The organism is Curtobacterium sp. PsM8 (assembly GCF_030433875.1).
Taxonomy (GTDB): Bacteria; Actinomycetota; Actinomycetes; order Actinomycetales; family Microbacteriaceae; genus Curtobacterium.
The window spans coordinates 1-56,614 of record NZ_JARUXD010000012.1 but is presented as its reverse complement, the minus strand read 5'-3'; the positions used below and the strand labels follow the sequence as shown (position 1 = coordinate 56,614).

At 70.4% G+C, this 56,614-nt stretch carries 52 protein-coding genes; 22 read left to right on the top strand and 30 right to left on the bottom strand.

Going from position 1 to position 56,614, the window contains the following annotated elements; translation table 11 throughout:
- Window positions 1-30: 30 nt before the first annotated feature.
- A complete protein-coding gene (locus QCD68_RS04590; RefSeq protein ID WP_301222186.1) occupies window positions 31-411 on the bottom strand; it encodes a YchJ family protein in 381 nt (126 codons plus the stop codon).
- Window positions 412-448: 37 nt separating this feature from the next.
- Window positions 449-874: an organic hydroperoxide resistance protein gene (locus QCD68_RS04585; protein WP_111074879.1), complete on the bottom strand. Its 426-nt coding sequence runs from the start codon at window positions 872-874 to the stop codon at window positions 449-451.
- Between the two features lie 130 nt (window positions 875-1,004).
- On the opposite strand from QCD68_RS04585, the gene QCD68_RS04580 reads away from it, so the two are divergent.
- Genes QCD68_RS04580 through QCD68_RS04570 form a run of 3 tightly spaced genes read left to right on the top strand, consistent with a single transcriptional unit; the run spans window position 1,005 to window position 3,143 of the window.
- Complete coding sequence (locus QCD68_RS04580; RefSeq protein ID WP_301222185.1) at window positions 1,005-1,679, top strand: hypothetical protein; 675 nt, start codon at window positions 1,005-1,007, stop codon at window positions 1,677-1,679.
- Window positions 1,680-1,725: 46 nt separating this feature from the next.
- Entirely contained in the window at window positions 1,726-2,373 is a 648-nt protein-coding gene (locus QCD68_RS04575; RefSeq protein ID WP_301222184.1) for a maleylpyruvate isomerase N-terminal domain-containing protein, read from the top strand.
- Between the two features lie 38 nt (window positions 2,374-2,411).
- Window positions 2,412-3,143, top strand: a complete 732-nt coding sequence (locus QCD68_RS04570; protein WP_301222183.1) for an SOS response-associated peptidase — start codon at window positions 2,412-2,414, stop codon at window positions 3,141-3,143.
- A gap of 33 nt (window positions 3,144-3,176) precedes the next feature.
- Here QCD68_RS04570 and QCD68_RS04565 read toward each other — a convergent pair whose 3' ends face one another.
- Window positions 3,177-3,734: a TetR/AcrR family transcriptional regulator gene (locus tag QCD68_RS04565; RefSeq protein WP_301222182.1), complete on the bottom strand. Its 558-nt coding sequence runs from the start codon at window positions 3,732-3,734 to the stop codon at window positions 3,177-3,179.
- A gap of 124 nt (window positions 3,735-3,858) precedes the next feature.
- On the opposite strand from QCD68_RS04565, the gene QCD68_RS04560 reads away from it, so the two are divergent.
- From QCD68_RS04560 to QCD68_RS04545, 4 genes are all read left to right on the top strand, one after another.
- A complete protein-coding gene (locus tag QCD68_RS04560) occupies window positions 3,859-4,539 on the top strand; it encodes a 3-beta hydroxysteroid dehydrogenase (protein WP_301222181.1) in 681 nt (226 codons plus the stop codon).
- 29 nt (window positions 4,540-4,568) lie between these two features.
- A complete protein-coding gene (locus tag QCD68_RS04555) occupies window positions 4,569-5,390 on the top strand; it encodes an ornithine carbamoyltransferase (protein WP_301222180.1) in 822 nt (273 codons plus the stop codon).
- Between the two features lie 99 nt (window positions 5,391-5,489).
- Window positions 5,490-5,666 (top strand): hypothetical protein, encoded by a 177-nt coding sequence (locus QCD68_RS04550; RefSeq protein WP_301222179.1) that lies wholly within the window; start codon window positions 5,490-5,492, stop codon window positions 5,664-5,666.
- A 25-nt stretch (window positions 5,667-5,691) separates the two neighbouring features.
- Window positions 5,692-6,270 (top strand): NADPH-dependent FMN reductase, encoded by a 579-nt coding sequence (locus QCD68_RS04545; protein WP_301222178.1) that lies wholly within the window; start codon window positions 5,692-5,694, stop codon window positions 6,268-6,270.
- 39 nt (window positions 6,271-6,309) lie between these two features.
- On the opposite strand, the gene QCD68_RS04540 is transcribed toward QCD68_RS04545, so the two are convergent.
- The gene (locus tag QCD68_RS04540; RefSeq protein WP_301222177.1) at window positions 6,310-6,789 is read right to left on the bottom strand and encodes a GNAT family N-acetyltransferase; all 480 of its coding nucleotides are present in this window, start codon (window positions 6,787-6,789) and stop codon (window positions 6,310-6,312) included.
- Window positions 6,790-6,811: 22 nt separating this feature from the next.
- Between QCD68_RS04540 and QCD68_RS04535 the strand changes: the two genes are divergently transcribed.
- Window positions 6,812-7,369 carry a histidine phosphatase family protein gene (locus QCD68_RS04535; protein ID WP_301222176.1) on the top strand — a complete coding sequence of 186 codons (558 nt, stop codon included), beginning with the start codon at window positions 6,812-6,814 and terminating at the stop codon, window positions 7,367-7,369.
- A gap of 47 nt (window positions 7,370-7,416) precedes the next feature.
- Here the strand turns inward: QCD68_RS04535 and QCD68_RS04530 are convergent, their stop codons facing one another.
- Window positions 7,417-7,647: a hypothetical protein gene (locus tag QCD68_RS04530; RefSeq protein WP_301222175.1), complete on the bottom strand. Its 231-nt coding sequence runs from the start codon at window positions 7,645-7,647 to the stop codon at window positions 7,417-7,419.
- Window positions 7,648-7,743: 96 nt separating this feature from the next.
- On the opposite strand from QCD68_RS04530, the gene QCD68_RS04525 reads away from it, so the two are divergent.
- On the top strand, window positions 7,744-8,283 hold the full coding sequence (locus tag QCD68_RS04525; protein WP_301222174.1) for a hypothetical protein: 540 nt from the start codon (window positions 7,744-7,746) through the stop codon (window positions 8,281-8,283).
- A gap of 103 nt (window positions 8,284-8,386) precedes the next feature.
- Here the strand turns inward: QCD68_RS04525 and QCD68_RS04520 are convergent, their stop codons facing one another.
- Together QCD68_RS04520 and QCD68_RS04515 are read right to left on the bottom strand one after the other, a co-directional pair.
- Window positions 8,387-15,193, bottom strand: a complete 6,807-nt coding sequence (locus tag QCD68_RS04520) for an Ig-like domain-containing protein (RefSeq protein ID WP_301222173.1) — start codon at window positions 15,191-15,193, stop codon at window positions 8,387-8,389.
- A 358-nt stretch (window positions 15,194-15,551) separates the two neighbouring features.
- Window positions 15,552-15,875, bottom strand: a complete 324-nt coding sequence (locus QCD68_RS04515; protein WP_110904938.1) for a hypothetical protein — start codon at window positions 15,873-15,875, stop codon at window positions 15,552-15,554.
- A 284-nt stretch (window positions 15,876-16,159) separates the two neighbouring features.
- Between QCD68_RS04515 and QCD68_RS04510 the strand changes: the two genes are divergently transcribed.
- On the top strand, window positions 16,160-16,699 hold the full coding sequence (locus tag QCD68_RS04510) for a VanZ family protein (protein WP_301222172.1): 540 nt from the start codon (window positions 16,160-16,162) through the stop codon (window positions 16,697-16,699).
- A 13-nt stretch (window positions 16,700-16,712) separates the two neighbouring features.
- Here QCD68_RS04510 and QCD68_RS04505 read toward each other — a convergent pair whose 3' ends face one another.
- The gene (locus QCD68_RS04505; RefSeq protein WP_301222171.1) at window positions 16,713-17,045 is read right to left on the bottom strand and encodes a hypothetical protein; all 333 of its coding nucleotides are present in this window, start codon (window positions 17,043-17,045) and stop codon (window positions 16,713-16,715) included.
- 103 nt (window positions 17,046-17,148) lie between these two features.
- Here QCD68_RS04505 and QCD68_RS04500 point away from each other — a divergent pair, with 103 nt between their 5' ends.
- Window positions 17,149-18,309 (top strand): TRAFAC clade GTPase domain-containing protein, encoded by a 1,161-nt coding sequence (locus QCD68_RS04500; RefSeq protein WP_301222170.1) that lies wholly within the window; start codon window positions 17,149-17,151, stop codon window positions 18,307-18,309.
- Window positions 18,306-18,647, top strand: coding sequence for a hypothetical protein (locus QCD68_RS04495; protein WP_253467108.1), 342 nt, complete (start codon window positions 18,306-18,308; stop codon window positions 18,645-18,647). The genes QCD68_RS04500 and QCD68_RS04495 overlap by 4 nt, the downstream gene beginning before the upstream one ends.
- Before the next feature lie 335 nt (window positions 18,648-18,982).
- Here the strand turns inward: QCD68_RS04495 and QCD68_RS04490 are convergent, their stop codons facing one another.
- The 4 genes from QCD68_RS04490 to QCD68_RS04475 all read right to left on the bottom strand — a co-directional run bounded on the left by QCD68_RS04490 (window position 18,983) and on the right by QCD68_RS04475 (window position 24,509).
- On the bottom strand, window positions 18,983-19,540 hold the full coding sequence (locus tag QCD68_RS04490) for a hypothetical protein (RefSeq protein WP_301222169.1): 558 nt from the start codon (window positions 19,538-19,540) through the stop codon (window positions 18,983-18,985).
- A 448-nt stretch (window positions 19,541-19,988) separates the two neighbouring features.
- On the bottom strand, window positions 19,989-21,650 hold the full coding sequence (locus QCD68_RS04485) for a DUF4012 domain-containing protein (protein WP_301222168.1): 1,662 nt from the start codon (window positions 21,648-21,650) through the stop codon (window positions 19,989-19,991).
- 232 nt (window positions 21,651-21,882) lie between these two features.
- The gene (locus QCD68_RS04480; protein ID WP_301222167.1) at window positions 21,883-23,337 is read right to left on the bottom strand and encodes a hypothetical protein; all 1,455 of its coding nucleotides are present in this window, start codon (window positions 23,335-23,337) and stop codon (window positions 21,883-21,885) included.
- A 128-nt stretch (window positions 23,338-23,465) separates the two neighbouring features.
- Window positions 23,466-24,509: an acyltransferase family protein gene (locus QCD68_RS04475; RefSeq protein ID WP_301222166.1), complete on the bottom strand. Its 1,044-nt coding sequence runs from the start codon at window positions 24,507-24,509 to the stop codon at window positions 23,466-23,468.
- A gap of 125 nt (window positions 24,510-24,634) precedes the next feature.
- Between QCD68_RS04475 and QCD68_RS04470 the strand changes: the two genes are divergently transcribed.
- Window positions 24,635-25,762: a glycosyltransferase family 4 protein gene (locus QCD68_RS04470; RefSeq protein WP_301222165.1), complete on the top strand. Its 1,128-nt coding sequence runs from the start codon at window positions 24,635-24,637 to the stop codon at window positions 25,760-25,762.
- On the top strand, window positions 25,762-26,907 hold the full coding sequence (locus QCD68_RS04465) for a glycosyltransferase (RefSeq protein WP_301222164.1): 1,146 nt from the start codon (window positions 25,762-25,764) through the stop codon (window positions 26,905-26,907). Before QCD68_RS04470 ends, QCD68_RS04465 begins: the two co-directional genes overlap by 1 nt.
- Here the strand turns inward: QCD68_RS04465 and QCD68_RS04460 are convergent.
- The 9 genes from QCD68_RS04460 to QCD68_RS04420 are packed head-to-tail and all read right to left on the bottom strand — an operon-like array spanning window position 26,885 to window position 36,328.
- Entirely contained in the window at window positions 26,885-27,379 is a 495-nt protein-coding gene (locus QCD68_RS04460) for an acyltransferase (protein WP_301222163.1), read from the bottom strand. The genes QCD68_RS04465 and QCD68_RS04460 overlap by 23 nt on opposite strands.
- Complete coding sequence (locus tag QCD68_RS04455; protein WP_301222162.1) at window positions 27,370-28,245, bottom strand: glycosyltransferase family 2 protein; 876 nt, start codon at window positions 28,243-28,245, stop codon at window positions 27,370-27,372. The genes QCD68_RS04460 and QCD68_RS04455 overlap by 10 nt, the downstream gene beginning before the upstream one ends.
- Window positions 28,242-29,261: a glycosyltransferase gene (locus tag QCD68_RS04450; protein WP_301222161.1), complete on the bottom strand. Its 1,020-nt coding sequence runs from the start codon at window positions 29,259-29,261 to the stop codon at window positions 28,242-28,244. Before QCD68_RS04450 ends, QCD68_RS04455 begins: the two co-directional genes overlap by 4 nt.
- A complete protein-coding gene (locus QCD68_RS04445; RefSeq protein WP_301222160.1) occupies window positions 29,258-30,067 on the bottom strand; it encodes a glycosyltransferase in 810 nt (269 codons plus the stop codon). The genes QCD68_RS04450 and QCD68_RS04445 overlap by 4 nt, the downstream gene beginning before the upstream one ends.
- The gene (locus tag QCD68_RS04440) at window positions 30,064-31,332 is read right to left on the bottom strand and encodes an oligosaccharide flippase family protein (RefSeq protein WP_301222159.1); all 1,269 of its coding nucleotides are present in this window, start codon (window positions 31,330-31,332) and stop codon (window positions 30,064-30,066) included. The genes QCD68_RS04445 and QCD68_RS04440 overlap by 4 nt, the downstream gene beginning before the upstream one ends.
- A 35-nt stretch (window positions 31,333-31,367) precedes the next feature.
- Window positions 31,368-32,468: a glycosyltransferase gene (locus QCD68_RS04435; protein WP_301222158.1), complete on the bottom strand. Its 1,101-nt coding sequence runs from the start codon at window positions 32,466-32,468 to the stop codon at window positions 31,368-31,370.
- Window positions 32,468-33,931, bottom strand: a complete 1,464-nt coding sequence (locus tag QCD68_RS04430; RefSeq protein WP_301222157.1) for a sugar transferase — start codon at window positions 33,929-33,931, stop codon at window positions 32,468-32,470. Before QCD68_RS04430 ends, QCD68_RS04435 begins: the two co-directional genes overlap by 1 nt.
- Window positions 33,925-34,869 (bottom strand): hypothetical protein, encoded by a 945-nt coding sequence (locus QCD68_RS04425; RefSeq protein ID WP_301222156.1) that lies wholly within the window; start codon window positions 34,867-34,869, stop codon window positions 33,925-33,927. The genes QCD68_RS04430 and QCD68_RS04425 overlap by 7 nt, the downstream gene beginning before the upstream one ends.
- Window positions 34,870-34,885: 16 nt before the next feature.
- Entirely contained in the window at window positions 34,886-36,328 is a 1,443-nt protein-coding gene (locus QCD68_RS04420) for a polysaccharide biosynthesis tyrosine autokinase (RefSeq protein ID WP_111074851.1), read from the bottom strand.
- Window positions 36,329-36,484: 156 nt separating this feature from the next.
- On the opposite strand from QCD68_RS04420, the gene QCD68_RS04415 reads away from it, so the two are divergent.
- The 3 genes from QCD68_RS04415 (at window position 36,485) to QCD68_RS04405 (ending at window position 42,699) form a co-directional block, all read left to right on the top strand.
- Window positions 36,485-37,207 carry a CPBP family intramembrane glutamic endopeptidase gene (locus tag QCD68_RS04415; RefSeq protein WP_301222155.1) on the top strand — a complete coding sequence of 241 codons (723 nt, stop codon included), beginning with the start codon at window positions 36,485-36,487 and terminating at the stop codon, window positions 37,205-37,207.
- 177 nt (window positions 37,208-37,384) lie between these two features.
- A complete protein-coding gene (locus QCD68_RS04410) occupies window positions 37,385-41,245 on the top strand; it encodes a TIM-barrel domain-containing protein (RefSeq protein ID WP_301222154.1) in 3,861 nt (1,286 codons plus the stop codon).
- A gap of 155 nt (window positions 41,246-41,400) precedes the next feature.
- Complete coding sequence (locus QCD68_RS04405; RefSeq protein WP_301222153.1) at window positions 41,401-42,699, top strand: PP2C family protein-serine/threonine phosphatase; 1,299 nt, start codon at window positions 41,401-41,403, stop codon at window positions 42,697-42,699.
- Between the two features lie 817 nt (window positions 42,700-43,516).
- Here QCD68_RS04405 and QCD68_RS04400 read toward each other — a convergent pair.
- Window positions 43,517-44,224: a response regulator gene (locus QCD68_RS04400; RefSeq protein ID WP_301222152.1), complete on the bottom strand. Its 708-nt coding sequence runs from the start codon at window positions 44,222-44,224 to the stop codon at window positions 43,517-43,519.
- Window positions 44,221-45,606 carry a sensor histidine kinase gene (locus QCD68_RS04395; RefSeq protein WP_301222151.1) on the bottom strand — a complete coding sequence of 462 codons (1,386 nt, stop codon included), beginning with the start codon at window positions 45,604-45,606 and terminating at the stop codon, window positions 44,221-44,223. Before QCD68_RS04395 ends, QCD68_RS04400 begins: the two co-directional genes overlap by 4 nt.
- A 175-nt stretch (window positions 45,607-45,781) precedes the next feature.
- Between QCD68_RS04395 and QCD68_RS04390 the strand changes: the two genes are divergently transcribed.
- Window positions 45,782-46,132: a hypothetical protein gene (locus QCD68_RS04390; protein WP_221852444.1), complete on the top strand. Its 351-nt coding sequence runs from the start codon at window positions 45,782-45,784 to the stop codon at window positions 46,130-46,132.
- Window positions 46,133-46,353: 221 nt separating this feature from the next.
- Complete coding sequence (locus QCD68_RS04385; protein ID WP_301222150.1) at window positions 46,354-46,782, top strand: hypothetical protein; 429 nt, start codon at window positions 46,354-46,356, stop codon at window positions 46,780-46,782.
- A 110-nt stretch (window positions 46,783-46,892) separates the two neighbouring features.
- On the opposite strand, the gene QCD68_RS04380 is transcribed toward QCD68_RS04385, so the two are convergent.
- From QCD68_RS04380 to QCD68_RS04365, 4 genes are all read right to left on the bottom strand, one after another.
- Complete coding sequence (locus QCD68_RS04380) at window positions 46,893-48,923, bottom strand: potassium transporter Kup (protein ID WP_301222149.1); 2,031 nt, start codon at window positions 48,921-48,923, stop codon at window positions 46,893-46,895.
- A 105-nt stretch (window positions 48,924-49,028) separates the two neighbouring features.
- Window positions 49,029-49,730 carry a response regulator gene (locus QCD68_RS04375; protein WP_301222148.1) on the bottom strand — a complete coding sequence of 234 codons (702 nt, stop codon included), beginning with the start codon at window positions 49,728-49,730 and terminating at the stop codon, window positions 49,029-49,031.
- Complete coding sequence (locus tag QCD68_RS04370; RefSeq protein WP_301222147.1) at window positions 49,727-51,121, bottom strand: sensor histidine kinase; 1,395 nt, start codon at window positions 51,119-51,121, stop codon at window positions 49,727-49,729. Before QCD68_RS04370 ends, QCD68_RS04375 begins: the two co-directional genes overlap by 4 nt.
- A complete protein-coding gene (locus QCD68_RS04365; protein WP_301222146.1) occupies window positions 51,108-52,088 on the bottom strand; it encodes a CPBP family intramembrane glutamic endopeptidase in 981 nt (326 codons plus the stop codon). The genes QCD68_RS04370 and QCD68_RS04365 overlap by 14 nt, the downstream gene beginning before the upstream one ends.
- A gap of 132 nt (window positions 52,089-52,220) precedes the next feature.
- On the opposite strand from QCD68_RS04365, the gene QCD68_RS04360 reads away from it, so the two are divergent.
- Window positions 52,221-52,610: a hypothetical protein gene (locus QCD68_RS04360; RefSeq protein WP_301222145.1), complete on the top strand. Its 390-nt coding sequence runs from the start codon at window positions 52,221-52,223 to the stop codon at window positions 52,608-52,610.
- A 66-nt stretch (window positions 52,611-52,676) separates the two neighbouring features.
- Here the strand turns inward: QCD68_RS04360 and QCD68_RS04355 are convergent, their stop codons facing one another.
- On the bottom strand, window positions 52,677-53,168 hold the full coding sequence (locus tag QCD68_RS04355; protein ID WP_301222144.1) for an SRPBCC family protein: 492 nt from the start codon (window positions 53,166-53,168) through the stop codon (window positions 52,677-52,679).
- A gap of 178 nt (window positions 53,169-53,346) precedes the next feature.
- On the opposite strand from QCD68_RS04355, the gene pip reads away from it, so the two are divergent.
- Window positions 53,347-54,342 carry a prolyl aminopeptidase gene (gene pip, locus QCD68_RS04350; RefSeq protein ID WP_301222143.1) on the top strand — a complete coding sequence of 332 codons (996 nt, stop codon included), beginning with the start codon at window positions 53,347-53,349 and terminating at the stop codon, window positions 54,340-54,342.
- 28 nt (window positions 54,343-54,370) lie between these two features.
- On the opposite strand, the gene QCD68_RS04345 is transcribed toward pip, so the two are convergent.
- Entirely contained in the window at window positions 54,371-54,799 is a 429-nt protein-coding gene (locus QCD68_RS04345; RefSeq protein ID WP_221850089.1) for a hypothetical protein, read from the bottom strand.
- Between the two features lie 86 nt (window positions 54,800-54,885).
- On the opposite strand from QCD68_RS04345, the gene QCD68_RS04340 reads away from it, so the two are divergent.
- A complete protein-coding gene (locus QCD68_RS04340; protein WP_301222142.1) occupies window positions 54,886-55,863 on the top strand; it encodes a hypothetical protein in 978 nt (325 codons plus the stop codon).
- A 94-nt stretch (window positions 55,864-55,957) separates the two neighbouring features.
- Here QCD68_RS04340 and QCD68_RS04335 read toward each other — a convergent pair whose 3' ends face one another.
- On the bottom strand, window positions 55,958-56,290 hold the full coding sequence (locus QCD68_RS04335; protein WP_111074836.1) for a hypothetical protein: 333 nt from the start codon (window positions 56,288-56,290) through the stop codon (window positions 55,958-55,960).
- Between the last annotated feature and the right edge of the window lie 324 nt (window positions 56,291-56,614).

Below are 56,614 nucleotides of genomic sequence, written 5' to 3'. Positions count from 1 at the left end.
CCCAGACGGACCGCGCCCCAGCTCGAGGCCTCAGCCCACGACGCCGTCCACGTAGTACCAGTGCCCGCCCTCGCGGACGAAGTCACTCGTCTCCTCGAGCGTCCCGCGCTCGGTGTCGGAGCGCCACCACGCGCGGAAGGTGACGGTGCCGGCGGAGTCGAACGGGCCTCCCGACCGGGTGCCGATGATGTCGAGCCGCGTCCAGCGCTGCCCGGGGTCCAGGTCGAGCGACTCCGGCCGGGTGCGCGGGTGCCAGCTGCGGAGCAGGTACTCCGGCAGGCCGAGCGCGAAGGCGGAGAACCGCGACCGCATCAGCCGTTCGGCGGTGGGTGCGGGCGCACCGGCATGGAGGGGGCCGCAGCACTCGTCGTAGGGGTTGCCGCTCAGGCAGGGGCAGCGGTCGGGGCTCACCGCTCCAGCCTAGGGAGCGGTGAGCCCCGCGAGCGCCTCAGTCGACGAGCGAGAGCGTCACCGTGATGTTGCCGCGCGTGGCGTTCGAGTACGGGCAGATTGTGTGCGCGAGCTCGACCAGCCGCTGTCGTTCGGGTCCGGCGACGCTCGGTGCGTAGACGTCGAGCTCGACGGCCAGGCCGAAGCCGCCTGAGCCGTTGCCGCCGATGCTGACCTCGGCGGAGACCTCGGCGCCGGTGGTGTCCAGCGTCAGCTCACGGCCGGCGGCGTGCAGCGCGCCGAGGAAGCAGGCCGCGTACCCGGCGGCGAAGAGCTGCTCGGGGTTGGTGCCCTCGCCGCTGCCGCCCATCTCCTTCGGCGGTCGGGTGTCGAGGTCGATGCGGTCGTCCTCGGTGCGGACGTGTCCGTCGCGGCCGCCTCCGGTGGCGTGGGCGGCTGCGGTGTAGACGATGTCGAGACTCATGGCGCCAGGTGATCGACCGTCGCTGGACGATCGCTGTGGAGGCCCGGGGTCGCGCGACCGGGGCGCCGCACCACCGCAGATGGCCGGGCGTGTCCGAGCGATCCTCAGCGGGAGCCGGTAGACAGGGGCCGTGTTCCGACTGGGGTGGCAGGTGTTCCGTGCGCGGTTCGGCGAGGACGTCTCGCCCAAGCGCTTCCGACGAGCCGTCATCGGGGGCGTCGTCGTGGGACTCCTCGCAGCCCTGGTGCTCGGCCTCACCGCCGTGAACACCGGCTGGATCGACTCCGGACCCGTCCGGGCGACGATCGTGGTGGTGCTCACCTTGCTGGCCGCCGGCCTGGTCACCGTCGGGTGCTTCCCGCTCGCGCAGACCCAGGAGCCGCTCGCCACGATCGACGGCGAAACGGTCCGACCGGAGACGATGCGGCTGGCCCGCGACTCCGTGCAGCGCTACCTGGTCCGGCAGCCGCCTGAGATGCGACCCGAGGACCGCGCCGACGTCCTGCACGACACGGCACTGGTGCGGCGGACGCTCGTGGTCGACGTCGCACGGGCCGCAGCGGTGCTGATCGGCTGCTCGCTCGCGGGCATCGCGCTGCTCACCACCGGCGAACGGGCCACGGTGGGCTTCACGATGACACTCCTGGTCGCCTGGACCCTCCCCTCCACGTTCCGGCAGCTCGGCCGGACCGAGCGTGCGCACCGCGCCGCCGCCGCATTGCCACCGTCCGAGACGGCAGCCACGCCCCCGACCGCACGCAACCGGTTCCCGTCCGGATCGAAGATCGGGCTGCCCGGAGACTGACCCGGAAGCGAGCGACGCCAGGCGTCGCGCGGGACAGGATGAGCGCATGGACCCCCGCCAGCTCTTCGCCACGACCGCAGCCTGGTTCGTCGAGGTCGTCGATGCCCTACCGACGTCGGCGGACGACCCCGCGCTCTGGACCGCCCCGGCGCTCGGCGTCTGGGACGTCCGCGCCCTCGTCGGACACACGAACCGGGCACTGCTGACCGTCGCCGCCTACCTGTCGGCGAAGGACTCCCCCGACGAGTCCCACGACGTCGTGGACGCCGTCGGCTACCTCCGCGCCACCGCGGGCTCCGTCGCCGATCCCGACGACGTCGCCGCCCGGGGCGTCGCCGCCGGTGCTGCGCTCGGTCCCGAACCGGCAGCTGCGGTGGCCCTGGCTCGCGACCGCGCACTCGCTGCGGTCGACACCGCCGGACGGGAGGCCCGCATCACCGTCGTGGGCGGCCTCCGCCTCCCCGTGGACGAGTACCTCCGCACCCGGGTGCTGGAACTCGTCGTGCACGGGGACGACCTGGTGCGTGCGGTCGCCGGGGCCGGCCACGTCGTGGACGTCGCGGTGCCGGTGGAGGCGGTGCGGGCCTCCAGTCTGTTGCTCACCGAGGCGGCGGTCCGGCGTGGGGACGGGCCGCTGTTACTGCGGGCACTGTCGGGCCGCGGGGCGTTGCCTGCGGGCTACAGCGCACTGTGACCAGCACCCGCGTCGGCGGCTCCGTGCACACTGGGCTCATGTGTGGCCGCTTCGTCGTCTCCGACACCACCGCTGACCTGCTGCCCGAACTCGTCGGGGAGCTCGCGGCGCGCACCGAGCACGTCGACGAGGACACCGGCGAGGTCCACGCCGGCCTCGCGCCGAGCTGGAACGTCGCGCCGACCGACCCCGTGTACGCGGTCCGGCAGCGCCACGGGCAGCGTGAACTGCCGCAGGTCAGCTGGGGCTTCGTGCCGAGCTGGGCGAAGGACTTCCAGAAGCAGCGCCCGAAGCCGATCAACGCCCGCATCGAGACCGTCGCCACGAGCGGCATGTTCAAGCGGGCGTTCGCGACGAACCGGTGCATCGTGCCGGCGCAGGGCTACTACGAGTGGGTCGTGCGCGAGGACGGCAAGGAGCCGCACTTCGTCCACGAGCCCGGCGGAGCGCTGGCGATGGCCGGTGTCGTCAGCGCCTGGCCCGACCCCACGAAGCCCGAGGACGACCCGGACAAGTGGCGGCTGTCGCTCGCGATCATCACGCGGGACGCCCACGTCGCTCCGGGTGAGGTGCACGACCGGATGCCGGCGTTCCTGACCCCGGATGGCTACGACGCCTGGCTCGGCGACGGTGCCGGCGCGAACGACCTGCTCGCCCTCCTCGACCGTGAGTCACTCGAGGTCGCGGCAGGCCTCGAGCAGTACGAGGTCGCTCGGACAGTGAACAGCGTGCGGAACGACGGGCCGCACCTCATCGAGCCGCTGTTCTGATCGCTCAACCATCCCTAGGGATCGATCTCTCCGTCACCGCGATGCGAGACCTCCGAGGTAGGCGGTGAGGACGCGATGTGAGTCGATCGGGCCGACGCGAGCGATGCGGTAGAGCAGGAGCGCGTCGACCAGGCCGACGAAGTCGACCGCGGCCACAGGGGCATCGGGCACGCCCAGCGCGCGGAGGATCTGCTCTGCGGTGGCGATGAGTGCGGCGCGGACGGGGTCCGCCGCGGTCAGGGGCGTCCGCAGCGCATCGTCGGCCCGCAGTTCGGCGAGCAACGCCAGTCGCGCTGCCTGGGCATCGTGCTCGCGCGCCAGTGTCTCGAGGAACGCCTCCGCGATGCCGGTCGCGGCATCGACGTTGAGGACGGGAGGCACGGCCACGGTCTCGAGCGTGGTCGCGAGGCGTTCGGAGATCCGAGCGACCACGAGGGCCGTGAGTTCGTTCCGGCTCCGCGCGTAGTACGAGGTCGATCCCGCTGGGACCCCGGCCTCTGCGTCGACCGCCCGGTGCGTCAGCGCGCGCACGCCCTCGCGTGCGACCAGCCGCAGACCAGCGTCTGCCAGGGACTTCCGCCGCTCGGACACCAGTCGATCGTAGTATCCTCTACATCTGTAGAGACACGAGGGGGACAGCATGCAGGTTGCAGTGGTGGGTGGGGGCGCTTCCGGACGCGCGATCGAACGGGCGCTGCAGGCACGGGGGTGCGACGTGACGCGACATTCGCGAGCGACCGGTTTCGACGTGCTCCGTGACGACGCCACGAAGCGACTGGCGGGAGCTGACGTCATCGTCGAGGCGACCGGCATGTTCACCACGAGCCGGCGGCGCGCCACCGACTTCTTCGGCCACTCGACACGAGCGATCGCCGCAGCCGCGACGGACCTCCAGGCGCACCACGTGCTCCTGTCGATCGTCAACTGCACGCTGCCCGCGGTGCAGGGGTACGGGTACTTCGCAGGCAAGACCATCCAGGAGCAGATCGCGAGGGACGTGAGCCCGCGACTCACGATCGTGCGCTCGACACAGTGGTTCGAGTTCGCTCGACAGAACCTCGAGCGGATGCGGACCGGGCCGTTCGCACTCGTGCCCGGCATGACCATCGCGCCGGTCGCACTCGACAGCGTCGCGACGGTCGTCGCCGACGTCGCCGCGGGCCTCCGGACCGAGACAGAGGTCGACGTTGCGGGCCCGGAGACGATGACGCTGTGGGAGATGACGCGGTCCCTGCCCGACCGGGGTGTGGTCGCGGTCCCGGTGCCGATCCCGGGCGCGATGGGGCGGGCCTTCCGGAACGGGGCGCTGGTTCCCGGAGCAGACGCCGAGGTCATCGGTCCGCGGTTCACAGAGTGGCTGGGGCGCCAGGAGGCAGCGGGCTCCGCAGCACGATGAGCAGACTCGCCACTGTCTACGGTGGTGCCATGCGGTCCCTCACCACCCTCGACGCTTGGTCGGCGGACGACGTCGAAGCGGTCTTCGCCCTCGCTGACGCCTACGACCAGGGCCGCGGTCCGACGACGCAGGGCGCAGCCGTCCTCTTCTTCCCGTCGACGAGCCTGCGCACGCGTGTGACGTTCGAACGCGGAGCGTCCCTGATGGGCTTGCAGCCGATCGTGTTCCCGGACACGACGCTCGACAAACCGGAGGCGCTCGCGGACGTCGCCGAGTACCTGGCTCCTTGGGCCGACATCGTCGTGGCCCGGCACCCGGACCTGGCGGTCATCGAGCAGCTGGACGCGGCACAGGCGCTGCCCGTCGTGAACGCGATGACCGACGAGAACCATCCGTGCGAGGTGCTCGCCGACCTGTTCTCGCTGCGCCGACACGGCGACATCACCGCGCTCCGCTTCCTCTTCGTGGGCGCGGACGGCAACATCGCCCGCGCCTGGCAAGAGGCCGCTCGCGTCCTGCAGCTCGACCTGGTGCAGTGCTGCCCCGCTGAGCTCGCGACTCCGGGTGCGGTCTGGACCGACGACCTGGAGGCTGCGGTCCGGTCAGCAGACGTGGTCCTGACCGACGGACCCGGCCGTCATGCCGACGCGCTCGCGCCGTTCCGCGTCACCGCGGAACTGCTCGACCGGGCGCCGGTCGGAGTCCGCTTCGCGCCCTGCCCGCCGTTCATCCGCGGCCGAGAGGTGAGCGCCGACGCGATCGACCACCCCGCCTTCGTCGGGCACGCCTTCAAGGGACCGCTGCTCCCCGTGCAGCAGGCCGTCATGGCGCTCTGTCTGGACCTCGGATGATTCCAGAGCCGTGCGACCAGCCGAAGCCGGTGTGCCTCCCGGGGTGACACCGACGATGCAGAGTCGTAGCGTGTCAGGAAGTCGAACGAGGGGACGACCATGAAGTGGACAGCCAGTGACGTCGTCATCGCGGTCTGTGCGGGGATCTGCCTGGTGCTCGGAGTCGTGGTGGCACCGGCCGCATCCGGATCGGTCTGGATCCCGGTGCTGATCGGGCTCGCGCTGATGGTGATGCTCGTGCAGGTCCGACGGCAGCGGAGCCGTCGCGTCGGATGACCCGTCGCTTCGGTACCGTGCTCGTGTGTCGTCGCTGAACCTCCCGGTCTTCTCCTGCAGCCTCGACCCGGCGAGCGTGAGTCGCCGTCTCGCCGAGCACACGGCTGACGCCATCTCCTCGCAGGGGCATCGGAGCACGGTCGTCGATCTGGCGGACGTCTCGCTGCCGCCGTTCGACAACGACGGTGTCTTCGACAGCGACGAGTTCAGCGCCGTGCACCGCGTCATCGACGAAGCGGACGGCGTCGTCCTCGCCTTCCCGATCTACAACTGGGCGCCGTCATCGACGGTGAAGTCGCTCATCGAGTCCACCGGCGCGACCGGTGCAGGTCGGCGCGCGGCATGGTTCGACAAGGTCGTCACGTTCGTCTGCGCTGCCGGTCTGCCGCACAGCACGATGGCGACCGGACCACTCGCGCAGTCATTGATGCTGGACTTCAAGTGCATCGTGAACCCCTACACGGCGTACTTCTCCGAGCGGGACTGGGACGGCGACCAGCTGCGGCCGGACCGCGCCGATCGTCTCGACAAGACGGTGTCGGTCCACGTCGAACTGGCACGACTGCTGCAGTGCAGGACGTACTCGTCGGACTGGGAGGTCTGACGGCGACGAGCACCAGCCGGGAGGCGCGGCATCCGTCCGTCAGACGAGCTCACGTCGGTAGAACACGAGCGCTGCGCCGCGCCGGACCTCGACGAAGCCGTTCTTCTCGAGGACCCGCTGCGAGGCGACGTTCGCGACGTCGGTGTCCGCGACGGCCGCCCGTGCCCCGTTGTCGGCCGCATGCTGGAGTGCCAGCTCGACGGCCTCGGTCGCGATTCCTGCGCCCCGGGCCGACGGGACGAGCCCGTACCCGAACTCCACGGTCCCGGTGCCGTCCGGCGGCCCGAAGAACCCGATGCCGCCGACCGCCGAGCCGTCCGATCGCCGTCGGACCAGGTACATGGTGAAGACCGGGTCGGTGCTCGATGCGGCCGCGAGCGACCGCAGCGGGTCGAGCTCGTCCGCGAACGGGTACTCCGGATGCCAGTCGTCCCCCGGCTGCTCGTCACGCGCGACGATGCGGCGCGCGAGCTCCGGCGAGATGACGCCGAGCACGGTTCGACCACCGACGAGGACCACACCCCGACAGTACTGTCGTCGGATGCACTGCACGTTCCCCACCCACCCCGAGGTCGTCGTGGACCCCGCCGTGCCGATCGAGGACTGGGGCCTGTCACCGCAGGGAGCTGCTCGCGCCGGACGTGCCGCTTCTGTCCTGGCCCGGCCGGAGCGGCTGGTCAGCAGCACCGAGCGGAAGGCGCTCGACACCGCCGCGGTGCTCGCCAGGTCGTGGCAGCTCGACGCCGAAGTCGACGCGCGACTGGGCGAGATGGACCGCAGCGCCACGGGCTACCTCGACCCGCAGGAGTTCGAGCCGACCGTCGATGCGTTCTTCGCCCGGCCCCTGGAGTCGGTCCGCGGATGGGAACGGGCCGTCGATGCCCAGCGCAGGGTCGAGCACGCGGTCCGTCAGCTCGTCGCCGAGCCCCCGCAGCGGTCGATCGTGTTCGTGGCGCACGGCGGGGTCGGGGCGCTCCTGCTGGCGAGCCTCACCCGGGTCCCGATCATCCGCGAGCTCGACCAGCCGGGCATGGGCAGCATGTTCCGGTTCGACCCGACGCGCTGGGAGGCACTGTCCACCTGGCAACGGATCGCCTGAAACAGCGGGTCGGCTGACGCGACGGATCGAACGGCGGCGATCCCCGGTCAGGGACCCGGAGTGAAGCCGGGCAGCAGCCCCACACCCAACCCGACCACCAGCGGTGCCAGCACGACGACGAAAGCGCCGATCCCCACCACCACGGCGCCGACCAGCGACACGAGCGCGGTCAGCAGCCCGAGGAGCCCCACGAGTCCGGCCGCCCGTCCGGCGTCGCCGCCGCCCGGAACAGCGGTCATCGCGCTCGAGAACAGGGCGCGCATCGGGTCGTCAGCCATCCCGGCACAGTAGCCCGGCAACCCGGGGGTCAGCCCCACCCCGTTCCGGCAGGTGGCCACATTCTGGGGCAGGCACACCGCCGAGACGATGGACACATGACCTCGACGCAGTACCGCACCACGAACGACACCACAGCCGACACCACCCAGACCACCACCCGATCCGAGCGTTCGGCCCTCACCTCCGCGGTCGGCGTCCTCGGCATGGGCGTCATCGTCCTGGCCCTCGCCGGCTGCAGTGTCGTGAAGCCGTACCTGCCCGAGCAGCAGGAGCACTTCGACACCTACGCCGATGCCCCGTCGACGGCGAACTCCGAGGACCTCGCCTGGTTCATGCCGAAGTGGGTGCCGGCGGATGCGAAGGACATCGACGTCCGGCTCGACACGAGCAAGCCCGGCTACGTCATCGGCTTCACGTCGGCCGACGGGGTCGACACGAGCGCGTGCAAGTCGGTCGACGGCGCGAAGGGCGGGCCGGCGATGACCGCGGGCTTCCTGCCCGACCGGCTGCCGACGACGTCCCTCGTCACCTGCGGCGACGGCCGCCTCACGACCGAGGTCGACGGCCGCTGGTACGGCTGGACCCCGATCGAGCCGGTGGCGTCCGATGAGAACGACACGCTCCGCGCCGACTGACGGGCCGCGCCCGCGCCACACACGGACGGGAGGCCCGGATCACGTGAGCCGGTCGGCTGACGTGATCCGGGCCTCCCGGCTGTCACGGATGTCCGGACGACGCCTACCGGCGCCGGCGCGGTCCGATCGGCCCGGTCTCCTCGACCGATCCGTCGGCCAGCATCCGCCGTCGGAGCAGCAGCGCTGCCCCGGCCAGCAGCAGTGCGAGCGCCCCGAGCCCGAGCCCTGCCAGGCCCGTGCTGCCGGTGAAGGCGAGCTGCGCCACGTGGGCGACGGCTGCGATCCCGACCGGGTAGGTGACGGTGATCGTCGCGGTGACGACCTGCCCGGCGCTGTCCTGCACGGTGTAGTCGACCTTCTCGGTGCCGTGGAAGCCGCGGGCGGGCGTGAAGGTGACGACCCCGTCCTCCACGTGCCAGCTACCCGAGCCGCGCACGGTGACCCGGTCGGTCATGTGCCCGGTGGCGGGGTCGACCAGGTGCAGCGTGTCGGTGTCGAACGTCGCACCACCGGTCGGGCTGTCGTTGTCGAGCGGCTCGACGGTGACGGTGCGTCCGGTCCGGCCGGTGCCCCGGTCGTCGGTGGCGACCGCCGCGGCGACGACCGTGATGGTCGCGGTCGCACGGGTGGTCTGCCCGGAGGCGTCGGTCACCGTGTACGTGAACGTGTCCCGTCCGGTGAACCGGGCGGCCGGCGTGTAGACGTACGACCCGTCGGGCTGCACGCGGACGGTGCCGTGTGCCGCCGTGCGGGCGAGGGTCGTGGTGAGCCCGGTGCCCGAGTCGTTGCGGAGCAGCCCGTGGCGGGCGTCGACGGCGAGCGCCGTCCCGGCGATCGTGCGGCCGGTGTCGTCGGCCGCGGCGATGCCGACGGTCACGGTGACGCTGGTGTCGACGGTCTGCCCGCTGGCGTCCCGCACCGTGTACGGCACGGTGTCGGTGCCGGAGAACCCGGCGGCCGGCGTGTAGACGAAGGTGCCGTCGGCGGCGATGGTCGCGGTGCCGTGGGCGGCCGTGCCGACGGACAGGACCCGTAGCGTGGTGCCGCGGTCGTTGCCGAGCACGCCGGGTCCGCGGACGGTGACGGCGGTGCCCGCGGTGGTACGGGCGGTGTCGGCGGTCGCGGTCGGGGTGACGTCGATCGCGACCAGGGCGACGGCGGTGTTCTCCTCGGCGTCGTGTGCCGTGTAGGTGAACCAGTCGCGGCCGGACCAGTTCGCGGCCGGGGCGTACACGTACGACCCGTCCTTCGCGAGCCGGAGCGTGCCGTGCTGCGGGTGGAGGTCGACCGAGGCCCAGAGTCCGGTGCCGGAGTCGTCGGACAGGACGCCGTGCGTGCGGGCCATCCGGAGGGTGCCGTTGGTGGTCGTGGTGCTCCAGTCGTCGACCGCGACGGCGCCGACCAGGACGGTGACGGTGGCCGTCGTCGTCTGCCCGGCGGCGTCGGTCACCGTGTAGGTGAAGCGGTCGGTGCCGGAGGACCCGGCGGCCGGCCTGTAGACGAGTCCGCCGTCGGTGCCGGTGGTGACGGTGCCGTGTCGGGCGTCGCCGTGTCCGGTGACGGTGAGGCCGGTGCCGGAGTCGTTGCCGGTGAGGGTGCGACCGGCGATGGTGAGCGCCTGGCCACCGGCGGTGCGGAGGACGTCGGCCGTGGCCGTCGGGGTGACCGTGACGGTGACGGTCGCCGAGGCGGTGCCTCCGGTCGGGTCGACGACGGTGTACCGGAACGTGTCCGTGCCGGAGGACCCGGCCGCCGGGACGTACGTGACGGTCCCGGCGCCGGTGGTGCTCACCGTTCCGTGCGCGGCCGTGCCGACACCGGTGACGCGCAGGCTGGTGCCCGAGTCGTTGCCCGTGACGGGGACGGCGACCGGGCTGCCGGCCGTCGTGGTGGCGGTGTCGTCGACGGCCTTCGGGGCGACGGTGATCGTCACGGTGCCGGTGGTGGTGCCGCCGCTGCCGTCGGTGACGGTCACGTCGAACCCGTCCGGGCCGGAGTACCCCGGCGCGGGGGTGTACGTGTACGAGCCGTCCTTGCCGACCTCGACGGTGCCGTGGTCGGGGGTGCCGTGGCCGGTGACCTCGAGGTCGGTGCCGGTGGAGCCGGTGAGGACGCCCTGTCCGGCGGGGACGACGAGCTGGCCGTCCGCGGTGGCGGTGGCGTCGGGCACGGCGAGCACCGGGATCACCGTGATGGTGAGGGTGCTGGTCGCGGTGCTGCCGATCGCGTCGGTCACGGTGACCGTGACGGTGTCCGTGCCGGACCAGCCGGCGGTGGGGACGTAGGTGACGGTGCCGTCGACGTCGACCGTGGCGGTGCCGTGCGCGCCGTCGGTGACGTCGGTGACGTGCACGCCGGTGCCGGTGTCGTTGGCGGTCAGCGCGGCCGAGGTCGCGGTGACCGGCAGCCCGGCGGTGGTGGTGCGGGTGTCGTCGCCGGCAGCGGGTCGCACGGTGATCGTGACGGTGCCGGTCGCCTTCGCGCCCGCGCCGTCGGTCGCCGTGTAGGTGGCGCGGTCGGTGCCGGAGAACCCGTCGGCCGGCGTGTACGAGTACGAACCGTCGGCGTGCAGGTCGAGGGTGCCGTGTGCGGGCACCTGGTCGACGGTCGCGGTCAGGCCGGTGCCACGGTCGTTCGCCAGGACGCCGTCACCCTCCGCGACGGTGCGCGTGGACCCGGCCGTCGCGGTCACGGTGTCGGGCGCCGCCATCGGGCCGACGACGACGATGACGGTCGCGGTGGCGGACTGGCTGGAGGCATCGGTCACCGTGTACGTGATCGTGTCGGTCCCCGAGAAGCCGGGCGTCGGCGTGTAGCGGACCGTGCCGTCCGTGCCGAGGGTGACGTCGCCGTGGTCGGCACCGCCCGCTTTCGTCACGGCCAGGCCGGTGCCGGAGTCGTTGCCGAGCAGCGTCGCCGCCGGGATCGACACGGGCTTGCCGGCTGCGGTCCCGACGGTGTCGGTCATCGCGACCGGGAGGACCGTGACGGTCACCGTCGACAGCCCGCTCGGGCGTCCACTGGCGTCCGTCACCCGGTAGGTGAACGTGTCCGTCCCCGAGGTCCCGGCAGCCGGTGCGTAGGTGACCGTGCCGTCCCGCTCGAGGACGACGCTGCCGTGTGCGGGCGCCCCGACGAGCTCGGTGTGCAGGCCGACGCCGGAGTCGTTCGCCTGGACGTCGATCGTGACGGGCCAGTTCGCCGAGGTCGTCGCCCGGTCACCCGCGGTCGCCGGCGTGACGACGAGCGTCATCGTGGCGGTGGCGGGTGTGCCGGAGGTGTCGGTCACCGTGTAGGTGAACGAGTCGTCGCCGGAGAACCCGTCGACGGGCGTGTACTTCACCGCGCCGGTGGCGTCGTCGAGCACCAGGACGCCGTGGCCCGGCTCGGTGTGCCGGGTGATGGTCAGGCCGGTGCCGTGGTCGTTGCCGAGAACCCCGGTGGCGGGGGTCGTGCGGGTGAGGGTCTCCCCCGCACGGACGGTGCCGGCGTCATCGGTCGCGACCGGGGCGACGAGGACACGGACGGTGGCGGTGCTGGTGTTCCCGGTGGCGTCGGTCACCGTGTAGGAGAACGAGTCGGTGCCCGAGGTCCCGTCGGCCGGGGTGATGGTGATCGAGCCGTCGGCGCCGAGGACGACGGTGGTGTGCGCACCGTCGGTGACCGCGGTGACGGTCAGGCCGGTGCCGGCGTCGTTGCCGGTGAGGGTGCCCGCGGTGACGACGAGCGGCGTGCCGGCCGTCGTGGTGAGGCGGTCGTCCTGTGCGTTCGGTCGCACGGTCACGGTGACGAGCCCGGTGGACTTCCCGCCGGAGCCGTCGGTCGCCGTGTAGGTGAAGGTGTCCGTGCCGGAGAACCCGTCGGCCGGCGTGTAGGTGTACGAGCCGTCGGCGTGCAGGTCGAGCGTGCCGTTCGCCGGCGCACGGTCGGTCCTCGCCCGGAGGTCGGAACCCTGGTCGTTGGCGAGCACGCCGTCGGCCGTGGCCACGGTCAGGGTCGTGCCGGCGGTGGCGGTCGCGGTGTCGGCCTTCGCCATCGGCCCGACGACGACCGTGATCGTCGCGGTGGTCGACTGCCCGGAGGCATCGGTCACCGTGTACGTGACGGTGTCGGTCCCCGAGAAGCCGGGCTTGGCGGCGTACGTGATCGTGCCGTCCGTGCCGAGTGTCACGTCGGCGTGCGACGTCCCGGTGGCCTTCGTGACGGTCAGGCCGGTGCCGGAGTCGTTGCCGAGCAGGGTCGCGGCCGGGATCGTCAGGGTCTTCGTGGCCTGCGCGGATGCGGCATCACCGTTCGCGACCGGGGTCACGGTCACGGTGACGGTCACCGGGGCGGTCGTGCTCCCCGCGGCGTCGGTCACCGTGTAGGTGAAGGAGTCCGTCCCCGAGGTGCCGACGGCGGGCGTGTACTGCACGGTGCCGTCGGTGGCGACCGCGACCGTGCCGTGCTGGGGCTGGCCGGCGACCGTGGTGGTCAGGCCGGTGCCGGAGTCGTTCGCCTGCACGTCGATGACGACCGGGTGGTCGGCGGGCGTGGTCGCGGTGTCGGCGGTGGCCACGGGGCGGACCGTGATCGTCACCGTGGCGGACGTCGCCGCACCGGACCCGTCGGTCGCCGAGTAGTCGAAGCGGTCCGTCCCGGAGAAGCCCGCGGTCGGCGTGTACGTGTACGTGCCGGCGGTGGCGTCGAGCACCAGCGTGCCGTGGCCCGGTGCCGTGGAGCTCGTGATGGTCAGGGCCGTGCCGGAGTCGTTGCCCAGGACGCCGGTGGCACGGGTGGTCGTGCTGACCGAGCTGCCGGCGTCGACGGTCGCGGTGTCGTCGACGGCCTTCGGGGCGACCCGGACCGTGACGGTGACGGTGTCGGACTCGCCGTTGCCGTCGGTGATCGTCACGTCGAAGCCGTCCGGCCCGGAGTACCCCGGCGCCGGCGTGTACGTGGTCGTGCCGTCCGTGCCGACCGTGACCGTGCCGTGCGCGGGCGTCGTGGTGTCCGTGACGGTCAGGCCCGAGCCGAGGTCGTTGCCGAGCAGTCCCGGAGCGGCGACGGTCGTGGTCTGACCGGCGGTCGCGGTGACGGTGTCGGCCTTCGCGGTCGGCAGCACGGTGATGCTGACGGTGCCGGTGATCGTCGCGCGGGAGCCGTCCTTCGCCGTGTACGTGAAGCTGTCGGCGCCCGAGAAGCGGTCGTCCGGCGTGTACGTGTACGAGCCGTCGGCCGCGAGGGTCACCGAACCGTGGGCCGGCGTCGTGTTGCCGGTGATGCTCAGGCGCGAGCCGTGGTCGTTGGCGAGCAGGCCGTGGGCGGCGTCCGCGGTGGCGGTCGAGCCGGCGTGCACGCTGAACGCGTCGTCGGTGGCGGTCGGGGTGACCGTGATCGTGACCGTACTGGTCGAGGTCTGGCCGCTGCCGTCGGTCGCGGTGTAGTCGAACTGGTCGGTGCCCGAGGACCCGGCGTCCGGTGTGTACGTGAAGCTGCCGTCCGTGGCGCTCATCGTCAGCGTGCCGGAGGTCGGGTCGGTGTGGTTGGTGACCGTCAGCCCGGTGCCACGGTCGTTCGCCAGCACGCCAGCGGCCGGGACCGTGAGGGTGGTGTCGACCGGGGTCGAGTACGTGTCGGCGGTGGTCGAGGCGTGCACGAGCTTGAGCGTGTTCGTGAACGTGACGACGACGTCGGTGCCGTCGGTGCCCACGGCCTGCGGGAACGTGAACGCCGCGGTCTGCCCGGTGCCGGCCGCCACGGCGGTGCCGCTGTTGACGTCGAGCGCCTTCCACGTGGTCGTGTAGTTCGCCAGGTCGGTGGTGCCGGCGGCGGTCTGGGTCACCGTGTACTTCTTGCCCGGCGTGGTGAGGATCGCGCCGGCCTTCTGGTCCTGCAGGCCGGTGGCGCTGCCGGTGGTGCTGGCGCTGGTGCCCTTGCTCGTCGTGGTGATGCCGTCGCCGGTGATCGCGAGACCGAACTGGTCGGTCGCCTTCCACCGCTGGTCGACGCTCGCCCGGCCGGTGACGGTGTCGGCGTAGTTGCAGGTGGCCAGGTCGCTGGCGTTGTAGTTGCCGACGACCGGGAAGCTCCGGACCTGGGCGCCCGACGTGGGGTCGAGCTGCATCAGCGTCGTCGTCGCGGTGGTGTTCGGCGCGGTGCCGGTCGTGACCGAGTTCGAGACGTAGAGGTAACCGTCGGACGAGAACGCGATGCCCGGGCTGTTCGTGCCGGACGGCAGCGTGGCGATCTCGGTGGTGGTCAGCGCCGTGGTGCCCGCCGTGGTGGGGACGGTCTCGGTGTCGACGCGGTACACCTTGTCGGCCGCGACGACGAAGAACAGGCCGCGGGAACTGAACGCGAAGTCGCCGTTGCCGGACTTCAGGCCGTTGATCTGCCCGACCTGCCCGATGGCCTTGCCGGTCGCCGGGTCGTAGGCCAGCAGCGCGCCGGTGTTGTCGCCGTAGTAGTAGATGCCGGTGACCGGGTTGACCGCACCACGAATGACCGAGCGCACCTTGTCGGTCGTCACCGGGGCGGAGGCGGTGTTCGTCTTCGGGTCGAAGGACCGCAGCGTGGCGGTGGTGTTGTTGCCGGCCGCGAACATCGACGTGCCTTCGCGGGAGATCCCGAGGCCGTTGTTCGCGCCCGTGCCGAGGTCGGCCACGTCGACCGTCGTGCCCTTGCTCGCACCCGTCGTGATGTCGATCGCGACGACCTTGCCTGCGCTGTTCGTCGCGTACAGCGTGTTCTGGTCGCAGACGAAGTGGCTGTCCTGCGTCGCCTGCACCGCGGCGGAGGCGGGGGCGGCGGAGACCACGGCGGCGGCACTCAGGCCGGCGCCGACGAGCAGCACGGCGCCGAGCATGGCGAGGGGGCGGAGGCCGAACGCGCGGCGAGGCAGGGCGGTGCCCTGGGGAGCAGGCAGCATGAGTCACTTTCGGGTCGAGACAGCGAACCTGGCGCTCGAGGACCCGAGGGAATCGGAGAACGACCGTTCACGCCGAGCCCGATCCTGGCAGTGGGCCGATCACGCACGGGGACATGAGAGGTCCCCAGTAGGGGGGACCTCTCCCGGGAATTCGGGGTACACACCCCCACACTGGGGACAGTTCCGGCCCCGTCCGGACGTGCCGGGCGAAGCCGATTGTCCGAGGAACGTCAAAGCCCCGCCGGTGTTCCGGCGGGGCCTCGGTCATGCTGTTCCGGAGGTCATGCTCCGGGTGGTGCTTCGCTGCTGCGCTCGATCCCTCGTGGTCGGGTGACCGTTATCAGTCCGTCGAAGCCGGTCAGTCGACCGGGCGGATGACGGACGGGAGCACGATGTGCAGACGCTCGGCGAGACGCGACTGTGCGTCCTCCAGCGAGCGGAAGTCCCCGACGTACTGGCCGAACGTGTCGGACACGAAGTAGTGCCCGTCGCGCTTGTCGACCGTGCCACCGAAGTAGCCGCCGTAGTTGGCGGACCAGAGGCCGGGTTCGACCTCGGCCCACGAGAGGGAGGCGCGGGAAGGAGTGTGGGCCACCTGGGCTTCGAGGACGGCGATCGTGTCCACCGTGTCGGTGTCCAGCGTCACCTCGACCTGGTGCACGTCGTGGCTGATGATCGTCATGGCCCTGCTCCTTCACGTTCTGGGGTACATCTGCTTGCGGGACAACGCTACGGCGCGCACCGGTTCCCTCACCAGCCAACCGCGTCGATTCACGGGTTCTCCTGATCCGCTCCGGTATCGAACCCCGGAAAACCGGGACGGAACGTCACGTTTCCGGGGTACAGGGGACAAACCGGGGTACTCGCTTTCTGGACGGAATCCAGGTGGGTGGGTCGGGCCTCCCGTCCGGTGGTCCGCCGAGCGGTGGATCCGCTCTGGAGGCCCGCCCCGGTAGCGTCGCTCCCGTGACCCCCGACCGACCCGAGCCCGACGTGCGCGACGTGACGTCGGCTGCGGTCCGACGGGTGGTCGCCTCCGGACGCGCGCTCCGCCGCCGTGGCGGCACGAGTGCTCACGCGACCGGCCGCAGTCGCCGCGTCGCCGGCGGGCTGGCCGTCGCGTACGGAGTGGGCGTGGTCCTCATCGGCTTCTGGGGCACCCCCGTCGACTCCGGCGCGTACCCCCTGATCATCCGGCTGGTCGCCGCTGCCCAACGGCGCGGGGCGCCGAGCTGGTTCGGCTACGACATGATCGAGTCGCTGGCGAACGTGGCGTTCTTCGTGCCGCTGGGGCTGCTCGTGGTCCTGCTCGCCGGGGCCCGCTGGTGGTGGGCCGGCGCGGGGGCGGGGCTGCTCGTCAGCGCCACGATCGAGACCGGGCAGGCGCTGTTCCTGCCGGCACGGTTCGCGACCATCGACGACGTCGTCGCGAACACGATGGGTGCGGTCCTCGGAGCGGTGCTCGGGGTCGTGCTGCTCGGGGCGGCGGCGCGGCGGCGGGCCTAGCGCTGCTGGTCGGTCACGACTTCGGTTGCTCGTCGACCTCGACGTGCACGCTGTAGGTCTTGGTGCTCTTCGCGCTGATCGTCACGACGGAGTCGTAGACCACGTCGTACCCCTTCGCGTTGACGTCGCAGTGCACCTGGTCGCCGTCCTTCAGCGCGATCTGCTCATTGCCGCAGTCGACCTCCGGGGTGGCGTCGGAGGTCTTCTGCAGCGCCTTGACCACCGTCGACTCGAAGCTCTCCGGACTGACCGTGCGGTACACCGACGCCGAGGCCGTGCACCCCGCCAGTGTCGTCGCGAGCACCACTGCCCCGAGGGCGGCCCCCATCACGTGCTTGGTCTGCATCTGCGTCCCCCGTCGTCGAGCTTTCGTCAACCCTATCCTTCGTGGTTGCTCAGGTCCGGGGTGGCGGGCGGAGCGCGCAGGTGCACGCGCCTACGGTCGGATCATGGCCTCGACCAGCACCACGATGGAACAGCACATCGCCGTCTTCGGAGGCAGTGGCAGCGGGAAGACCGTCCTGCTCTCGTCGTTCTACGGCGCCGCACAGGAGCCGAAGGTCCGGCGTGCGAACCGGTACGCCGTCACTGCCGAGGACCGCGCGCAGGGCCGGGCCCTGCACCGCAACTACCTGGGGATGCGGGACAGCTCCACCGTCCCGAGCGCGAACCGGTTCAGCGCGACGTCGTACCGGTTCGTCATCGAACCGTCGGCGGACGACCTGCCGAAGGGCCGGTCGAAGCAGAAGGCGGCGAAGCCCCTGGGCATCGTGTGGCACGACTACCCCGGCGAGTGGTTCGAGGAGGACCCGAGCTCCGCCGACGAGGAAGCCCGACGCGTCGAGACCTTCCGGTCCCTGCTCAGCGCGGACGTCGCCGTCGTACTCGTCGACGGCCAGCTGCTCGCCGAGAACGCCGGCGAAGAGGAGCGCTACCTCAAAGCCCTGCTCACCGACTTCCACACCGGTCTCTACGCTCTGCGGGACGACGTGCTCGAGGACGGCAAGCGCCTGGCCCGGTTCCCCCGCATCTGGACCCTCGCGCTGTCGAAGGCCGACCTGCTGCCCGACCTGGACGTCGAGGAGTTCCGCGAGCTCGTCATCGGCAAGGCCGGCGGGGAGCTCGATGAACTGCGGAGCGTGCTGCAGAGCTTCGTCGAGGACCCGGACGCGCTCGACGTGGGCGAGGACTTCCTGCTGCTGTCCTCCGCCAAGTTCACGCCCGGCGCGATCGACGTCACCACCCGCACCGGCGTCGACCTACTGCTGCCGATGACCGCGATGCTGCCGTTCGAGCGATTCGCCAAGTGGGCCTCCACCAGGCAGCGCGGTGCCCAGGTCGCCGAGCAGCTGCTGAAGTTCGTCGGACCCGTCGTCGGGTTCCTCGGCACGTCGAAGTTCGTGAAGTCGAACCTCGTCGGCGCTGCCGTCAGCATGATCGGCGGCGGCCTCGGCTCGAAGGCCGTCAGCTTCGCCGCCAAGAAGGTGGCGAAGGTCAAGGACCAGGCCGAAGCCGAACGCGAGTTCACCACCCGGGTGCTCGCCCGCTTCGCCGAGGACCTGGAGCGCGGGGTCGACGACCGGGTGCTCCGCCGGGGAGACGACGCATGAGCTTCATCTGGGCCACCCGCGGTCGCACGTGGGGCTTCCGCTTCCTGGCGACCGAGCAGCCCGGGCAGGACCCCCTGGCCCGCTACGAAGAGGCCTTCGCCGGCGTCCGGGACGTGCCGGCCACGATCCGTCGACGGACCGGGATGCTCGCCGTGCGGTTCCCCGACCCCGAGGGACGGCAGGACCGCTCCGGGCGACCGATCCCCCACGAGTTCGTGCTCACCCCACCGCTGAGCGACTCGGTGCGCTCGGTCGAGGACGCGGTCGAGCAGGTCTGGCCGCTGGTGCGCGAGCGGTACGCGGAGGTGTGGGAGCTGCCGAAGGCTCCGCGCGACTGATCCTGCGGGCTTGTCCTCGCTGTGGAGGACACCGCGAGGTCGGCGACGACGTCCGTGTTACGGGAAGCCGCGAATCCGCCGAGATGCACTGTCGGGTCACGCAGCCAGCGTGGTGGCGGACATCGCACAGCCCTACGGTCAGCACGTGAACCCGAATCGCAAGTCCCACCAATACCGCCGTCCGTCTGCCTTTCCGTGGTGGCTCTGGGTGGTCGCACCGCTCGCCGTCATCGGCGTGGTCGCCGTCCTGCTCGTCGTGACCTGACTCACGCCCCACGAACGACGAAACCCCCGGGGCCTCTCGGCCCCGGGGGTTTCGTTCAGTGAGCTGAAGCTCAGACGGTCTCGCGCTGGCGACGGACCGAGCCGCGCACGACGAGCAGGCCGCCACCGAGGACGACTGCGCCACCGGCGACCCAGAGGGCCAGGGCGGAGACGGTCGAACCGGTGAATGCGAGGGAACCGTTGGTGCCGTTCGAACCCGCAGCGACCGCAGCGGCGTCAGCCGGCGCGAGGGTGAAGGACGCGACGCCGACGACACCGGAGGTGGCGCCGGTGGCGGTCAGGTTGTAGGAACCCGAGCCACCCACGGGGAGGGTGACGCGGACGGGGAGGGAGCCGTCGGCGGCGGCGCTGTACGCCTTCGAGACGGTGGTCACGGGCAGAGCGCCGAGGGTCGCGGAGGAGACACCGGCACCGGTGATCTGCACGTTGACGGTCTCGTTGTTCTGGAACGCGCCCGGGCTGAAGTTGACGACGACGACGCCACCGGCGACGTAGTTGCCCGAGATGGACACGTTCGAGTCGGGTGCGTAACCAGCGGCGTTGGCGGCGGCCGGAGTTGCGAGCAGTGCGGCGCCAGCCAGCACGACCGCGGCGATGAGCTTCTTCATGAAGTAGTTCCCCTAGTGATCTGATCTGACAGACCCTGATACCAGAGCCCTGCCTCCGCAGATGTCAATCCCCCACGACCAGTGATGGCGAGTGCGATTGGCGAAGTTCCCTCAATCTAGCGGAGTTTCACAGTCTGTTGCCACCCTTTGTGCAACGAATGCGTGAACTCGGGCTGGATTCGCTCTCAGGCTGCGTGCTGCAGCGAGGCAGGAAGGCGCCAGACCCGAGCCCTGACGGACGGAAATCCCAGGTCAGCGCGGGCGTCGCGCGTCGAATGCGAAGGTATTGCCGCCAGGTGGGAAGGCTTGAGGGGCATTCAGGTTCATCCTGACCCCCCAGAGTGGGGGTCTCGCCGCACCGCGGTATGCGGCGACTCACCGAACAGACCTGCACTTGAGACCGCGTCTTCTGCCCCTACAGTTCGCGATGCGGTCGTCGCCGGTCGGCTCAGCCGACCGGGACCGGCTTCGCGCAGTCGAACTGCAGCGGCTGGACCTTCGACTCCCGCACCCCCGGAGTCGACTCCACCTCCACACCGGCCTTCGCGTACTTGGCCTCGCCGAGGAACGCCACTCGGAACGTGGTGCTCTGCCCGGGAGCGAGAAGCGTGCGCAACTGCGCGACCGGGTGGTCGCCGTCGACCGTGGTCTGGAGGCCAGCGGCTTTGCCGTCCTGGGACGCACCGAGGTAGATCGCATTCGACGGTGCGTAGACCGCAACGAGCGTCTTGATCTTGCCTGGCTCGGTCCCGTGGTCCCCTCCGCCGGTGACGTACTCAGGCAGGCTCGTGGCCGCATCGGCGGGTGCCGTGTTCTTCAGCGTGACCTGGACCACGGACGTGGGGCGCCCGTCCTTACGGCAGACCGATGCGCCGACGGACACCGTCTTGTCGAGGTAGTAGTCCATCTTGGAGCCGGTGCCGTCGTTCAGGTAGACACCGAACTGGCGCGTGGCCCTCGACGCGCTCGGCAAGGCGCCGGACACGGGTGTTCCGTCGATCAACTTCTGCTCGCCGCTGTCTGCGCTCCATAGTCGCAGCCGGCCCTCGTTCGTGCCCTGCATCAGTGCGCCGATGAACTGCTTGGTGTCGAACGTGCCGCTCGACACCTTCTCGAACACCGAACTCGCTGCCGAAGCGAAGAACGCGTCCTGCACCTTCGGGTCCGGGTACTTGCTGTAGGCCTCGTTGAGCAGAAGCTTGACAGCGTTGTCCGACGTCAGCGTCTCGCCGATCGGCAGCTGCACCGGCCCGGTCGCCCGCAGGATGTAGCTCAGCGTGACAGGGTCGATGGCAAGGACCCCGTCGACCTGCTCGCCGAACTTCTGCTTCCACATCTCCCGCGCCAGCTTCGCTGACACGTCGAACCGCGGGGTCAGTGTGACGTCCTGGATGTACTCGCCGGTGATCGATCCGTACAGGCTCTTCGTGTCCTTGTCCAGCGGCAAGACGGGCTGATCGAACTTCCCGAAGTCCGTGCTCGATGCCTGTGCTGCCAGACTGATGTGCCCATCATCGACCTGCAGGCGCGCGACGGCGCCCGGGATTCCCCCGCCTGCGCGCAGCTCGGCGTTGTTCTGGAACAACAGCAGGTAGTTCCGGTCGCCGTCGTGACCGAGCATCGCCGGGGCGAGCTGAACGATGCGGTTGGCGGTCCCGGCTTGGGCCGAGGCCGACTGCAGCGCGTTTCGCAGCTGCCCGACCGCTGTGGTCACGGGCGACAGCGTGGCGCTCGTGTCGATCGCCTGCGCATCACGCTCGGCCCGCTGCAAGGTCGAAGTCGCCTTCGCGACCGCTGGTTGGGCGTCCTCGATCGGCTGCAGATCGATCTTGCCGTTCTTGGGCGCGAAACTGTCGGTGCTGAACTTCCCGACAACGCCTGACACCGGCGTGACGGCGTTCCGGGCAACGTCATCGACAACGACGGACACCTGTCGCACGGCTCGCAGGTTCGTCCCGAAGAACGGTATGTACTGCGAGGCGCCCCAGATCGGGTCGCCGGTCAGCGAGCGGGCAGCGCCCGCTTCGTCCTGCAGGTGCTTGGCAGTCCCCTGCACCGCAGCAGTGTCGCCGCCGGTGAGCTGCGATCGCAGCGTGTTGACGTCACCCACGGCGCGTTCGAGGTGCCCCTTCGCCAGCACACCACGGATGCCCACCCACGCGACGGCGAAGATCAGCAGGAAGACGAGGGCGAGGACGACCCACAGAAAAACGTGGGGGCGAGACCCCCGACGTGCTGCAGTGCGTCCCGACTCGGGCTGGTCGGACATGGGGTAAGCCTAGTTGGGCCGTATCCAACGGCGTCGATGTTCACACCACGTCGGGTGTTCGTCAGATCAGCACTCACGCCCGCGTGACAGGTGTCAAGGGGCTGCCTCGCTTGAGAGCCGCGGAGCGCGAAGCAACCCTCGTGGTGTCGATTACCGGCGACTCAGGTGGTTGAAGGGCACCGAACAGCAGAGCAACGAGCGCACTCAAGCCGGCGGCCGTCCAGACAAAAGGGACAGTGACGGTGAGGACCGCCACCGCAACGAGGGAGGCGGCGAGTCGCAAGTCGTCCTCGTTCTTTGTCTTGAGAAGTCTCCTCAGCCCAATACCGAGAGGAAGGAGGAAGAGCGCAAGGGCGATCAACCCCCCCTTGAGCGTGATGTTCCCGTAGGTGTTGTGCGTGTCCCGTTTGATCTCGACGACGCCGGAGTAGACGTTCTTCACGGCAAGCGCCGAGCCCGGGCCTTCGCCGAGTACGAGATTCGCCGGAGACTGCGTCACCGCCGCGGTCAGCTGGGAGAACTCGGTCGCGCGATACTGCGCCGAGGATTCCCCGAGCCGCTCGCCCAGGTCGAACCTCGATCCAGCGGCGACTCCCCCCACAGCGACACCACCAAAGAGCACGAGTACGACCAAAGCAGCCAGGACCCGCCCCGTAGATCTGGCGCCGCGGAACAGGACCGTGAAGAACACGAAGCCCACGACGGCGGCGATGACCATCGACAGAGTCTGGCTCACGGCGAACTCAGCGGCGACGACAACCATCGACAGGAGTCTGTTTCCGAGCAGCAGAGGTGCCCGCTTGACGAGAAGTGCGACAGCCAGCACGAGGACGAGCAGCTCGCCTCCCGGACGGACGTCGTTGATCGCGTGGAAGTACACCAACGTCGTGTTCGCGGGCGCCACCAGGTGCGACATCAGCAACACCCAGGCTAAGATCGCGATCCCACAGGCGAGGTACGCACAGGCCATCAGCAGCCGGAACAGAGCGGCGAAACCACGCTTGTTGATGTAGATCCAGATCGGAACGACCACACAGAACATGGTGATGTTCCGGTAGTCGACGACCGGGGACACATGGAGCAGCCCGGACGGCGGGACGACGATGAATCGCAGGGTCAACCATGCCGGCATCGCGAGGATCAGCGCCACCGTTCCGACGGTCACTCTCTTTCCTGAGACCTTCGCGTTCCTCGGCATCGCCAGGACTGCGGCGAGCGCGAGAACCGGCAGCAGATCGATCTCGGTGACCGCCACACCACCGATTGTCATGTGGAGCAGCTCGTAGCCCGGCCGGACCAGGAAGATCCAGAACAGGGAAACGGCGAAGGTCGGTTTCGGCAAGAACATCGCTACCGCGAGCGCCACAACGGCGACCGCGATGAGAGGGGTCGATGTGACCGTGACACCTGCGAGTCCTACGACCGCGACGATGGCCACCGCCGCGAACATCGCCCGCTGACTCACTCGCACGCTCTCGAGCACTCGCCGGCCGACACCTCGACCACGCGCAATCTGCTGTGTCTGCAAGTCCTCGTCCTATCGCTCCCCGGACAGGCCCCGCTCCCCCTGTCTGATCGTAATCATGACATGCGGTCGGTCGCTCCGAGCGATACTCCGGCCTCGCCCTTGCTGGTGGTCCCCTCGTGCCCGGGGACCTACGGAGTTGTCGAGGGCAGAGTTTCGACAGCGCGTCGAGAGCCAGTCAGTCGACGACCGACGGCGATCAACGGGCGCTCGCAGAGAATGAAGAGCACGTGTGCGACCACCAGCGAGCCCGCAAACATCAGGACGAGGTGCACCACCGTCAAGACCACGGTGTCAGTAGGGAGGACTGAATCGATGACACTCCCTACGAGCGGGTGAACGAGGTAGATGGCGTACGCCCGCTGCCCGACGAATCGGAGCGGCGACCAACGGAGCCATGCATGAGCACCATCCGGCCCGATGAGCAGGACGGGTAGAACGAGGGCGACCGCCGCACCGAAGGCGAGGTGGATGTGGGAGTCGGTTCGTGACAACAAGCCAACCGTGACCACGACGACACCGAGGACGGCCCCGGGTAGTGGCCGGGCGAGAAGCCGCACCAGCCTGTGACTCTGAGGGTTGTGGAGCGCGAGTGCCATCACGCAGCCGAAGACGATCGGTGCGTACGTCCCGAGGTATCCGCCCACGAGACCTGCAGAAGTGCAGAGCACCACGAGCGCAGCAGCCACCCACGGGCGCCACCGCCACACCGCCGGCACCGCGAAAGCAAGCAGCGGCCAGACGAAGTAGAACTTCTCCTCGATGGCGAGGGACCAGCTGTGCCCGAAGGTCCCGGGGCTGGCGAACTCGTTGAGGTAGGTCAGGAACAAGACAAGGCGCTGGCCGAAGTCTCCTGGATTGTCGGCGAAGCCTGCAGCCACCGCGACGATGTTCGCGCCCAAGACGAGGTAGTAGAGCGGGAAGATGCGGAACGCGCGGCGAATGTAGAAGTTCCGCAACGACACCCGCCCTTGCAGGTCCGACTCACGCAGAAGCAGCGTCGTGATGAGGAAGCCGCTCAGAACGAAGAACACGGTCACACCGATGTAGCCGTTCAGAACACGCAGTTGCGTGACATGAGAATGGATTGTCAGCACGAGGAGGATGCTGACTGCTCGGAGGCCGTCGAGCTGAGGGAAGTAGCGCGTGCGCTCGTACTGGCCGAAGCTGTTCACGCGTCACATCCTGACGGGCGTCACGCCTCGCGGCAACAGATGTCGCGCGTGAAATCCTCCCCAACGCAGTACGAGCAGTGCCTTACATGGGCAACGGGTCTCCCTCAACCCCGCATAATCGACCCATGCATCTAGTCGTCGTCAGTCAGTCGAGCACGTTCGGTGGGGCGGAGCGCTACCTGAACCGGCTCTTCTCACGCCTCCGGGTCGCCGGCGACGAACCGCTACTCGTCGGGCACGTCCCGGGATGGGACGAGGAGGCGCTCCGCCACGTCGATGTTCGTCTGGGTCCGAAGTGGTCGAAATCGACCATGATCGGCGGCCTGTTGCGCCTTCCCGCCGAACGTCGGCGCGTGGTTCGAGCCGTTCGTGCTCGAGAAGTCGATCTGTTCCACCTGCAGTTCAAGCGGGAGCAGATCGGATTCACGAAGGCCCTTGCGAAGCTCGGTCCCGTCGTCTGGACCGAACACGGACAGTTCCTGCAAGGCGTTTCCGGTCGGCTCCTGGCGTCCCGGTACAGAGTCGCATCGCGGTACGTCGCCGCCATCATCTGTGTTTCGGAGGCTGTGGCAACGGATGTCCGCGCGGTTGTAGCCGACCCCTCTGTTGTGCATGTGATCGAAAACGGCGTCGGAGACGGTTCCTCGACTCCAGCGACGGCCGCGGCTCGGACCGCGGCTCGTCAGCGGCTCGGGGTGGCTGAGGACGTTCCGGTCGTCCTCTGGATCGGTCGCCTCCACTCGGCGAAGCGGCCGGAGATGGCGGTCCGATTGGCTGGCGAGTTCGAAGGGGTGGTGCTCATCGCTGGCGAGGGGCCGGAGAGGGCGGCGCTGGAGCGAACAAGTTCCTCGTTGACGAACGTCCGGCTGCTGGGACACCTCGACGAACCCGAGCTTGCATACGCGGCCGCAGACGCAGTGTTCTTCACGTCATCGAGTGCAGCTCGGGAAGGCCTGCCGACCACGCTCGTCGAAGCTGCGTCCCACGCGCTTCCGGTCGTTGCGGTCGCTGACACAGGCCTCGATGAGCTCATGACAGAGCTCGGTGTGGAGGTCGCTCCGAGCGGCAGCGGCCCCCACGAGTGGGCGCGCGCGATACACCGAGCGACGGCTGAGCGAGAGCGCAGTAGATCGCGCATGGTTGCGTGGGCTGGACGACATTCGGAAGAATCCTGGGTCGGAGCACACCGAGCCCGCTTCGAGTCCACTCGCTCGTCGTGGACGCTGCAGTCGCAGCGGACCGGGAGTAACTGATGGACGTTTCGATCCTCGTGCTCGGCACGGCCGATTGGAACCAACCGATCGCTACCAACCAGCATTACGTCGCGCGGGAACTCTCAGCTCGGTGGGATGTGTCCTACGTCGAGTCGATGGGCCTACGGAAGCCGGAGCTACGGCCCAGCGATCTGAAGCGGATGCTGCGGCGCATCGGATCAGGATCTGCAGGCACATCGTTCGAACGGCCGACGAACGGCATCAACGTCCTGCGTCCGCTGGTCCTCCCAATCCACACGGGCGTCAGCAGGATCGTCAATCGTCCCTTGCTCCACAGACTCGTCAGCAATTGGATCGCGCGGCCAGGTCGACGACTCCTCTGGACCTACACGCCCAACACCTACGGTCTCGAACGCTTCGCCGACGCCACGGTTTACCACTGCGTCGATCTGCTCGGTTCCGTACCTGGCATCAACGCAGAACTCATCGCGCAACAAGAACGACGTCTCGCAGAAGTGGGGGTCACCGCCGTTGCGAGCAGTGAGGTCGTCGACACACATCTGGCCGCAGTCGGCTTTGACTCTCGACGCCTGTGGCCCAACGTCGCCGACGTCGAGCCGATCGCCCAGGCAGTTCACCGAGGGCGCCCCCGTGTAGAGCGAGCGGTCTTCGCCGGGAACCTGACGGCGAGCAAAGTCGACTTCGAGCTGCTGGAGGGGCTGCTGAAGCGTGGAGTGCGACTGGATCTCGCCGGGCCGGTGTCAGAGGGGGGAGGGTCCTCGGCACGCGCTGTCGAGAAACTGGTTGCGGCTGGTGCGACACACCATGGACACCTGGACTTTGCATCGCTCAGTGAGCTCTACGCGCGTTCGACGGTCGGTTTGATCCCCTACCTCATCAACGAGTACACGGTAGGTGTCAACCCGTTGAAGACGTACGAGTACCTGGCAGCGGGCCTGACTGTCGTGTCGACGCGGGTCCCAGCTGTTTCAGCGGTGTCGGGGCACGTCACTGTCGCAGCAGGTCCGGAGGAGTTCTTGCAGGCTGTGGTTGCCTCGACCCGAACTCCTTCTGCGGAGAGCCTCGATGTGAGAGCAGCGCTCGCAGACCGTCACTCCTGGACCCGCCGCGGCGCAGAGGCGAGGGGCCTCGTCGACGAACTCATGCGAGATCGCGTTTCCTGACGGCCGGGACACCCGCGTACAGCCCGTCGGAGGCACAGTCGCTCGTGACGACGGCCCCGGCGGCGATCACGCAGCCTGCACCGATCGTCACACCCGGAAGGATCGTTGCCCGGGCACCGATCCAGGTTCCCGGCTCGACGTGGATCGGCTGACCGATCGCGCGACCAGCCCGTCGTTCTCGCGGGCCGAGTTCGTGAGTACTCGTGATGAAGGTGACGTGATGCCCGACGTCGCACCTGGGGCCGACGACGATCTTCGCCGAATTGTCGAACACGCAGCCGTAGTTGACAGTCGTCCCGGGCCCGATCTCGATGTTCTTCCCACCGAACCAGCATCCAGGCGCGACCGATACCCATCCCGGGATGGTGACGCCCCAGGCCCGCAGCAGCCGCCATCGAACACTCCGCGGCACGACAGGGCCGTTGAGAAGCCCGTTGATCGCAGCGTCACGCCACAGACGATTCAGTCCCAAGGCACGGCTCCGTACTCTCTAGTGATGACGCGTCGCTGTCGACCAGCGCGACTCAGAACTCCCCGGAAGAACTGCGCCAGGCTCACTCGGATCGGCCGGTATGCGGGCTTTCGCACGATCAACACAAGGCGCCACAGGAAATCGAGCGCCGCGGCCGGCAAGCCGTACCACTTCCAAGTGAAACGGACGTGCGCGACTTCCCTCTCGGTGACACTCCACCGAGAGCCGACCTCGGAAGAACTTCCACCGCCTTCGGTGACGACCGTCACAGAGTCCGCAACGCCGATCAAGCCGCCCGCTCGGGTGATCCGACGATGGAGGTCGATCTCCTCAGTGAACATGAAGAAGAACGGATCGAACCCTCCGGCGACTTGGAACCACTGCGTCGGGAGCACCATGCAACAGCCCGCGATCGATTCGACGGGTTGCGCCCCGGAGACATCCACGTCGCGCCGTCGGGCCAAAGGAGAAGCAATTGTTCCCCGCTCGGCTAGCGCGTAGTTACCACGAGAGTCCCGGACCCGCGGGCCCACACACGCTGCGCCGACGCGGTCGGCTTCGACCGCGAGCGCGTGGAGATCTTCGAAGGTCGTTTCGACGTCCGGGTTGACGAACGCCAAGAAGTCGGTGTCAACGGCGGATGCGCCGATGTTCGAGGCGGTACCGAAACCGACGTTCACCGGCACTCGTCGAAAGACGGCATCGAAGCGTTCTGCAACGGCTCGAGAACGTTCTGCGTCAAGCGATCCTGAGTCGACCACGACGACCGAATCCATGGGCCCACGGCCGTGGCCAAGGCGCTCGAGGAAGCCCTGCAGCACCTGCGATGACTCGTGCGACACGGTGACGACTGTGAGTGAGGTCATACGATCGCCTCCAGGAAGATCTCTCCGACGCGAAGCCAGTCGGTCATGTGGACGTTCTCGCGGTTGTACGACATCGACTCCTGCCGGAACCTCTCGTCGGTCAAGAGTGCGCGTAGTGCGGCTGCGAGCACATCGACGTCTGTCGCGTCGATCGCCTGTCCGTCTGGAGCTCCAGAGAAGCGCGCACCGAGGTTGGAGTGATTGCCCACCACCATGGGCACACCGGCCGCCGCCATGTCCATCGCTGGAATGCAAAGGCCCTCGTAGAGAGACGGCTGGACGTAGCCGTGAGCACCGGCCAGAAGCGCTGCGTACGCCGCGGCGGACAGTCCACTCGCTATCTCCACCGAGGCCGGGCGTCGAAGACGGGACCGGGCGCGATCGAGTGCGTCAGAGTCACTGCCAGGGCGGCCACAGATGATGAGGCGTGCATCGAGGTCGTCAAGGGTTGCCCAGGCGTCGACGAGCTTGGGCAGGTTCTTGTGCGGCTCCTGGGCTGCGATGCAGAGCAGGTACGGATCATGGCGCTCAGGTCGCCACTCGATGTCGTGCACGGCTTCGATCGGCAGGGGAGTTACCCGATCGTTGAGGCCTAGTTGCGCCATCCGGTCCGCGGTGTAAGCCGAAACTGCGAGCGCTCTTCTTGCCCGGCTGGCGTACCGAGTCGTGGCTGTGATCTTCGCGGCGTCACGATAGAGCGTGGGCTCGTCGATGAACCCGACGTCGTGGAAAACGGGAACGCTCTGCACGGGGGATAAAACCGGAATCGTCTGCCGCGGGACCACGATGCGGTCGAATCGACCTCTGAGCGCGGTGAGCGGCAGCCAGGCGTGCATGAAGAAGCGACTTGGCAACTGGACATCGGATTCCGCGTGCGTGGTCCCGACTGTTGCGACCGTCACGTCCACGCGCCCCTGTTGCTGCAGCGATCGGAGTCCCTGCAACAGACCAGACGCAACGTCTCGCACCCCGCTACTGCCGCCTTCCAGAACTCGGCCGTCCATCAGCAGTTTCATCGGCGCAGACCGATCCGTCGAAGGGTGGTGCCCGCCTGCTCGAGCACGTCTGCGGCCAGCGCAGCAGCCCAACCTGACTTACCGAGCCACCGTCGTGCGTAACGCCGTCGGCTGCGCCGGTTCGCGCGGAGGAGCACCGGGCTCGTCTTTGCCCCGTGGCCTTGATCATGCACCGCCGAGACAGACCCTGCGATCACGACGTCCCATCCGAGTTCTCGTGCCCGCCGGCAGATGTCGACGTCTTCGTAGTAGAGGAAGTAATCGGATGAAAATCCGTGAACCTCCCGGAAGGCATCGGCGCGCCAGAGCATGAACGCTCCGCAAAGCCAGTCGACCGAGATCGTACGACCACCATGCTCGACCTCGACAGCGGTTCTACGGAGGATCGTCGATCTGGAAGGGAAGAAGCGCGCGGACGAGACAGGAGTTCCGTCCGAGCGAGCAAGCTGAACCCCGATCACACCCAACCGGTCGTCGTCGAACTGGTCGAGCAATCGATCGAAGACATCGGTTCCGAGTCCCACATCCGGATTCACCACTGCGATGAACTCGGAGTGTTGACACTCCTCGTGGACGGCCCGGTTCACAGCCGCGCCGAACCCGACGTTCGAGGCGGACTCGATCAGCGTGACCTTCTCCCCGACGATCCGGCTCCGGACTCGTGCCGTCGAGTCGTCCGACGAATTGTTGTCCACCACGACCACGCGATCGACGTGGTCCATCGCGAGCAGGTCCTCGAGAATGCGATCGACGAACCGTCCAGAGTTGTAGGTGACAACGATGGCGGTGACTGTCCTGGGGTTCATCGCAAGCTCCTGAGTGTCGAGATCATGGCGCGGGGTCCGATGAAGCAGAAGCTCCGGATCGGAGCAGCCTGGATGTGTCTGCGAGTGAGCACGATGAGTACGGCGAGGCTCAACAGGTTCCCGACGCCCGTCGCAGTCGCCGCGAGGACCAAGCCTCCTGGGCTGAACAAGAGGAGGATCATCGCCGCTGTAGTGACCAGGGCAACGACTTCCCCGACGAGCGGCTTCCCGGGCTTCCCTGCCCCGTTGAGGCTCTGTGTGAGTACGACGACCCCTGCGAGCGGCACTTGCGCGGCGAGCAGCACGAACATGGGAGCCGCCGCCGCCTGGAACGCCGAACCGAGCAGGACGAAGATGAGCAGCGGCACCGCCGCCGCCACGACGAGGGCCAGGCAGGCGATCAGGAGCATGGTTGACGCGCACGTGCGCGCCACATGTGTGACATCGCCCCGGGCAACGCGATTGCGATTGGGCATGGCGACCGCGTTCGACACTGCGTTCAGCGTTGCAGCCAACGTCGTCGAGACCGCGTAGAGCCCGACCTCCTGCGGTCGGGCGATCGCCGAGACCATGAGCAGGTCGATCCGTTGATTGACCAACGCGGTCGCTCCAGCCAGCCAGCCTCTGGCTCCGAACTTCGCCGCGTCGACGATGAGTTCGCGCCCGAAGCTGCTTGCTGGTCGGGCAAAACGTCTGACCATGTACGTCAGAGGGCTGAGGACTGTGGTCGCGATGAGGATCAGACCGACCAGGAGCGGCGAGGCGTCCACGTGCAGGAAGAACAGCGCGGTGAGAACGACGAGCGCCGCGAAACCCGGGAGCGCGCGAACGACTGCCGAGGCGAGCCACCGCCCGCTTCCGATCGCGACACCCGTCAAGGTCGAGCCGAACACGAACAACGGGACACTTGCGGCCCAGGCGACGAAGAGCCACCACACCTCGGTTTTCCCGTCCGCCTGCAGCCCGGCCAGGAGGATGTACGGGAAGAACGCCACCAGCCCGATGGCGACACCGGCCACCAGAGCGAGTCTCGACAGGGAACGAGTGTCAGTTCCCTTCGCGGCTCGTCGAGCTGCGAAATCCGGCAGTCCGAAGCTCAGCAAGATCGCGACGATTCCAGCGGGGACCATCGCCATCGCGAGTTCACCACGCCCGGCTGGGCCGAGAAGACGCGCCTGCAACGTCGCAGTTCCGAGTCCGAAGAGGGTCGAGGCGGCGCTCGAAGCGAGCAGCGTCGCGCTGGGGTGGCGGGCGACACGGCGCACCCCACCACCGAAACGGTTCAGGAGACCAACCCCGCTCATCCTCCTGAGACCCAGCGCCGCAGTTCACGGGCGAACCGTTCAGTTCCGAACTGCTCTTCGACGTGACCTGCCACATTGCGAGTGTCGAGCCGCTCGGCTCGGCGGACGGCATCCGCGAACGCAACCGGTTCGACTGACGGTGACACGACGCCGCCACTCACGGCTTCAACACCCTCGCGCGCACCGCCCTCTGCACCGACGACCACGGGAGTGCCGACTGCCATCGCTTCGAGCGGCATGATCCCGAAGTCCTCGACTGCGGGGAACACGAACACAGAGGCGCGGCGGTACAACTCGCGTAACATCGCGTCCGACGGTCCGACGACGACCCACACGGGCACCGTCGCGGCGTCGGCCTGCGCACGAAGCGCGGGCAGTTCCGGCCCTCGCCCTGCAATGACCACCGGTCGCTTCAACTGTTCAGCGGTGGCGATGACGAGATCGAGGCGTTTGTAGGGCACGAATCGCGACGCACCCAGTAGAAAGCCTTCCGGAAGCGACGCCAGCAGTTCTCGCTCACCTGCTTCAAGCCCAACGGGCTCCGCCGTTGCGAACGTGGTGTCGACCGGCGGGTGGAGCACCCTCGCTTCTTGGTGCCAGACCTGCGCAATACGACGACGGATGTAGTCGCTGTTTGCCGCGTACTGCACTCCGCCGTTCACGAAGCGTCGGTCGAAGGTCCGGACAAGTGAAGCCGACGCCCTGACGAGAAGCCCAGCTCCTCGTGAATCTTGGTCCGCTGCGTAAACGGTGCGCATCGGCGTATGGATGTACGCGAACTTCGGCGTCGATCCCATCGCGTCCCGTCCGCCGACATGGTGGGCAAACACGTGGGAGCTCGCGAGCACGAAGTCGTACGGAGCGGTGTCGACCCGGGTCCAGGCTGACGACATGAACGGCAGTGCGAGCGCCTTGTGGCGCCGGAGCGGGGTCTTCGCCAACCACGACTCGTGCACAGTTCGGCCGGGGAACCGTTCGGGCGCATCGCTCCACAGTGTCTGGATCGCAGCATCGGGGAACACTGCAGACATGGCTTCCGCCACGTTCTCCGAACCGCCATGTGCAGCCACCCATTCGTGCGCGATGAGCCCCGGCATCAGAAAGCCTCTTTCCCCGGCGCCAACACCGCTCGCACCGTCCGCCACAGGATGACGATGTCCCCGGTCAGCGACCAGTTCTCCACGTAGTACAGGTCCAGCCGGATGGCGTCTTCCCACCCGAGCGACGACCGTCCGCCGACCTGCCACAGGCCGCTCATGCCGGGCTTGAGCAACAGCCGACGGCGTGCTGCGGCGTCGTAGAGCGCGACCTCGCCCTCACGCTGGGGCCGCGGTCCGACCAGGCTCATCGACCCGAACAGCACGTTGAACAGCTGCGGGAACTCGTCGAGCGAGTGCTTGCGGAGCACGTGACCGATCGAAGTGATGCGCGGGTCGTTCTCCAACTTGAACAACGGGGTGTCTCCCTTGCCCTGCGCTGCGAGGAGCGCGACGAGCTCGTCGTCGGCGTTGACGCGCATGGACCGGAACTTGAGCATGTCGAAGGGCTGGCCGTTGAGGCCGACGCGCTCCTGGCGGTAGAGCACCGGGCCCGCACTGGTGAACCGCACGGCGAGTGCCAACACGATCAACAGCGGCGACAGGGCGATGATCAGCAGCGCCGATCCGGCGACGTCGAACGCACGCTTCATGAAGAGCGTGGTGCCTTCGTAACGGGGCATTTCGACGTGGATCAGCGGCAGGCCAGCGACGGGACGCGTGTGGATGCGCGGGCCGTTGATCTCGGTCAGGCTCGGAGCGACGATCAGGTGCTCGCGCCCGCCCTCGAGTTCCCAACTCAGTTCACGCACCGCTTGCGCGCCCAGGTCGTCCGAACTCGTCACGGCCACGGTGTCGGCACCGATGCTGCGCAGTGCGACGACGGCGTCGCTGATCCGTCCGAGGATGGGGACCCCGGTCGTGCCGAGCGTCCCGCCGACGGGACCGGTCGGGACACAGGCGCCGACGACGCGGTAGCCCTCTTCTGGGTGCCGCATCAGTTCGCGGGCGATGTGCTCGACTGATCCGGTGGACCCGACGAGCACGACCGTGGCGGAGTAGCGGCCGCTCCGGCGCTGTGCGTTGAGCCACTGGCGCCACATCCAACGCGTCAGCAGCAGGAGCAGGACGCCGAGAGGGAACGCGATGAAGATGTACCCGCGGGCGATCTCGAGTTTGAAGGCATACGCGACGATCGCCACGAGTGCGAACAACCGGATTGCCGAGTCGACGATTCGTCGGTACTCACCGGCGCCGGTGCCGATGTAGCGCGGATCACGGGTGTCGTAGAGCGCCAGCACGATCAGCCAGGCGATGACGATCAGGATCGAGACGGCCGAGTACCCGACGGCCAGGTCGGCCGAACTGCCCGCGACCTGCCGGCTGTCGAACCCGAACCACGCGATCTGCACGCCGAACGCCACCCAGATCAGCGCAAGCGCGTCGGTGATGACCAATCGACGGGCGTAGGTGTTCTCCCAGCCGAGCTCCGGTCGAGCGGTCCGTTCGGTCACCGTCACCACGAAGCACCACCGTCCGCAGACACCGCGACCGTGTCGCCCGACCAGGCCCACAGGTTCTTGTCTGCCAGACCGATCGCGACCGGCCCACTGCTCGCGCCCCCCGTCCAGCATCCGACGGGGCTGACCGTCGACGAGGCAGTCACCTTCACGGCCGCCAGGCTCGCGATCTCGACGCCGGCGCACGTCGCACCGCCGGTGCGCGCGAGTGTGTAGGTGTTGCCGGCGTCGGCGATGGACTGGATCCCGCCGATCGGTGCCGTCACCCACGACCCGGTCCCGCTCCGCCAAGCGATGGCGTCCGCGCATGCGACGAGCGTCGTGTACTGCCCCTGGTAGACGTCGACCGGGTCAGCACACGGCGAGTCGGAGCGGCCGCTCTGCAGCTGCAGGGCGGCGTCGCTGACCCCGGCACCGGCGGCGCCCGGCTGACCGGCTGACCACGTGGCACCGTCGTCCGTGCTCGTTCGGACGGTCATGGCGCAGTCGTCGCCGACCCCTGTCAGGATCGAGACGCCGCTGGTGGTGGCACGCAGCCCCGTCAGGGTGCGCACGTCGTCGCCGAGGGCGACCGCGACCCAGGTCGCCCCGCCGTCCACCGAGTGCTCCAGCACCGGCTTGTCAACGGAACACGACGTACTGGAGGCTCGCCATGCCTCCTTGCCGTCGATGGCGGACAGCAGACGTCGGGCTGACGCAGCGTCTGCCGCACCTGCCGACGCGTTCGGCGTCGGGGACGCGCTCTCGCTGGAGCGCGGAGAACTGGAGAAGGTCGGGATCGGGCCCGCCGGGTCACCGGAGTTCGGTGCGGTGCGTCCCAGGGCGAGCGTGACGAGTGCGATGTCGATGACGACCAGCACGACGATCACGATGGCGACCCAGACCAGGGTCGTCCGCGTGAGCGACGAACCGAGGTTTCGGGTCCCCCGGCGAGTGTCCATGTCCCCCGACCTCGTCTCAGCGCTCGGCGCGACTCAGGGCGCCGAGCTTCTTGCCGCCGCGCTTGGGCGGCTTGACCTTCGGTGTGTCCTCGTCCTCGATGCCGTAGCCGTACCCGTAGCCGTACCGGCCGTAGCCGTAGGCGCCCGGGCCACGGACGGGCATCATCGTGATGACGAAGCCGGCGATCGGTGCGCCCACGCTCTCGAGTGCGGAGACCGCGGCGGCGAACTGGCCCTTGTGCGTCTTGCCCGAGGCCACGGCGACGATCGCGCCGGAGGCCTTCTTCGCCAGGATCGCGGCGTCGGTGACGGGCAGGAGCGGCGGGGCGTCGAACAGGACGTAGTCGAACTCGCCCTCGAGCCGCTCGATGAGGTCCTGCATGGCGCGGGACCCGAGGAGCTCGGACGGGTTCGGCGGGATCTGGCCGGCCGGCAGGACGACGAGGTTGCCGCGGCCCCAGGGCTGGGCGACGTCCTCGAGCTCGGCGCGGCCGATGAGCACGTCGGTCAGACCGGCGTTGGTCTCGACGTCCATGTACTCGGCGACGCGGGGACGGCGCAGGTCGGCGTCGATGAGGATCACGCGGAAGCCGGCACTGTCGAGCGCGATCGCCAGGTTGGCGACCGTGGTGCTCTTGCCCTCGGACTGCACGGACGACGTCATGACGAAGGTGCGTGCGCCGGTGCCGATGTCCAGGAACTGCAGGTTGGTGCGGAGCGTGCGGAACGACTCGGCACGCGGGCTGCGCGGGTCGACCTGCACGATCAGCGGACGTTCCGAGGCCTTGCTGTCGAAGGCGATGCCACCGACGACCGGCTTGTCGCTGATCTTCTCGACGTCCTGCTCGGTCCGGACGCGGTTGTCGAGCGTCTCGCGGAGCACGGCGATGCCGACGCCCAGCGCGAGTCCGACGAGCAGGCCGAGTGCGACGTTGACGGGGACGTTCGGGCTGACCGGGACGCTCGGCACGTCGGCCTGCTTCACGCGGGTGAGCTTGACGCTGCTCTTGCCGTCGGCGTCGGTGGCCTCGATGTCCTCGACGACGTTGGTGAGGCTCTGCGACGTCGCGTTCGCGATGTTCGCCGCCTGCACCGGGTCCGTGTCGTTCACGCTGATCGAGATCAGGGTCGTGCTCGTCGGCGCGGTCGCGGACACCATCGTCGCGAGCTGGTCGGCGTTCATGTCGAGCTGGAGCTTCGAGATGACCGGCAGCAGCACGATCGGCGTCGACACCAGGTTCGAGTACGTCAGGACGCGCTGCTGGGTGAAGGTGTTCCCCTGGGCCAGGTCACTCGCGCTGCCCGAGGTCTCCGTCGAGACGAAGACCTGCGCCGAAGCGGAGTACACCGGCTTCTTGAGCAGGGAGAAGCCCGCGGCAGCGGCAACTCCGACGAGTGCCAAGACCAGGATGAGGACCCATCCCTTACGTAGCACGGTGATGTAGTCGCGTAGTTCCACGCGGCCCGCCTTCCCCGACGATCCCGCCGCTCGCCCGTGGTCCCAACACGAGTGCCCGGGGATGTCCCGGTGTACGGCATTCAAATAGTGCCACATGATCGAGCAACGCTCGGCTGTATCGGCCGTTCTGGGCCACCCGTCCTCTACGGTGAGCCCATGAGCACCGAGTCCGACGTGACCCACGCCGAGCCCGACACCAGCCGTCAGCGGGACCTCGTGATCCTGCTGGTCGCGCTGGGGGTGGCGGTGATCCTGGCCCGGGTCGCGTCGGGGTTCAACATCGCCGGCAAGATCCAGCCGCCCGTCATGCAGGTGCTGGTGGCCGACTTCGCCGTCTGGTTGCCGCTCGTCGCGGGCATCGTCTGGGTGCTGCGCCGATCGGCGAGCACGGACCGTGCCGCTCGCCTGCGGCTGGGACTCGGCGACGCGATCTTCGCGATCGGCATCGTGATCCTGTGCCGGGTGTTCGACGTGTTCCTCGGCCTGGCGTTCACCGGCTCGACGGGCCTCACCCCGGCGCCGACGCTCGGGACCCCGGACGAGACGCTGCTGATCGTCTCGGCCATCGGCATCGTGCTGGTCAGTCCGTTCCTCGAAGAGGTCTTCTTCCGTGGGCTGTTCCAGCGCCGGATGGCCGCCGAACTCACCCCGCGCACACGATTCCTGGCCGTGTTCCTCACCGCGTTCCTGTTCGCGGTCCTGCACGTCCTGCTCGGTGCGGGCGGGACGCAGCTCGAGGGCTTCCGGGTGTTCCTGACGATCTTCGTGCTCGGGTCGCTGACCGGCACCCTGGTCGCGATGACGAACCGCATCGGCGGCGCGATCATGGCGCACGTGCTCTTCAACGCGGTGGCGGTCGTCGCGACCTGGCCTCGCTGAGCCGACCCGCGCCTCCCGTCTGATTCGCTGAGCGCCGTCGACGGCGCCCATCCTCCTTGCGGTCTTCCATGCAGGAGCTATGAGGCCCTACAGTTTCCCACGTTGTAACGCGGGCGCCTAGGGGGCGCCCGCACCACCGATCAGACCGGACGACGTCGTCCACGAGGAGCCCATCCCTTGCGTCCCACTCTCATCTCGAGCCGGGGGCGCCGTCGCTTCCTCGGGTCGTCACTCGCCACAGCCGTCGTCGGAGCGCTCGCGCTCGGCGGGCTCGGCATCTCCGCCCTGCCGGCAGCCGCCGCTCCCGACGCCCGCACCGTGGTGTCCGGCGAGGCCCGCTTCCAGGTGCTCTCCCCCACCCTGATCCGCACCGAGTACGCGGGCGACGGGCAGTTCACCGACCAGGGCACGTTCAACGTGGTCGGGCGTGACGACTTCGCCCCGACGCCGTTCACCAAGACGGTGCAGGACGGCTGGCTGACGCTCGACACCGGGTCGATGACCGTGCAGTACCGGCAGGGCACCGGCGACTTCAGCCAGGACAACCTCCGGGTGACGCTGAAGACGTCCGCGGGACAGGCCGTCACCGGCTCACCCTGGGTCACGGCACGGACGCCCTCGTGTGCGATCGGCACGCTCTGCGAGGGCGAGGCACTCGCGCTGCAGGGCCTGGCGAACGCGACGGACCACGCCGGGTACACGGGCGCTGGCTTCGCCGCCGGGTTCGAGAACGTCGGCAACTCCATGACGTTCCGCACGACCGTGCAGCAGGCCGGGTCGTACGACCTGGCCATGCGGTACGCCAACAGCCAGGGCGGCGACGGCAAGGTCGAGACCCGCACGTTGAGCATCGTCGTCGACGACCGGGCCCCGGTCACCCTGAGCCTGCCGGCCGGCGCGAACTGGGACGAGTGGAAGCAGACCACCGCAGCCCTCGACCTGACTGCCGGTCCGCACACCGTGAAGGTCGTCCGTGGCGACGCGGATTCTGGTCGGGTGAACGTCGACAGCCTGGCGATCGTCCCCGCGGGTGCGGCCTACCCGGCGCCGACCGCAGCGTCCGACGGGCAGGACTGCGCCTTCGGCGTCGTCTGCCAGGCCGAGGACGCCGCACGCACCGAGCCCGCGACCGTGGCGACGAACCACAACGGGTTCGCCGGGGACGGCTTCGTCGCCGGGTTCGAGCGCGCCGGCGCGCAGATGACCGCGCACGTCACCGGGGTCCCGGCCGCGGGCGACTACGCGCTGCAGGTCCGGTACGCCAACGGGTCGGCCGGCACGCCCACGCTGACCGCTGCTCCCGTCGGCCAGACCGCCACGACCGGTGAGCTGCCCCGCACCAGCGGCTGGGACTACTGGAACACCGTGACGGTCCCCGTACACCTGGCCGCCGGCACGAACGACATCGCGATCGGCTGTCCGACCGTGGCGGCCAACTGCAACGTGAACTTCGACACGATCGCGGTCGTCGACACCGCGTCGCCCGTCCTCGCCGCGCACGCTCCGCTCGGTGGCTACCGGCGTGACCTCGACACCGCCAACGGTGCCGCGAAGACGAACCCCGGCCTGCTCTACCAGGACGGCTGGTCGCTGCTCGACGACACCGCTTCGGCGCTGTACGACCCGGCGACCGAGCAGACCACGCCCCGCGGCGACCACGGTGGCGAGGGCTACCAGGACGGCTACGTCTTCGGGTACGGCACCGCGTACACGACCGCGCTGAAGGACCTGGCGACCCTGACCGGCCCCTCGAAGCTCCTGCCGCAGTGGGCGTACGGCGTCTGGTACTCCGAGTACTACGACCGGTCGCAGCAGGACTACCTGGACATCGCGAAGCGCTTCCAGGACGAGGGCGTCCCCGTCGACGTCATGGCGATCGACACCGACTACAAGACCGGCAGCCCCACCAACGAGGGCGACAGCAAGTGGGACGGCTGGTCGGTCGACCCGGCCCGGATCCCCGACATGACCAGCCTGCTCGCCGACTGGCACGCCGAGGGCATCCACAACACCCTCAACATCCACCCGTCGATCTCCAGCAAGGACCCGGAGTTCGCGGCCGCGCAGGCGACCGCGAAGGGCAAGCTCACCCAGGGCGACGGCGACCGCTACCTGTTCGACTGGTCGGACCCCGACCAGCTCAAGGCCTACTTCGACCTGCACACCTCGCTACAGCCGGAGGGCGTCGACATGTGGTGGCTCGACTGGTGCTGCAGTGAGAACTCGAAGTACTCCGCCAACGGTGTGACGCCGGACGCGTTCATCAACCAGCAGTACGCGAAGTACACCGACGAGCAGCTCAAGGGCCGCGGTCTGGCGTTCTCCCGCGCCTACGGCTCGCTGACCGCGGGCGGCTACGGCAACCCGCAGGCCGTACCGACCGGGCCCTGGGCCGACAAGCGCACCACGGTGCACTTCACCGGGGACACCACGTCCTCGTGGGACGAGCTCGCCGCCCAGGTCGGCTACACGCCCGGCGAGTCGGCGGCAACCGGCCTGTCCGCGATCAGCCACGACATCGGTGGCCACAACGGTGCGCAGTACGGCATCGCGGGCAAGGAGCCGGGCACGACCCAGCTGCCGGCCGACATGTACGCCCGGTGGGTGCAGTTCGGCGCGTTCCAGCCGATCGACCGCCTGCACAGCAACCACAGCGACCGGCTGCCCTGGCAGTACCCGGCCGAGGCGAACGCGTCGGCGAAGCAGTTCCTCAACCTCCGCGAGGACCTGCTCCCCCTGACGTACACCCTGGCCGCCGACGCCTCGGCGACCGGCACCCCGATGCTGCAGCCGCTCTACCTGCAGTACCCGGAGGCGCAGGAGTCCTACGCCCAGGCCGGCTCCGAGTACCTCTACGGCAAGGACGTCCTGGTCGCGCCCGTCACCACCGCGAACGACGACACCGGGAAGGCCACGCGTTCGGTCTGGTTCCCGGCCGGCGACTCGTGGACCGACTGGTTCACCGGCACGACCCACCAGGGCGGCACGACGGCCGACGTCACGACCGACCTGACCACCATGCCGGTGTTCGTCCGCAGCGGCGGCATCGTCCCGACCCGCTCGCACCACGTCGCGAACGACGCCGCACCGCTCGACGCGGTCACGGTGACGGTCGCGACCGGCGCGGACGGCACCTTCGCCCTGCACGAGGACTCGGGCGAGGGGCAGCCGACCGCGGCGGCCTCCTCTGCTCGCGCCGCGGGCAACTCCGCGTCGACCACGATGCGGTTCACCCAGCAGGCCGACGGCGGCACGCTCGACATCGCCCCGGCCGACGGCTCGTTCACCGGCCAGGTGCGCGACCGCTCGTGGACGGCGACGTTCACCGACGCCGACCGCCCCGCCTCCGTCACGATCGACGGGACTCCCGTCGCCGCGTCCGAATGGACGTACGACGCCGACAGCCGCACCATCACGGTGCCGGTCGCCGAGCGCTCGGTGACGGACCGGACCATCGTGCGGTACTCGAGGGTCGCTGCTGCGGTGCCGAGCCTCCAGGTCGCATCGCCGACGGTCACCGCCGGTGACACGCAGGCCGTGACCGGCGCCGGGTTCCCGGCAGAGGCGACGGTCACGCTGTCGACGACGCCGGCGCTCGGTGGCCAGGTCACCGTCCGCACCGGTGCCGACGGCACGTTCCGCAGCGACCTGGCGGTGCCGGCCACGGCCTCCGGCCGGGTGACGGTGTCCGCGTCGGTGGGCGGCGTGGTGCTGGCGCGGGTCGGGTTCACGGTGACGGCGGCGGCGACCGCTCCGCCGACGGCCACGCCGTCGCCCGGGCCGGGTTCGCCTGCTCCCGCGCCGGGCTCGCCTGCTCCCGCGCCGGGTGCCGGTGCCGGCCCTGGTGACGGTGGCGGTGGCGGTTCGGGTTCCGGCGGTGTGGGTACCCAGCCGGGAGGCTCGTCCCCCGCCGGCGACGGCGCCCTCGCCTGGACTGGTGCGAACGTCGTGCCCCTCGGTGTCCTCGCCCTGGTGCTCCTCACCGCCGGCGGGCTGCTGCTGACACAGCGCCGACGACGCCACCGTCGGGCCGAGTAGGTCCGCGGCACGGCACCACGATGCAGACGACGGCGGGGCACCCCGACAACGGGTGTCCCGCCGTCTGCACCGCCCGACACCTGTCGTCCGGCGTGGCCCCTCTTCGGGTCGACACCCCGTCGGTCCACCCCGTTGTCCAGTAGCCTCGGCTGAGCATGTCTCGCCCAACCAGCGTCATCGACAACCCCCTCGTCCGGCAGGCTCCGATCAGCGGCCTGCTGGCCCTCGGCGCGCTGCTGACCGTGACGCTGCCGACGCTCGAGATCAGCGACCTGACGATGTTCCTCGCCAGCCTGGTCACCGTCGGCGTCGCGACCCTGCTCGCCGCGTTCGCCGCACACTTCCCGCGCGCGGTCCCGCTCGTGCCGATCTTGCTGGCCGTCGACTTCGTGTCCCTCGCCCTGTTCCGGACGGGCACCGGCGCCGGGGCGTCCGTGTTCACCTCGCTCGTGGTCCTGCCGGTGGTGTGGTGGGCGTCGCTCGACGGCCGGCGCACGATCGTGTACTCGATCCTCGGGGTCACGATCGTGATCCTGGCGCCGTACCTGCTCCAGCCGGGCTCGGTGATGCGCGCCAGTGAGCTGGTGCGCCTCGGCATCACCGTCGTCGTGTTCGGCACGGTCGCCGTCATCGTGCACGAGCTCTCCCGCCGCGCCCGCCGCTCGGTCCGCACCGCCGAGGCTCGCGAGGTCCGGGTCCGCGAGGAGATCGACCGCGCCGCCGCCGTGCAGCGCTCCCTGCTGCCGACCACCAGCGACGGCCTGGGCGAGAGCGTCACCGTCGCCGGCACCTGCATGCCGGCGAAGAGCGTCGGCGGCGACTTCTTCGACTGGTACCGCACCGAGAACGGCATCGCCGTCGGACTGGGCGACGTGATGGGCAAGGGCGTCGGCGCCGGACTCATCGCCGCCGCCGTCCGCGCCACGATCCGCAGCGCCCGCACGGTCGACGACGCGTCCGAGGCCCTGCGCCGCGCCTCCGACGGCCTCGCCGCCGAGGGTGCCGGCACCGACGTCACCTTCACCACGCTGTTCCACGCGCGGATCGACGACGACGGCGGGCTGCAGTGGGCCGACGCCGGGCACGGGCTGAGCTTCATCCTCCGCGCTGCCGGAGGGGTGGAGCGCCTGCGCTCGGTCGACCTGCCGCTGGGGATGGGCCTCCGCGACGAGTGGGCGACCACCACCGGCACCCTCGAGCCGGGCGACCTGCTCATCTCGTTCAGCGACGGCGTGCTCGACCTGTTCGGCGGGCGTGACGACGCGGTGGACTCGGTCGCCGAACTGGCGCGCGCCGACCGGACGCCGGCGGCGATCGTCGCGGCCCTGGCCGAGCGGGCGGCCGAGGTGCCGCACGATGACGACGTGACGGTCATCGCGATCCGTCGCGAGGCCGCGTCCGCCGAGCCGACCGAGGTCGCGGCCGCGCCGCTGTCCCGCTCCCGCGCGGCCTGAGGCGGGCGCGCGCGTACGTGCGTGCGTGCGTGCGTGCGTGCGTGCGCCGAGGCTCGGCCCCAGCGACACCGCACGCGCCCAGCGGCGCGAGCCCTGTCGCCCACCGCGAACCGCGCGCCGGACGGGAGGCCCGTCCCGACCCCGCCACGCGCCTCCCGCCCGAGACTCGGCCACGCGGACACCCTGCGGCCCCCGGCAGGCGCGAACCGTCCGCCAGACCGAGGCTCGGCCCCAGCGACACCGCACGCGCCCAGCGGCGCGAGCCCTGTCGCCCACCGCGAACCGCGCGCCGGACGGGAGGCCCGTCCCGACCCCGCCACGCGCCTCCCGCCCGAGACTCGGCCACGCGGACACCCTGCGGCCCCCGGCAGGCGCGAACCGTCCGCCAGACCGAGGCTCGGCCCCAGCGACACCGCACGCGCCCAGCGGCGCGAGCCCTGTCGCCCACCGCGAACCACGCAACGGTCGGGAGGCCCGCCCCGACCCCGCCACGCGCCTCCCGCCCGAGACTCGGCCACGCGGACACCCTGCGGCCCCCGGCAGGCGCGAACCGTCCGCCAGACCGAGGCTCGGCCCCAGCGACACCGCACGCGCCCAGCGGCGCGAGCCCTGTCGCCCACCGCGAACCTCGCGCCGGACGGGAGGCCCGTCCCAGCCCCGCCACGCGCCTCCCGCCCGAGACTCGGCCACGCGGACAACATGCGGCCGCCGGCAGGCGCAGACTGTCCGCCAGGCCGAGGCTCGCCCCCAGCGACACCGCACGCGCCCAGCGGCGCGAGCCCTGTCGCCCAGCGCGAACCGCGCGCCGGCCCGCCGCCTACGCGGACCAGTCGGGCCGGACGAAGCCGCTCTCGTACGCGAAGACGACGGCCTGCACCCGGCTCGCGGCACCGACCTTGCCGAGCACGCTGCTGATGTGCGTCTTCACGGTGGCCTCGCTGATCCAGAGGTCCTTCGCGATCTGCGCGTTGCTGGCGCCGCGGACCAGGGCGGTGAGGACCTCCCGCTCGCGGGCGCTCAGCGACGCCAGCGCGGGGGCGTGCTCAGCGGGCGGAGCGGGCACGGACGATCCCGAAGCACCACCGCCCGCGCCACCGGACCGGGCACCGAGCAGCCGATTCTCGAGCAGCGCCCGGGTCATCGACGGTGCGATGAGGGTGTCGCCGGTGTGGGCAGCACGGACCCCGGCGGCGATGAGGTCCGGGCCCGCGTCCTTGAGCAGGAACCCGAGTGCGCCGGCCTGCACGGCGTCGAGCAGGTACTCCTCGTCGTCGAACGTGGTGAGGATGACGACTGCGCCCGCGGTGCCGTCGGACACGATCGAGCGGGTGGCCGAGATGCCGTCGAGCACGGGCATCCGGACGTCCATGAGCACCACGTCGGGGCGGAGGTCGGCGCAGACAGCGATCGCCTCGGCCCCGTTCGGCGCTTGGCCGACGACGGTCAGGTCGGGTTCGGCGTCCACCATCATGCCGAGGCCGGTGCGGACCACGGCCTGGTCGTCGACGATCACCACGCGGATCACGACGCGACCACCCGGGGAGCGGCAGGACCGGCGGCAGCCGGCCCAGCCACGTCGACGGAACCCGCAGCACTGGCAGCCGCCCGACCACCCGCACCACCCGGCCCCGCACCACCCGGCCCCGCACCGGGCCGGACGCTGCCCGCCGTCGGGACACGCGCCTCCCGGGGTGCCTCGAGCGTGACGCGCCACCCGCCACCCGCGGCCGGCCCGGCGTCCAGGACCCCGCCGATCGACGCGGCGCGCTCCCGCATCCCGCGGATCCCGGCACCACCGACGGCGAGTTCCGGCACCCGGGGGCTGCCGCCGGAGCCGCCGTCGTCGAGGACCTCGAGGCGGATGCGGTCCTCGGACGCGGCCAGGCTGATCCGCACCGAGGAGCCGTCGGAGTGCACGAGGGTGTTGGTCAGGGCCTCCTGGCAGACGCGGAGTACGGCGAAGTCCTGCATCACGCCCAGGCTCCCGGGCACGCGCAGGTCGGCGTCGACCCGGACTCCGGTCGCGCGGACGCGGTCGACGGCGGCCTCGAGTGCGCCCTGCAGCGACACCGGGGCGTCGGTCGTGCCGCCGTCCCCGCCCGCACGGAGAACCCGGACGACCTTCCGCATCTCGGACAGCGCCTGCTGCCCGGTGCCCGCGACCCACGAGGCGTACTCGGCGAACTCGGCCTGGTCCGCGACCCCGACCCGGACCAGCGCCTGGGAGCGGACGACGATGGCGGCCATGTGGTGGGCGACGACGTCGTGGACCTCGCGGGCGACGGCGGTGCGTTCCTCGGACGCGATGCGGGCCTGGTCGGACTCGCGCAGGCGGACGAGTTCCTCGTTGCGCCGCTGCAGCACGAGCTCGGACCGACGGCGACGGGCGGTGGCGCGGCCGAGGACGGCGGACGCCACGAGCAGGATCCCCATCAGGACGATCGTCGACCAGTCGGCGGTCTCCAGGAGCGTCCGGCCCAGCAGCAGGGCGAGCGGCCACCGGTGGACGGCGAGTGCCCAGGAGTCCGCGGGCGCGAAACTGAACGGTAGGAGCAGCGCGGTCACGGCCGGCAGGGTGACGACCGCCAGCACGGCGAGCACCCGTCGGCCGGCCGCACACGCCAGGTAGACGGCGATCACGAGCGGGATGAGGCGCACGGTCAGCACGTCGAACGTCCACAGCGGCCAGCCGACGACGACCGCGACCACCACGAGCAGCGGGTAGGGCAGCCGCTGGCCGACGCCGATGCAGAGCGCGACCAGGGCCGCGGTGACCCGGTAGTCGTCGAGCCTCGTCGGGTACCAGCCGGCGCGGTGCAGCCCCTCCATCGTCAGGAGCGCGACGGCGAGGAACACGACCCCGGCCACGGCAGCGCGCACCCACGGCGGGATCGAGACTGGACGCATGGCGTGAGGCTAGCCGCCCGAGGCGACTCCGCGCCTCCCCCGAACGACGGAGCGCGCGCGTCCGGACGATCAGTCGAACGGACGGGAGGCCCACCACCTTCCGCCGATGCGCCTGACGCCCGCCTCGTCAGAGGCTGGTCCTGCCGCAGTGAGCGGCCGTCGAACGGAGCACGTGATGCAGAAGAAGACCGCTGTCAGCCTGGCCACCCTGGCGCTCATCCTGGCCATCGCGGGGACGGGCGCCGCGGCGGCGACCATCGGGGGCCCGGACGCCTCGTCGGACGTCGGGCGCCCCGCGACCACGTCGACCGTCGTGCAGACCACGGTCGCCACGTCGGACGACGACGGCTGGCCGGGACAGCTGCCAGACGTCGACCGCTTCCGGGGGCTCTCGCGGTCGGACCAGCAGGCGGTGCTCCGGCGCGTCGACCGGCTGCTCGGGGACCTCAGCGGCTCGCGGGCCAGCGAGGGGCTCGTCCGGCAGCTCAGCGGCTACCGGGGCGAGCTGGCGCGTCTCCGCCGGTAGGTGCTGCGGCGCGAGGCACGAGGCACGAGGTTCGCGCTGAGCGACACCGCGCGGCCGACCGCAGGCAAGCGATGTCGCCCAGCGCGAACGTCGGCCCGGCCCTGCCCGGCCCGAGCCTCGGCCTGACGGACACTCTGCGGGCTCCGGGACGCGAGCCTCGTCCGCCCAGCCGAGGCTCGGCGGACCTGGACGGCGGCGGGCGCGTGCAGCACACTGGCGGCATGGGGTGGGGGAAGAGCGCGCTGGCGATCGGGATCGTGTGCACGCTCGGGGGTGGGCTCGCCGGGTGCGCGACGACGGCCGGTCAGTGTGTCGACTACGTCTCACTCACCCCGGCGGAGCAGGCGCACGAAGCGTCCCTCGTCGTCGACGCCGTCGTCCGCTCGACAGACCGCACGGTCGAGGTGGCCGGCCGGTACCGCGTGTACGAAGCAGCGATCACCGACGTGCGCAAGGGCCGGACGCTCGGCGACCGGATCGACGTGATCGCGACCTCCGACCAGTGCACGTCGAGCGGCGAGCCCGTCGAGTATGTCGACGGCGACCCGCTGGCCGAGCCGGGCAGCTACCGCCTGTACCTGACGCGGGTCCGGGGTGGAGGCCCGTGGCAGCTGGTCGTGCCGGGTGCCGCCGAGCGCCTCCCGGCCTGAGCGCCGCCGCGAGACTCGCGCTCAGCGACAACCCGCGGCCGTCGGCGCGCGAACGGTGTCGCTCAGCGCGAACCTCGGCGCGCGCCGCCGCCGGCGCGCAGCCCAGCCCGTCAGACCTCGACGTCGCTGCCCATCGTCACCGTGCGGCGGAGCGGCAGCCCGAAGCGCGCGGCCGGGTCAGCGGCGTTGTGCGCCATCGCGACGAAGAGCTTCCGTCGCCACGACACCATGCCGCCCTTGCCCGCCCCGGTCCGGAGTGCGCCGCGCGAGATGAAGTACGACGCCTTCGACATGTCCTCCTGGGACAGGTCGATCAGGCCGGCAGTGCACGCGGCACGCATCGCGGCGGGCAGGTCCTGGTCGTCGGAGAACCCGAACGTGATGGTGATGTGGTCGATGCCGTCGTCGTCGTAACCGAGCTCGTCGCGGCGGAACGCCTCTTCCAGTGCCACGTGCGGCACGTTGGCGGTGAGGACGGACACGATGATGACCCGCTGGTGCACGACGCCGTTGTGCTCGACGTTCGCCCGCAGTGCCAGCGGGGTCGTCTCCTTGTTCGGGTGCGGGAACACCGCGATGCCCGGGACGCGCGGGATGTGGTCGGCGTTGACGGTCTCGATGAAGTCGGCGAGCGAGCCCTCGCGCTTCCGACGCTCGATCTGCACGAGCTGCCGGCCGCGGTGCCACGTCGTCATCAGGGTGATCACGGCGAGGGCGATGAGCAGCGGCACCCACCCACCGTGCAGGACCTTCGACAGGTTGCCGGCGAGGAAGGTCAGCTCGAGGCCGCCGAACACCACGGCGACGGTGACGAGCTTCCAGGTCGCCCAGCGCCAGAGCGGCTTGACGACGACGAGCAGCAGCAGGGTGTCGACGACCAGCGCACCCGTGACCGAGACGCCGTACGCGGTGGCGAGGGCGGCCGAGGACCGGAACGCCAGCATGATCGCCATCACGCCGATGAAGAGCAGCAGGTTGACGGCCGGCAGGTAGACCTGGCCGCCCTCGCGCTTCGAGGTCTGGCGGATGGTCAGCGGCGGCAGCAGTCCGAGCTGCACGGCCTGGCGGGTGAGCGAGAACGCGCCGGAGATGACGGCCTGGCTGGCGATCACGGTCGCCGCGGTCGCCAGGATCACGACGGGCAGCTGCGCCCAGTTCGGGAACAGCAGGAAGAACGGGTCCTTCGTGGCGGTCGGGTCCTCGAGCACCAGGGCCGCCTGGCCCAGGTAGTTGCAGACGAGCGCGGGGAACACCACGAAGAACCACGCGCGGAGGATCGGCATCCGCCCGAAGTGGCCCATGTCGGCGTAGAGCGCCTCGGCTCCGGTGATGGCGAGGACGACGGCGCCCATCGCGATGAAGGTGATGAACGGGTGCGCGAACAGGAACGCGATGGCCCACGTCGGCGACAGGCCCTGCAGGACGCCCGGGTGCTCGACGATGCGCGGGATGCCGGCGACCGCGATGACGACGAACCAGAGCAGCATGACCGGGCCGAACGAGGCGCCGACCTTCGCGGTGCCGAAGCGCTGCACGATGAACAGGCCGATGAGGATCACGGCGGCGATCGGCACGATGAGGTGCTCGACCGACGGCGCTGCGGTCCCCAGGCCCTCGACCGCGGACAACACCGACACCGCCGGGGTGATCACGGAGTCGCCGTAGAACAGCGAGACCCCGACGATGCCGATGATCAGGAACACCGTCGTGCCGCCGGGCCGGTTGGCGTGCAGGCGTCGGGCGAGTGCGGCGAGCGCCATCACCCCGCCCTCGCCGTGGTTGTCGACGCGCATGAGCACGAGGACGTACTTGATCGACACGACGATGGTGATCGACCAGAAGAGCAGCGAGATGACGCCGTAGACGTCCTCGGGGACGGGCCGCACGATGCCGCCGTCGACGGAGAACACGGTGCGCATCGAGTAGAGCGGGCTGGTGCCGATGTCGCCGAACACGACGCCGAGCGCAGCGAGGGCGAGACCGGCCTTGCCACGGTGCCCACGGGCCTCCCGGCTGGCGGGGCGCTGCGCGGCCTTCGCGGGGTGCGTGGCGTCGTCGCCGGGGCCGGCGTCACCGGGCTGGGCGTCGTGCCCACCCGAGGGGTGGTCTGACGACTGCGACGAGGCGCGGGTCTCGGTCACGGTGGTGCTCTCCAGTCCGGGCCGTGCGGACGACGGCCGCGCTCATCATGCACCCGCGGAGTGACAGCCGAGCGCGCGGCGCACGCTCGCCTGCGCCGATCGGCTCTACGCGCCCTGGTCCGGGACGGTGACGATCCGGTTCTGGTAGGCCCAGACGACGGCCTGCAGGCGGGACCGGACGCCGAGTTTCGGCAGCATGCGCGCCAGGTGTGACTTCACCGTGGAGACCTCGACGACCAGCTGCGCGGCGATCTCCTCGTTCGACATCCCCTGCGCGAGCAGGAGCAGCACGTCGCGTTCGCGAGCGGTGAGGACGCCGTCGACCCGGTCCCCGGTGACGGGTTGCAGGCTCCGGCGTGAGGCGAACTCACGCAGGACCCGTCGGGTGAGCGCCTGGTCGAGGGTGCCGTTGCCGGCGGCGACCTGACGCACCGCCCCGATGATGACGTCGGGTTCGGCGTCCTTGAGGAGGAACCCGGACGCCCCGGCCTCGAGGGCGCCGAACACCAGGTCGTCCATGTCGAACGTGGTGAGCATGAGCGCGGGCACGGCCGGGTCGGCGTCGGGGCGGCAGAGTTCGCGCGCCACCTCGATGCCGTTCCGGACCGGCATCCGGATGTCGAGGACCGCCACGTCCGGCCGGGTGCTCCGGGCGAGCTCGAGGGCCTGACCGCCGTCGGCGGCGACGGCCACGACCTCGATGTCGGGTTCCGCGTCGAGCAGCGCGGAGACGCCGGCCCGGACGAGCGGCTGGTCGTCCGCGACCAGGACGCGGATGGTCGGGCCGCCGGACGTCGTGTCGGTCATCGGGGGCCTTCCGTGGGGTCGGGCTGCGTGGTCGCGACCGGCGGGGCGGGGGTGGGCAGGGCCTCCCGGGCGAGACGCAGGCTGACCGTCCAGCCGCCGGCATCCGTCGGACCGACCTGGAGGCTCGCCCCCACCAGTTCTGCCCGCTCACGCATGCCACGCAGCCCGTTCCCCCCGGCCGGCGTGCTGCCGAGTGCGGGGACGGTGGCCGGCCCGTTCTCGACGCGGATCGCGAGGTGGTCGTCGGCGCGGTCGTCGATGGTGACGGTGCACGGCGCTCCCGGGGCGTGCAGGGCGGCGTTGGCGAGGGCCTCCTGGACGGTGCGGTAGGCGGCGAGCTGGGCGAGCGGGCCGACGCCGTCGCCGAGCGGGCGGGGCGCGACCGCTGCGTCTCCGACGCCGGCTGCGGGCCGGACGTCGAGCCGGACGTCACTGCGGAACCGGGCCCGTTCGGCCAGGTCGACGATGCCGGCGACGGTCTCCACCGCGCGCTCGGCGGGGCTGTCGTCGCGGAGCAGGCCGACCAGGCGGCGCAGGTCCTCGAGCACGGCGGTGCTCTGCTCCCGGACCTGGCGGACCCCCTCGTGGGCACGCTCGGGGTCGGTGTCGATCTGGCGGTCGATGACGGCGGACATCAGGGCGATGCCGGACAGGTGGTGGGCGGCGATGTCGTGCAGCTCCCGTGCCATGGCGGCGCGTTCGCGGGAGACGGCGGCGTCGATGTGGGCGTCGGCCTCGCGGTCGACGGCGGTGGCCTCGGCGGTGCGGGCGGCGCGGACCTCGCGGCGGGCACGGACCACGAGGGTGATGAGCACCGGCAGTCCGACCGTGCCGAAGGCCTGCAGGAAGCCCTGTCCGGCCGATCGGGTCAGGCCGAGCCACACTCCGTCACGGCCCGCGCCGTAGGCGGTGTACATGACGGTTCCCTCGGCGAGGACGACGAGGACCGCAGTGGCGACGAGCGCCGGCCAGATCCGCGCCAGCGGAGCCCGCAGGACGGCGAGGACCACGGCGACGACGACCGGCAGCAGCAGGAGCCCGTGCAGGGTCGTCGGTGCGGCGACGGCGACGACGGGGACGGCGCTGACCGCGATGAGCACCGCGCGGGGTGCGCGTCGGGCGACGAGCAGGACCGCCGACTGGACGAGCAGTGCGAGGGCCAGGACGAGCCACGGGCCGCTGGCCACGGCTGGGTAGGCACCGGCCTTGACGATGACGTCGGGATCGGCGGCGTCGAGGGGCGGCAGGCCGAGGAGCAGTCCGAGCCCGACCACCGCGGTACCGAGCGCGATGAGCACGTCCATGCGTCGCTGGCGAGCGGTCCCACCCGGCGCGGACGCGGACGCGGGCGCCGATCCGGGCGCACTGGGGCGCGGCTCAGCGGTTGCCATCGTGCGATCCTACGAGGCTCGTGGTGGCACGCGACGGGATCGGGGCGTCGATCGGCAGCGCCCGACGTGCCGGGTCGTAGCCGAGCCGCCCGCGGGTGACGACGAGCAGCACCGCGGCGGCGACGGTCGACATGATCGTCAGTCCGATCATCAGCGTGCCGGCGGTCATGCTCGGGTACATCTCGGGGAACAGCGACGAGATGGTGTTGTTCACGCCGACGTGCAGGAGCAGGGCGAGGGGCAGGCTCTCGCCGGTCTTGTTGAACACCTGGATCATCACGACGTTGAACGTGATCGTGAACAGGGCGAAGACGACGGGTTCGCTCCAGTGCGCGTTCGGCCACCCGCCCCAGTCGCTGAGGTACAGCGGCATGTGCCACAGCGCCCAGATCGGGCCGAGGACGGCCGCGGCGCCGAGTGCCCCGAAGCGGTGCTGCAGGCGGGGCAGGGCGAAGTCGCGCCAGCCGGGCTCCTCGCTGAGGCCGGTGGAGAACAGCTGGATGACGAGTCCGGGCACCAGCGCCGAGAGTGCCAGGGCCGAGGGGGCGTGCACGTCGCCGCCGGCGAACGGCACGGCGGACAGGACGATCAGGGCCGGGACGACGACGAGCGCCAGCGCGTACCAGTACCAGGCGACCCGCCAGCGGAACAGGCGTCCCACCCAGCGACGGAGGCCCGCGCGACCGTCGGCGACCGCGGTCACGATGAACGCGCTGCCCAGCGGGCCGAGCAGGGCGCCGGGCAGGACCCCGGTGAACTGGGCGCTGCCCAGGACCTCGGGGAAGTGGATGTCCCACACACCCATGCCGTGCGGCGACAGGATGTACGGCACCCACGCCAGCCAGCTCAGGCCGAGGGCGAGGGTGAAGAAGGTCAGCAGCGGATGCCGGGTGATGACCCCCGGGACGCCGCGGCGTTCCTGCTGCGCGGTGCCGGTCGTCGACCGGGCTTCGATGGTGTTCGTCATGACGTCGACGCTAGGAACTCCGCCGTTCCGGGACGACCCGAGGAGGGACGCACCTGCCGGACCTGCATCGAAAGGAGGAACCCCGCTGCGACGGTGTCTGTGCCACGCTGTCCGAGGACCGGAAGGAGCCGGATGGACGAGGCAGTGCTCTACGACCTGTGCAGCCGTGCGCGACTCGTGCACCTGCGGACCGGCGGTGCCGAAGCCGGCCTGCGCGGACTGACGGACTGCATCGCGGCCGCGTCCGGCGCCCCCGCTCGCTACCCGCACCGGCGGCTCGCGCAGCTCATCGACTCCGCCCCGCGCCCGGTCGGCTTCCGGTACGGCATGCGGCAGCTCGAGTCGGTCGCCACGAGCCGGACCACCCCGCCGGAGGGCTACTCGGGCGAACAGCGGCGCGACTACGAGCAGGCGCAGACCGCGCTGCTCCGGGCGATCGGCAAGGACAGCGGTGAACCGGCCCGCGGCCCGGTGGCGGTCGCCCGCAACGTGCTCGAACAGTTCGTCCTGCGCTGGTTCTGACCGTCAGGCGGCCGGCGCGTGACGCCGCCCGGGTACCGCGACGCTCGACATCGCCGGGCGGGCGACTCAGGCCGCGGTCCTCCCCGCCACGTGCGCCAGCACCACCGGGTCGGAGCAGCCGCGCGCGAACCCCACGATGCGTCGGTCGATGTCGCGCTGCAGCACCAGCACGCCGATCCGTTCGGCGAGCGGCGCCAGCCACTTCGGCCGGCACGTGAAGTTGTAGCGCCAGACCGCCAGGGTGTGCCCCGGCTGCCCCTCGGCCTCGCTGAACCGCCAGCCGCCGCCCATCCGCTCGAAGAACCACGAGCCCTTCGTCATCTTCATGCCCACGTTCGACGGCGGGTTGTACGAGACGTACTCGCTCTCCATCGCGAACCCGAACCGCTGCACGGTCGAGGTCCGGACGCCCTTGCCCGGTACGGTCGCGCCGCCGACCAGGTGCTGGCGGCGGATGAACGGGTCCCACCGCTTCCGGATGGCGCCCTGGGTCTGCGAGACGGCGAACGCGACCGCCACCTCGACGGGGATCACGCAGCGGGACTCGACGACGGGCATGCGCCCATCGTGGCACGGGCCCGCCTCGGCGGTCCGGTGGTCCGGCGGGCGAGCAGGCAGTCGGACGGGAGGCGCGGGGCGGGCTGGTGACGGGCCTCCCGTCCGCCGACCGGTCACGTCACGGGCGGCGGTACGGTGGCAGCGACCACCCGCTCCCGCCACCGCCGAGAGGACGCCCGTGCGCCAGCTCCACCCACCGATCGAACCGAACCGGACCGGCATGCTCGACGTCGGCGACGGCCAGCAGGTCTACTGGGAGGAGTGCGGCGCTCCCGACGGCAAGCCCGTCGTGTTCCTGCACGGCGGCCCCGGCGCCGGCTGCTCCCCCGACCACCGACGCCTGTTCGACCCGGCGCGCTACCGGATCGTCCTGTTCGACCAGCGCAACTGCGGCCGGAGCCTGCCGCACGCCGGCGACCCGACCACCGACCTGTCGACCAACACGACCTGGAACCTGGTCGGCGACATCGAACAGCTGCGCGAGCACCTGGGGATCGACGCGTGGCAGGTGTTCGGCGGCTCGTGGGGGTCCGCGCTGGCCCTGGCGTACGCCGAGACGCACCCGGAGCGGGTCACCGAACTCGTGCTCCGCGGGATCTTCACGCTGCGGCCGAGCGAGATCGACTGGTTCTACGAGGGCGGCGCCGCGAACGTGCTGCCCGACCTGTGGGAGGGGTACCTCGCTCCCCTGGCACCGGAAGAACGGCAGCCCGGCGGCCTGGTCCGCGTGTTCGAACGGCTGCTCGCCGACCCGGACCCCGCCGTGCACGGCCCCGCCGCGGTCGCCTGGGCCAGCTGGGAGGCGGCCTCGATCACACTGCTGCCCCGGCCGGACCTGGTCGCCCGGTATGCCGACCCGACGTACGCGCTGGCGTTCGCCCGGATCGAGAACCACTACTTCACGCACGACGGCTGGTTCGAGGACAGCCAGCTGATCCGCGACGCCGACCGTCTGCGGGACATCCCGACCGTCATCGTGCAGGGGCGCTACGACATGTGCACGCCGGCCGTCACCGCGTGGGACCTGCACCGGGCGCTGCCGTCGGCGGAGTTCCGGCTGATCGACGATGCCGGGCACGCGTTCGACGAGCCGGGGATCCTCGACGCGCTGCTCGAGACGACGGACCGGTTCGCGGGGTCGGCGTCGGGCTCGGGCTCGGCATCGGCGGACTGACGTCCGGGCCGCGTCGTCCGGCTGCGGGTCAGGCGGGGTCGGACGTCCGCTGCTCCGCGCGGTGGCGCTCGATCTCGGCGTCGACCGCCCTGCTCCGTCGGTGTGCCCGACCGAGCAGGAGCGCCAGGGTGCCCACCGCCGTCAGGACCCCGCCGAGGACTGCGCCCGGCAGCGGGCTGTCCGTCCGCTCGTCGTTGCTCAGACCGGCGGCACCGAGCAGCAGCGAGACCCCGACGAGCATGACCAGCATCGCGGCCGAGAACCCCCAGAGCCACGGCTGCCGCACGTCCAACCGCGCTCGCGTGGGGAAGGCCGCCACGGCGAACACGCCCCATCCGATGGTGACGCTGGCTGCGATGCGGAACCACGAGCCGAGCAGGACCCCGGCTGCGATCGAGACGACGACGCCACTGATCGCCCAGAGCCAGAACCCCCACGTCGAACCCCGCTGCGTCATGCGCCCACCGTACTGACGGCGGAGGCGACGGGGACGCGCCGACGCACCACGCGCCTCCAGGCCGTGGCCCGTGGTGGGGTGGTGCCATGACCGACGACCTCGTGCCGTGGTTGGTCGCCGGGGGGCTCGCCGTCGTGGTGGTCGTCCTGGTGGTCCTCCTACGGCGACACCAGACCGCTGCCCGTGCCGAACTCGACGCTGCCGAGCGGGCGCGGACCGCGGAGCTCGCCGAGCGCGAGGCCGCGCACCGGGATGCCACCGCGCGCCTCGAGGCCGACCGCGCCGCGCAGGTGGCGGCCGCTGACGCCGCTCGGCGCGACGCCCTCTCCGAGGCGGAGGAGAGCCGCGCGCTCGCCCGCCGTGGCATGCAGTGGGAGGAGGCGTCCGAGCAGGCGATCCTCCGGGCCTGCCGTGCCGCCGGGGTGAGCGGCGTGCTCATGACGAACGTCGTGTTCGTGCCCGTCGGCGAGACCGAGCAGGGTCCGTGGCGGAAGTTCGTCGCACAGGCCGACCACGTCCTGGTGTCGGAGTCCGGCCGGGGCTTGGTCATCGAGAACAAGCGCTGGGGCGGGATCGTGTTCGACGGGCGTCGGCCGAGCGAGGTGCACCCGGCGTTCCGGAACCTGGTGGACGAGGCGTCCCTGGTGCCGCCGTTCGCCGTGCAGGTCCGCAGTCGCACGGTGCTCAACGGCGAGGAGCAGGCCGAGAACTGGTGGCAGGTGCGGGTGCAGGCGAAGGGGGCGTCGCCGGCGCAGCAGGTGCGGCAGCAGGCCCGACGGCTCGCACGGTTCGTCGACGAGCAGACCGGGGTCTCGCGGACGTGGTTCGACACGTGCGTCTTCTACTCGGCACCCTCGGCGGCGACGTTCGTGCAGCCGGAGGACCGCAGCGGCACCGTGACGACGCGCATCGTGACGAACGACCACGAGCTGCAGTCGGCGCTGGCGTCGTGGGCGGCGAAGGACTCGGTGCCGAACCGGGCCCGCGCCGACGCCGTCGTCCGGGTGCTCGCCGGGCAGGGTGCGCACGCGATCACGGTGGGGTCGTACCGCCTGCCGGAGTGACGTCGCTGCTGGCGTGCACGCCGCACGCACGGCACGGACGACGACGCCCCGCCGGCCAGTGGCCAGCGGGGCGTCGTCGACGGAGCGGAGAGCGCTACGCGGTCGGGCGGATGACCGACGGCAGCATCACGTGCAGGTGCCCGGCGAGCGCGGTCTGCGCGTCCTCGAGCGAGGCGAACTCGCCGACGACCAGGCCGAAGGTGTCCGAGGCGACGTAACGGCTGTCGCGCTTGTCGACGGAGCCACCGAAGTAGCCGCCGTAGTTGGCGACCCACTCGTCGTCGCCCTCGAGCGTCCAGGTGAGCTTGGCACGCGAGGCGCGGGCGCTGGTGGCGGCCTGGGCCTCGAGCACGGCGACGATGTCGACGGTCTCGGTGTCGAGGGTGACGTCGGTCCCGGCTGCGGTCCGGTTGATGGTCGTGGTCATCGCGCTCTCCTGTCGTGTTCGGGGTACGTGGTGCAGTACGTGAACGCTACGACACCGATCGTCGCCGTCGACAGCGAGGCCCGTCGATTCACGGGTTCAGCCCCGGATGTTCATCCGTGAAGCCCGGAACTCCGGGCTTCGTCCCCCGACGTTCGGGGTACAACCGGAGCGATCGGGGTACTCGTCATCCGGACGACGGCCGGTCGGGGTACGACGAGAGACGCCGGCATCGACGCCCGCCGCCCGGGCCCCGGGGCGGCGGCGCGCCGCGCGGGGGCGGGGGCGGGGCGCGCGACGCGGGGGGGGGTCGGGGCGGGCGGGGGG

What these genes read in the sequence shown, in the direction of transcription:
- QCD68_RS04585 (WP_111074879.1), bottom strand. Translation starts at nt 874, where the DNA reads ATGAGTCTCGACATCGTCTACACCGCAGCCGCCCACGCCACCGGAGGC.
- QCD68_RS04575 (WP_301222184.1), top strand. Translation starts at nt 1,726, where the DNA reads ATGGACCCCCGCCAGCTCTTCGCCACGACCGCAGCCTGGTTCGTCGAG.
- QCD68_RS04570 (WP_301222183.1), top strand. Translation starts at nt 2,412, where the DNA reads ATGTGTGGCCGCTTCGTCGTCTCCGACACCACCGCTGACCTGCTGCCC.
- QCD68_RS04555 (WP_301222180.1), top strand. Translation starts at nt 4,569, where the DNA reads ATGCGGTCCCTCACCACCCTCGACGCTTGGTCGGCGGACGACGTCGAA.
- QCD68_RS04550 (WP_301222179.1), top strand. Translation starts at nt 5,490, where the DNA reads ATGAAGTGGACAGCCAGTGACGTCGTCATCGCGGTCTGTGCGGGGATC.
- QCD68_RS04535 (WP_301222176.1), top strand. Translation starts at nt 6,812, where the DNA reads ATGCACTGCACGTTCCCCACCCACCCCGAGGTCGTCGTGGACCCCGCC.
- QCD68_RS04530 (WP_301222175.1), bottom strand. Translation starts at nt 7,647, where the DNA reads ATGGCTGACGACCCGATGCGCGCCCTGTTCTCGAGCGCGATGACCGCT.
- QCD68_RS04525 (WP_301222174.1), top strand. Translation starts at nt 7,744, where the DNA reads ATGACCTCGACGCAGTACCGCACCACGAACGACACCACAGCCGACACC.
- QCD68_RS04520 (WP_301222173.1), bottom strand. Translation starts at nt 15,193, where the DNA reads ATGCTGCCTGCTCCCCAGGGCACCGCCCTGCCTCGCCGCGCGTTCGGC.
- QCD68_RS04515 (WP_110904938.1), bottom strand. Translation starts at nt 15,875, where the DNA reads ATGACGATCATCAGCCACGACGTGCACCAGGTCGAGGTGACGCTGGAC.
- QCD68_RS04505 (WP_301222171.1), bottom strand. Translation starts at nt 17,045, where the DNA reads ATGCAGACCAAGCACGTGATGGGGGCCGCCCTCGGGGCAGTGGTGCTC.
- QCD68_RS04500 (WP_301222170.1), top strand. Translation starts at nt 17,149, where the DNA reads ATGGCCTCGACCAGCACCACGATGGAACAGCACATCGCCGTCTTCGGA.
- QCD68_RS04495 (WP_253467108.1), top strand. Translation starts at nt 18,306, where the DNA reads ATGAGCTTCATCTGGGCCACCCGCGGTCGCACGTGGGGCTTCCGCTTC.
- QCD68_RS04490 (WP_301222169.1), bottom strand. Translation starts at nt 19,540, where the DNA reads ATGAAGAAGCTCATCGCCGCGGTCGTGCTGGCTGGCGCCGCACTGCTC.
- QCD68_RS04470 (WP_301222165.1), top strand. Translation starts at nt 24,635, where the DNA reads ATGCATCTAGTCGTCGTCAGTCAGTCGAGCACGTTCGGTGGGGCGGAG.
- QCD68_RS04465 (WP_301222164.1), top strand. Translation starts at nt 25,762, where the DNA reads ATGGACGTTTCGATCCTCGTGCTCGGCACGGCCGATTGGAACCAACCG.
- QCD68_RS04455 (WP_301222162.1), bottom strand. Translation starts at nt 28,245, where the DNA reads ATGACCTCACTCACAGTCGTCACCGTGTCGCACGAGTCATCGCAGGTG.
- QCD68_RS04450 (WP_301222161.1), bottom strand. Translation starts at nt 29,261, where the DNA reads ATGAAACTGCTGATGGACGGCCGAGTTCTGGAAGGCGGCAGTAGCGGG.
- QCD68_RS04445 (WP_301222160.1), bottom strand. Translation starts at nt 30,067, where the DNA reads ATGAACCCCAGGACAGTCACCGCCATCGTTGTCACCTACAACTCTGGA.
- QCD68_RS04435 (WP_301222158.1), bottom strand. Translation starts at nt 32,468, where the DNA reads ATGCCGGGGCTCATCGCGCACGAATGGGTGGCTGCACATGGCGGTTCG.
- QCD68_RS04425 (WP_301222156.1), bottom strand. Translation starts at nt 34,869, where the DNA reads ATGGACACTCGCCGGGGGACCCGAAACCTCGGTTCGTCGCTCACGCGG.
- QCD68_RS04415 (WP_301222155.1), top strand. Translation starts at nt 36,485, where the DNA reads ATGAGCACCGAGTCCGACGTGACCCACGCCGAGCCCGACACCAGCCGT.
- QCD68_RS04405 (WP_301222153.1), top strand. Translation starts at nt 41,401, where the DNA reads ATGTCTCGCCCAACCAGCGTCATCGACAACCCCCTCGTCCGGCAGGCT.
- QCD68_RS04395 (WP_301222151.1), bottom strand. Translation starts at nt 45,606, where the DNA reads ATGCGTCCAGTCTCGATCCCGCCGTGGGTGCGCGCTGCCGTGGCCGGG.
- QCD68_RS04390 (WP_221852444.1), top strand. Translation starts at nt 45,782, where the DNA reads ATGCAGAAGAAGACCGCTGTCAGCCTGGCCACCCTGGCGCTCATCCTG.
- QCD68_RS04385 (WP_301222150.1), top strand. Translation starts at nt 46,354, where the DNA reads ATGGGGTGGGGGAAGAGCGCGCTGGCGATCGGGATCGTGTGCACGCTC.
- QCD68_RS04375 (WP_301222148.1), bottom strand. Translation starts at nt 49,730, where the DNA reads ATGACCGACACGACGTCCGGCGGCCCGACCATCCGCGTCCTGGTCGCG.
- QCD68_RS04370 (WP_301222147.1), bottom strand. Translation starts at nt 51,121, where the DNA reads ATGGCAACCGCTGAGCCGCGCCCCAGTGCGCCCGGATCGGCGCCCGCG.
- QCD68_RS04365 (WP_301222146.1), bottom strand. Translation starts at nt 52,088, where the DNA reads ATGACGAACACCATCGAAGCCCGGTCGACGACCGGCACCGCGCAGCAG.
- QCD68_RS04360 (WP_301222145.1), top strand. Translation starts at nt 52,221, where the DNA reads ATGGACGAGGCAGTGCTCTACGACCTGTGCAGCCGTGCGCGACTCGTG.
- QCD68_RS04355 (WP_301222144.1), bottom strand. Translation starts at nt 53,168, where the DNA reads ATGCCCGTCGTCGAGTCCCGCTGCGTGATCCCCGTCGAGGTGGCGGTC.
- QCD68_RS04345 (WP_221850089.1), bottom strand. Translation starts at nt 54,799, where the DNA reads ATGACGCAGCGGGGTTCGACGTGGGGGTTCTGGCTCTGGGCGATCAGT.
- QCD68_RS04340 (WP_301222142.1), top strand. Translation starts at nt 54,886, where the DNA reads ATGACCGACGACCTCGTGCCGTGGTTGGTCGCCGGGGGGCTCGCCGTC.
- QCD68_RS04335 (WP_111074836.1), bottom strand. Translation starts at nt 56,290, where the DNA reads ATGACCACGACCATCAACCGGACCGCAGCCGGGACCGACGTCACCCTC.